Genomic DNA, 57671 nt, shown 5'->3' on the forward strand with positions numbered 1-57671 from the left:
ACTTGTGGTAATACTTCCTTCTCTTGTAACTCCGCTTGTTTCGCTTTTCTTTCTTTTTCTTCTTTCTTAGTATTATAAAAGTTAACTCCTGCCCAAATTAGTGCCCCAGCTAGTATAATAGCAATTAGTTTCTTCACTTTTCTTCCTCCTCATTTCTAAAATCCCGTAAATCCGCCGAATAGACGAATAAAGAACGCTGTAATTTTCGTCATTTGATTTGTATATAATAAAACCCCTGTTAAAATCATCATTCCACCGCCGATTTTCATCATGACATTGGCATAAGTAACAATCCATTTTACCTTTCCAATAAAAAATGCCATCACGAAAAACGGAACTGCAAAGCCAAGAGTATATGCCGTAATATAAAGAAGCGCACTTTCAGGATTGGTCGCCCCGAGCATAAGCACTGCAGAAAATATCGGACCAACACACGGTGTCCATCCTGCTGCATATGTCATGCCGACCAAAACTGAGCGAATATATCCTGTCGATTTACTTCTATACTGCACTTTTTTCTTTGCCATAAGCCACTTAGGCTGAAACAATCCAGTCATAAATAACCCCATCAAAACAATAAAAATCCCACCAATTTGCTGAATCAATCTTTGATTGGATGAAAAAGTAATCCCAATCCAACTCACCGATAAACCTAACGCATAAAATATAACCGAGAAACCGATCATAAAAAATACTGTATGTATAATCGCTGACTTTTGCATAATCCCACGATTTTCTTTTAAATCTTGAATAGACACACCTGTAATATACGATAAATAAGATGGATATAGCGGTAAAGAACATGGTGATATAAATGAAAGTATCCCAGCCCCTACTACTAGCCAAATTGTTAAATCCGCCGCATTCATTTTATTCCTCCTAAACACACTACGATGCGTAGTGTTAATTATTAAAAAAAGAGGCTATATGCACTCTCCGACAATAAGTACAATCGACATACAAAATAGCCCTAAAGTTACATATACTGAATTTGTATGTAATGGTATATTCAGCTTAACAACTTTCTCATTCAACACTTGCTCAATTCGTAAATTAATTGCGGTTTTCGCAAACGACGCTGTAATACATTGATTTTCCATCGTCTTTATTTTAATTAACTTTAATAATGCACTACCTAGCTCAAATGAAGACTTCATTTTTTGCATCGCATATTTATCTGCTGATAGCTCTTGATATACATGATAACGCTGCAACATCCCTTTTAATATAGGAATATACATCATTCCCTCAGCTAACAATGTAAAGAAAAATAACTTTAATGGATCTCGATTTTTTTGATGATATTCCTCATGTAATACAATCGCATCAATTTCTTCCTCAGAAAATGCCTGAAACATTCCTTCTGAAATGACAATTTTCGGTCGAAATAATCCAATTGTAAATGCCGTAATCTGTAACGTTGATAATACGTACACTTGCTTTCCTTTTCTAGTAATAGACACGAGATTTCTTTTCAATCTTTTACTATAAAAAAACTGCTTCCAAATTCTTTTACTCATAATGATTACAGTAAATAACAGTAATCCGGCTATCATTATACGAAGTATTGATAGTTCCCTCATATGTTTTTGTAATTCAAATAAACAAAATTGCGAAAGGAAAAATGCTTTATTTTGAAAAAGAAATGGGTATGTAACGTAGTATACTAACATGCTTAAAAAAAGCACACTAATAGTCACTGCTAACAAAACGATTTTACGCATTTGCCACTTCATTTTATCGGTCCTCTTTTTTTAGCTGACTTAATTTCTCTTCTAATTTTTTTATTAAAGATGGATCAGCTTGTTCTAACTCATCTATCATATGGTTCACAACAAGATCTCCAAATTCACCCATTAATTCCTGTGTCATTTTCTTCGTTTGATTAGATAAAAATTCTTCCTTCGTTTGTGTAGTACGATACATACCACTTCTTTTCACAATATGCTTTTCTAAATGTGCTTTCTCTACTAATCTGTTCATAACTGTCATTACAGTATTAAAATTCACCGGGGATTCTTCACTTAATCTCTGTTGCACATCTTTAATGGTAATACCCTCAGTAGCCCAAACAATTTCCATTATTTTCGCTTCAAGCGGTCCGAAAAAGTGATTTAACCCTTGCTCATTTAACTTGTAGTTTTGAGTAAACATCGTATGGCCCCTTTCACACTACAGATTGTAGTATAAAATATATAGAAGGTCAAACATAAATGATATTAACTGATACTTAAATGAATCCTAATCTCCACTAATTAGTTATCTGTACCACGTTCGATTCATTGTAAACCTAACTTCTCTCCAAATGTATCATAGAGATAATATTCTAATATTTGCACACTAAATTTCTCATTACGCCCAAGTGCAAATAATTCCCGATCTTTAGCTACGATAGTATCTAATGGAATCACCACATTATCCACTATTTTTGTAATTTCAATTATATTACTTTCTACGTTTACTTCTGTTTTAAATTCAATATTTTCTAATACTATATGTGAACGTCTTCCTGATGCAAAAAAAGTAAAGTTAGGGTTTTTAAAAATTCCAATTTCACTCTCTAACGGATATAAATATTTATAAATTATATCTCTGTGTCCATCTTTTATTATTTTTTCATCTTTTTCATCATCTAAATATTCTTTCACCTTCGCTGCGAACTCAAATCGAAAATCCACTCTTTCACGCTCCCTCTCTTTAGTCTACGCTAATAAATATATTAATATAATTTAACTATATTATAAAATAAGTTCCTATAAAAAGTAAAAAACACTTTTGTAAAACTTTTGGTATTCCCTGTACTTTTTAAATATAAATACTCTTTCAACATTCATTAGTACGTCGTTATATTCATTTAAACATATTGTTCCCATATTTTGAAACAATATTTTCCAGTATTATATATCAATAAAGTGAAACTTTAATCAATGGGGGTTTTGTTCATCCCCACTGATTATTAGCCCACACCAATCGGGCGTTTACGGGCAGTTGATCTCCCACCTAACTTCTTTGCTCCAATCGAATTTTGAGGCGGGAGTTTACTGCCCGCAAATAGCGGGATAAACTGCTTCTAATTCCTTTCTATCCACAGCTATCGACTCCTTATGCTATTTCAATATATTGTTCACTTTATTTCCCCTTATTCATTAAATCACAGAAGGAATGTAACTCCCCACTATCGAATTTTTACATAACAAATATTATTAGGTGGTGCTTTACTATGAAATTAGCTGTCATTGGTGGCGGTGATTTACAAGATCCAAATCACTTGCATATTAATGAACGACTTATAGAATTAACGAATAAACAATACCCAAAAGTATTATTCATTCCTACAGCTAGTCGTGATGATGAAGGATATATAAAGTTATTTTTAGCAACATTTGAAAAGCAATTACATTGTGAGGTTCAAATTTTACGCATTTCAACCGAAACACCTACTAAATATGAAATAGATGAGATGATTCATTCTGCCGATTTAATTTACCTTGGCGGTGGAAATTACGTTCACATGCTTGAACAATGGAAAGAACATAAACTAGATGAAAAGTTACTATTTGCTTTAAAACGTGGAACACTTATTGCAGGATATAGTGCCGGTGCTATGTGCTGGTTCACATCTAGCATTCGTTCAGATTATGAAGGTTCCGGTTATATAGAAAGTAGTGGCTGGGGTATTGTTAACAAAAGATTTTGTCCCCATTACAATCAATTAAATAGAATGAATGCCTTCCATACGTTTTTACAAACTCACCAAGGTAATATAGAAGGTATTGCATTAGAAGATAATTGCGCTTTATATATTACAGAAGGTTCATTTGAAATTATCGGTGAGCCAGATACAGCTTGGGAGTTTTATATGAATAATGGAGAACTCATTAGACAACATTTTGACATAACTTTAAAAAGTTATTTATAAGCATTCATAAAAAAATGTCCCTAAGTATAATGACTTAGGGACATTTTCATCTTTTAACTCACTAATCGTGTAATTCGTTTCTTCTGCCATGAAAGCTTATAATATGCATACTGTAATATTAAGCTGACGATGAATGCAGCTGGATACCCAATCCATATCCCTTCTATTCCAAGGCTCGTATGGTAAGAAAGATAATACGCCACAGGTACTTCAACAAGCCAAATTGATACAACACTGATTACAGTTGGCCATAGTACAGTACCACTTGCTCGCATTGTCGCACTAATAATTTGTGCATGACCGAAAATTAAGTAGCTCCATAATGTAATCATGATTAGACTATGAGCAATGTCAATTGTATTTTGACTTGTTAAAAATAGTGCTAAAATATCTCTTGAGAACAAGTAAATAAGAGATATTAATACACCACCAATGATATAATTCATAATAATTCCGGCCTTAACAACTTTCTGTAATCGATCAAATTGGTTCGCACCAATTGATTGCGCTGCAAAAATTGATACGGTAATGCCGAGGCTAACCGCTGGCATTTGTACATAACTTGCAACTTGGTTCACAACACCATACGCCGCTGTTGCATCTGAACCGTACCGATTTACAAATGCGATTACCGCGATCTCTGATAATGAAACTAATATCATATTAATACTCGCTGGAATACCGAGGCGTAACAATAATTTTAATAACTCCCAGTCCATACGAAGATATTTTCTTACTGTCCCGTCTAATTGTAGTGGATGATTTTTCTTCTTTAAATACACTAGCATGACAATAAACGTAATAACTGTAGATATAACTGAAGCATAGGCTGCTCCATAAACATCTAATTTCGGAGCTCCTAACCAGCCAAAAATAAGAATTGGTAATAAAATCATATTTAGCGCTGTACTTACGATTAAAAAGTAAAATGGCGTTTTTGAATCTCCTGTACCTCTCATAAATGTTGTATATGCAAAATATAAGAATAATACTGGCATAGATATAAATAAAATTCTTGCGTAATGCACACTTATTTCAATAATATTTTCTGGCGTTCCCATAAGACGCATAATATCCATCGCAAAAATACTACCTATTATCGCCAACACGACTCCGATAATAAAAGTAAACGTAAGCGTCGTACCAACGATAGCTTTTAAGCGCTCCTCATTTTTAGCACCAAATGCCTGACCAATTAAAATTGAACTACCAGAACCAATTCCAATTACAAATGAAACGAGTAGGAAAAATAACGGGAAAAATGCCGATATAGCTGCTAGATCATTTACGCCAAGCCATCTTCCTACTACTACCATTCCAAATAACTGTCCAACTGACTGTAATACATTACTTAAAAGTAACGGCACTAAAAACATGGACATCGATTTCCATATCGGCTTATGTTCCGTTTCTGACTTCTGTGACTCTACACCTTCTTTATTGTTATCTGTAGGTGGTTTCAAATTTCATTTCTCCTTTTATTTAAAATCTGCACGGTTAAATCGGTGCTCAAATAGTTGTAATTACTCCAACCATTTCTATACTGTTTGCTCGTCAAAGTAATTGCTTCTTCCACTCACTATTTTCAAATTCATCATAGAACTTTAACATATTTTTCGTATCTGTAATCCTCTATCTCTTTGTATAGTTGTTTTTATTATGTGCATCTATTCATTTTCTTCTCTTCATTCTTATAACTTCACCCAATATTGGCTTCCATCAGCTGTTCTATCTAAAAAACCATATTCGATTAAATATCTTCTCAAAGTTACAAAATCCGGATATATATTTTCTAAAACTATATTTACTTCTTTTTCAGTATACTTTTTATTACTATCGAATTTCTTCACTAAATGACGTAATATAATCAATTTACGCTTTTGCTTTTTCGGAAATTTAGAAAGCGGTCCATCCAAACCTTCTGTAAAATGCGCTGTTAAAACTTCAGCATTTTCTTCCTCTGTAATATTGTATCTATCATCCACCATCGTAGCTGTTCTATGAATCGGTACAAATTTAGTTTGAACTTTTGATTTTTCTTCTGACAATTCCATTAACGCTAAAAATACTTTCGCTTGCTTCATTTTCTCGCGCAATGTAAATCGATGATTGCGAATCGTCGATGTGCTCCCGCCATCCATTTCTTTTACAATCTCTTTATCGTTAAGTCCCATATGGAAAAACTGAACCATTTTCTTTTGCAAATCAGTTAAGCCTGTAAACTTTTTATCAAGATTTAATAAATATTCAAACATAGATGTATGCTCATTTTGAATATGCAACTGTACAAACTTCTCTGCTTCATACAAAACTTGATTTTCTTGATAAATAACCCCTTTAATAAACGTTTCTCCACAAGCTAAACAAACATACTCCTCTGCTTCCTCGTCAAATACATACCCTTTCTTCAATTCCTCTATCGACGCATCCCAAAACTTCTCTGAAATATCACTCATACTAAACATTCCTCCAAAAAGTTTATTAAAACCATAAACAAATTACGATACCGTTTATTACCACTCCATCATCTTACCATACCAAAATCAAACAATTCAATGTTTCGTTTACCTATTTTACAAACTTTTATAAAAATATCTATTTATACGTTATAAAAAGGACTTATCCCAACAAACAGCGAATGTGTTTTTAGAAACGACTTATTATTAAGATGTGAAATATGCTGTTCAATATTTAAGTGATACAAACCTAATTCAACATGGAACCGGCATTCACACATTCCAAAACTTCAGCATTCAATTTTAACTACAAAAAAGGTGTTTCCATATACGAAAACACCTTTTACCTTTTATATATTTTATAAACAACCTCTACTAAAACTTTACTTGCTTTTACAAATACATGTTTTCGATTTCCATCCTCAACGAATCTATTTGAACAACCACTAATCATCATACAACTAATTATGACTATTACTTTAATACTTTTTCTGCAAATCATTTTATGCAACTCCACTTTTGAAAACTTCATTCAAATTTACCCTATCAAAAAAAGTTTACACGAATAATGAAACGTAAGAATATGTAATGTTGCATATTTTTACGTTTCATTACAATATTGTGATTTAATTATTTTAATGACTGGTAAACCGAGGTGATTTACTTGAAATTTAAAGCAAAAAAAAATCCATTTCATATCATTTTAATCTCATTGTTTTTAGTTGTTTTTTTCATTTCTCTATTCTTTCAAAATGAGAATTCTATTTTTTTCACTCTCATGATGCTCTTAAATATCGTGAATCTCTCTTCTTTCTATTTTTCTCATTACAAAATAACGGAATCTGCCCTTATTGTTAAACATGGTTTCATACTCCGTACTGAAATTCCATTTGAAGATATACGCCACATTAAATACTCTGGTAAAAAGCTTCGTTCAGAAAATTGGACAAGACAACAAATAGAAATTCATTATAATTTATTCGACTCAGTAACATCTTTCGTACCACAAGAAGAGGAGAAATTCATTTTACTCTTAAAAGAAAACTGGCCAAATGTGAAAATAATCAATAGTACCTCAAATGAATAATTTTGTTTGAGACAGTTCAATGCTATTAGGATAACTATATAAGAATTGAATATCCTCCCCAAGTAAAACCGCCGTTTACATATTTATTCTCCCCTCAGGCTAACTCCCCAATAGTTAGTCTATTTTTTATTACATAAAGATACTACGCCTTCATCACAAACAAACGATACGAACATACCCTATTTCTAGAAAAACAAACTACTACACAAAATGAATGAAAGGTGCTTATTATGTATGAGTTAAGTTATGAAGGATTAACAGGTGAAATTATTACAAGATATGATTGTGAGTACGAAGAAGCTAGACAAGAATGAAATCGGGCTATTCAAAAGTTTCCTTTAGCTATCATTTATTGTTTTACGAAATGGGATGTTAGTAATGCGATTATTTGGGCGAGAAAAAATGAAATTGCTATTCGCATTCGTTCTGGTGGACACCATTACGAAGGATATTCTGTCGGAAACAATGTCCTCGTAATTGATATAAGTAAAATGAACTGTATGCAGCTTAATGAACATAAAAATACATTAGTCATTCAAGGTGGTGCTCAAAATAAACAAATCTATGACTTTATCTCTTCAAAAGGTTATCCATTTCCAGGAGGAACTTGTCCAACTGTTGGAGTAAGTGGATACACTTTAGGTGGCGGTTGGGGCTATTCTAGTAGGTATTTCGGCCTTGGTTGTGACAATTTAATAGAGTTAGAATTAATTGACTATAAAGGTAAAGTAATTACAGCTAATGAAACTTGCCATAAAGACTTATTTTGGGCTTGTCGCGGGGCAGGTGGCGGAAATTTTGGCATCGTTGTTTCGCTAACTTTTAAGCTCCCTCCAATAGTTGATAAAGTTACTTTCGTTGAACTATATTGGCCTAACGCTTCAGTAGACATCCAAAAGGAATTTCTTCACACATGGCAAAGCTGGCTAGTAAATTTAAATAGTAAGATGACAATCGGTGCGAGCATATACAACTCTGCTGTGGAAGGACTTGCAATATATGGACGAGGTTTATATTACGGTACCCCAGAAGATGCAGCGTTCATTCTACAAGATTTACTCAATATAAACGGGGTGAAGATGAATTTACAATATATCAGTTTTCTTGAAGCAATGGCCATTGTAGAATCTTCATATCCCTCGTCTGAACAATTTAAATCTATAGGCCGGTTCGTTCATAAACAATATAACGAGGAAGAAATCGAAAAAATTATTAGTCTTATTGAAGATAGAGCTTCCGGTAGTATTTTTGCAGCTATAAGTCTCTACCCCCTTGGAGGAAAAATTCAAGATGTAGGTAAAGATGCGAGCGCTTTTTATTACCGCGATGCACATTATATTCTAGGAATCCAAACTATATGGGAAGATCCGATTGTTAAAAAGGATAATTCCCAATGGTTAGAAAGCCGATTTGACTATATAGAATCTATAACAGAAGGCTCATTCATCAATTTCCCATACAGCGATTTGAAAGATTATATGAACGCTTATTACGGGACACATGCGAACAAATTAAGAAAAATCAGTAAAAAATATGACCCTTTATGTGTATTTACTTTTCCGCAAGGAATTAAAAATTAATATGCGATAAAGTGAAACTTTAATCAGTGGAGGTTTTGTTCATCCCCCACTGATTATTAGCCTTCACCAATCGGGCGTTTATGGGCAGCAGGGCTCCCACCTAACTTCTTTGCTTCAGCCGAATTTTGAGGTAGGAGTTTTACTGCCCGGCAAATAGCGGGATAAAAAAGCCAAGATTCTAAATTAAGAATCTTGGCCTCTTCTATTATTCTTTCGGAGCAATCATTTTTTTCGGATCTACAATCTCATCAAATTGCTCTTCTGTTAGTAGTCCAGATTGCAATGCTGCTTCTTTTAAAGTTAACCCTTCTTTATGGGCATGCTTTGCAATTTTCGCGGCATTTTCATACCCGATATGTGGGTTTAGCGCTGTTACAAGCATTAATGAACGATTTACATTTTCATTAATTACTTCTTCATCTGCTTCAATACCAACTGCACATTTATCATTAAACGAAACGGTTGCATCAGCTAATAAGTGAGCAGATTGCAGGAAGTTGTAAGCAATAACTGGTTTGAATACGTTTAGCTCAAAATTACCTTGGCTCGCAGCAAATCCGATTGTTGTGTCATTCCCCATAACTTGTGCTACAACCATTGTTAATGCTTCACTTTGCGTTGGATTTACTTTACCTGGCATAATAGAGCTTCCTGGTTCATTTGCAGGGATAATAATTTCCCCAAGACCACTTCGTGGACCACTTGCAAGCCAGCGCACATCGTTAGCTATCTTCATTAAATCAGCAGCTAATGCTTTTAATGCTCCATGTGCAAATACAACTTCATCATGGCTCGTTAACGCATGGAATTTATTTGGTGCAGAAACAAATTGTTTACCTGTAAACAGACTAATTTCTTCTGCTACCATCTCACCAAATTTAGGGTGCGCATTAATTCCAGTTCCAACCGCAGTACCACCAATTGCTAATTCTTTCATATATGTATTGCTATCTGCAATCATACGCTCTGTTTTTTCAAGCATACGGTGCCATCCGCTAATTTCTTGTCCTAACGTTAAAGGTGTTGCATCTTGTAAATGCGTACGACCGATTTTAATAATATGTTCAAATGCAGTTACTTTTTCTGCTAATGTTTCTTTTAATTTCGTAATAGCTGGCAATACATGGTTTTCTACCGCAATTACACACGCTACATGAAGTGCTGTTGGGAACGTATCATTTGAACTTTGAGACATGTTCACGTCATCATTCGGATGAATATGTACGTCAGATCCCTTTTCTTTCAAAATTTGATTACCGCGGTTTGCAATTACTTCATTTACATTCATATTCGATTGTGTACCACTACCCGTTTGCCATACGACAAGTGGAAAATGTTCATTCCATTTTTCTGCGATAACTTCATCAGCAGCTTCCACAATTGCTTGCGTCTTCTCTTCTGATAGCTTTCCTAATTTTTGATTACTAAGCGCTGCACTCTTCTTTAAAATCGCAAATGCTTTTACAATTTCAAGTGGCATATGCTCTGTTCCAATCGGAAAATTTTCCTTACTACGCTGCGTTTGTGCTGCCCATAATTTATCAGCTGGAACTTTCATTTCTCCTAATGTATCTCTTTCAATTCTGTACTCCATTTTTTCATCCCCTTGAAAATAAAATACCTACATCTTTTATTTTAACAGACTTTCTATCAAATGATAAGAATTCTCATTAATACATATAAAAAAAATTACCTTCCGCCACCGCAGAAGGTAATTTTTTTATGATGCTTGCTTTCCTTTATCCGCATCATCTACATACCAAATGAACTTGCCTGTATATCCATAAATAACTGCTAAAATGAGTGATACGAAGCTTAGCCACATAAATGGAACGTATGATAATGTTGATACACCTAAAATACCAGCCATAAAAATACCATTATCAGACCATGGAACCATACCAGAAGTCAAAGTTCCACCTACTTCTGAGTTACGTGCTAATACGCGGCGATCTATTTTTAATTTATCATAGCTATCTTCCATAATTTTTGGTGTTAAAATAAGTGATACGTACATCGCACAACCAAATATGTTAGCTAAAAATGCAACGATTAATGTAGACAATGTTACATTACCTGCAGAATTTAATTTCTTCTCAAATTTCGATACGATTACCTTTAGAACACCTAACTTTTCAAGTAATCCACCAAAACCTAATCCGAAAATAATAACAGCTACTGAACCAAGCATACCATTAATTCCACCACGGTTTAATAACTTATCGACAAACTCGACACCAGATTGAATTGAGAATCCGTTATATGCTGTTCCAATTGCCTCTCCAAAGTTCATTCCTTGGAAAAGTGTTGCCCAAATTGCACCAATTAAAGCTCCCATAGCAATTGTTGGCATAGATGGTTTCTTCATCGCCAATAGCACAATAACAATTACCGCTGGAACAAGCATCCATATTTTAATATCAAAGTGCTTTAATAAAGATTCTTTTAAAAACTCAACTCTATTTAAATCTACATTATCCCCGCCATACATCCATCCAGCAACAGTAAACATAATGCTGGTAATAATATAAGCTGGAACGTCTAATACGAGCATAGCTCGAACGTGAGCAATAACATCTACTTTCGCCATAGAAGCTGCAAGAACTGTGCTATCAGAAAGTGGTGATAATTTGTCTCCGAAATAAGCTCCTGAAAGGACTGCACCCGCAACAAGCGGAAGTGGTAATCCAAGCCCTTCACCTATCGCCATCATAGCAATACCTGCAGTTCCAACTGTTCCCCATGATGTTCCTGTCGCGATAGAAGTGATTGAACAAATAATTAAAGTTGCCAATAAGAATATGCTAGGGTGAATGAATTCTAATCCATAATAAATTAATGTAGGTACAACCCCACCAGCAATCCACGTTCCAATTAAAGCCCCAACTGCAACTAAAATAAGAATTGCTTCTAATCCATTAGAAATCCCTTTCGTAATTGCATCTTGCAATTCTTGATAACGAAATCCTAATCTTAATCCAAGCGCAATAACTAAAAACCATGAAATAAATAGCGCTAATTGAATTGGGAGATCAAAAATCGTTTGGAAGGAAAAGACGACAGCAAGAAATAGGCATAAAAGAATAATAATTTCTAGCATCGATGGTAATCTTACACTTTTCATTTTTTTCTCTCCTTACAAGTCGATAACATGATTTATGTAGTCTTACGTGTATGTAGTATACAATTAGCGAAGACAAAACAAAATTTTCATATTATTTCGATTTATTTTTTCAGTATAATATATTCACAACCCTTTCTATTGTAAAAGTAGATTGCGCTTTTCGCAATGAAAAATATAAAAAATGTTGTATTTTTATTTATTTAGATAAAAACACCTAATGAAATAAAACTTTAATCAATGAGGGTTTTATCCATCCCCACTAATTATTAACCCATAATAACCTTTTTAATATTTGCCTCAACAAAACTTTTTACTACCGCTTTCACCTCATATGTAATAATATATTTCCACATAAAAAAAGAGCATACATCATTTAATCGATGCATGCCCCTCTTTTATTTATACATATTTTGTATCTCTTCTTTATTTTTAAGTATTTCCGAAAACTTATCGCTACAACCTTTCGGAAATAAAACTCCGAGTCCATATGAATGCCCAAACTGAAAATGAGGGTATTTCACCTTGACCTCATCCCAAAACTTATACACACCGAAATCACCGTTTTTAACTTCAATATCATGAAATAATACAATACCGTTTTTCGCAACTTTAGGTAACCATGTTTTATAATCATGAGAAACAGCTTCATACGTATGATAGCCATCAATATGCAAAAGATTTATCGTTTCATCTTGAAACTCATCCAGAGCATCATCAAAAGTAGACCGAATTAAATTCCCTATATTCAGGTAGTTATCCCTCACCACTTTTTCTACTATTTGAAAAACCCCTTCTCCATATGGACCTGTATGCCCATCTCCAGCCCAAGTATCTACAGCAAAACATTTTGTGGCTAACCCACCATCTTTTACCCCCTGGCAAAAACTAAAAAATGAAGCACCTAAATGCGTACCTAACTCAACTAAAGTTGCTGGTTCTTCAAATCTTACTAAATCATATGCGAAATCTAAATGCCCACTCCACGCAGATTGTGACCGAATAATAGGACTAAAATTTTCAAATTCAAACGATGGTTTATGAGTAACCCAGTTCATCACGTATCTCCTTATACACATATTTTTAACAAACCAAATTACTCTTATCTTTATTTTTTTGGCGTCGCGATTATGATTATATTTCATAAAAAGATGAAGAATTACCCATTCTTATTGGGGTAAAGCATCATATACATATGGATTTGCTGGCTTCTTAATCTTCTCTACTTTACTTATTTTCACAAGTGGAAATAGCATTCCTTAGAACCAGAAGCATTGAAAAACTTGGATGAACGATATGGAGATTAAATAACTGAACTTGTATTTATCGGCATCGATATGAATCGTTCTATTAACAGAAAAAGAAATGAAACAAGATTGAAATACATTTGTTGATCCTATTCCCGCTTTTACTTTCACTTCATAATAAAAAGGCTTCCGTAGCATGGAGCCTTTTTCACTTTGTAGTACTCTTATTTAACATATTTGCTTTAATAAGAAACACAATTGTACCTAAAACAATTAAGATAGCATATACGATACCAACTACATCACCTATTTTTTCTAAGCCAAACGGTAATAGTATAGTAGCAACTCCGACTATATAGGAAAACACACCTGAAAGCTTCGCTAATTTATTTTTATCTCCAACAAACGTTTCTTCCTGATAGCCTGCCAACAAAAACAATCTCTTTTTCACATGTATTTGATAGCCTAAAAAAATGATAAGTAATCCAACAAATAAACAAACCAAAAATCCTGCTAGCATATAACTCTCCCCTACGATATTTTACTATACACAAAAAAGATGATCGTTCTTACTAAACAATTTTATTTTTAATTAGAAATTTCAGTTTATTAATACTCCATTTCGTGATATATTGCATATTGTATCTAATATATATTTTTTTGAAAGGAGGACTATATATTTTATGGATCCAAATCGATTAAAAGGAATTATAATGGTCATAATCGGTGCTTGTTTATGGGGCTTATCCGGAACAGCTGCGCAACAACTTTTTCAATTCGAAAACGTTTCCACTGAATGGTTAGTTACAATCCGTTTGCTTATATCCGGTGCTATTTTGCTCATTATGTCATCATTCGGAGCGAACAAAAAAGAAATATTTGGAATTTGGAAACAAAAGTCTGATGCAAATAAGATAATTTTGTTCGGTCTTTTAGGCATGCTTGCTGTACAGTACACGTACTTCGCTTCTATTAAAGAAGGAAACGCTGCTGTTGCAACTTTGTTACAATATTTAGCCCCTATATTTATCACTGTATACTTACTTTTCAAATGGAGCGTTCGTCCATCAAAAATTGATTATATTTCAATTACCCTCTCATTAGTAGGGACTTTTCTCCTATTAACAAACGGTTCTGTTCATAACTTAGCTGTATCTACACCTGCTATCATTTGGGGCGTTTTATCTGGACTATCTCTTGCATTTTATAGTTTGTATTCAAAAGAATTGTTAGAAAAGTGGTCTTCATCCGTTATCGTTGGATGGGGGATGATCATTGGGGGGATTGGCGTAACGATTTTACACTTTATTTCCACAAACGAATTCATTTTATTATCAACTATGAAATATGTAAAACTAAGTACCCTCCCGCTCATTACATTTGTCGTCATTTTCGGGACACTCATCGCATTTTATTTATACTTAGATAGCATAAGATACCTTACGCCTAAAGAAACAACATTATTTGGCTGTACAGAACCACTCGCAGCTATTATTTCTTCTGTGCTTATTTTGCACGTACCGTTTCAATCTTTTCAGTTATTAGGTGCTTTTTGTGTAATTGTAATGGTGCTCATATTAAGCCAAAAACCGGATAAAGGAAAACCAAAATTAAAGCTTGTTAATACGAAAAAGAAACATATACAATGAAAGGATTGAATTCACTATGCCTGTCCCTCAAAATTATAAAAAACCAGGAAGAGTTTCAGCAAAGTCACTCGTTTTAAATCAACTGCAAGATTGGATTATAGAAGGTGTTTTACGACCTGATGAAAAAATAAATGATGGGGAATTGGCAGAAGCACTAGGAGTAAGCAGAACACCTGTTAGAGAAGCTTTACAAATTTTAGAGCTTTCTGGATTAGTTGAAATGGTACCTGGGCAAAAAACGAAAATCGCGCCTATTAAGTTAGACGACGTATCTATCATTTATGAGACGATAGCTGGTCTTCACTCAATTATAGGAAAGCAAGCACTTCAAAAAGTTACAGACGCTGATATTAAACTACTTTCCGAGATAAATGATGCTTTTCAACAATCTATACATGAAAAAGATTCAAAAAAAGCTTTAGAACTAGATATACGATTTCACAATACAATTACTTCTATTGCTAAAAACCGATATATTGAACCTTTTCTAGAAAATATGCAACTTCACATTTTACGCCTTGAATATTTATTTTTCCAAAACTTCGTGCCTGCAAGTCAATCTATTAAAGAACATCACTCTATAATTCAAGCACTACAAAAACAGGATGAAAAACGAATGGAACAAATGATGTCTCAAAACTGGCTCCGTCCAATGAAAGAAATACAAAAAATAATTTCTATGAAATAATAAAGCTGGTTACACAAAAGTGTAACCAGCTCCTTCTTTAATAATCTATATGCTATGCCTGAATATTTGCGTAATCTTCAATATGCTCGTACTCTTTTTCCAATTCCTCTAAAGACAGCTCATATAATTGTCGGTCGCGAATCTTAAACACCCCTGCTCCAATTAACTCATCAATTAAATGTCTCTTACGATTTTCAACAGCAAAACGGAGTTGACTACTCATCTTTTAAAAAACTCCTTTCTGCGATCATTGAAAATGATAATCTTTATCAATTACCACTTTTGATTATAAAAGATGATTCTTAATAAGTAAAGTAATCTTATGAAATATTTACCTTACAAAGTATTTGTGGCCACATTATATATATGTATGCCACGCGAAAAATGTTATGACATTTTTTCATACCCTTTTTCTTTCATACTTTGCAAGTTGTCTCATTATGGTTAAATTCACCTTCTATTTCAACTTGAATGGTGACATGTTCTACATGAAATTTCCCCTTTAATACATCCGTTGCTTCTTTCAATACGCTTTGCGTTTCATTACCTTCGATAATAAGATGGCAAGTTAATACTTGAAAATCTGATGTTACAGACCATATATGTAAATCATGAACTTCTTTTACAATAGTAATATTTAATAATGTATTTTTCACCTCTTCAGCATCTATGTGCTGTGGTGCACCTTCCATTAATATATGAACTGTATCACGTGTTACACGCCATCCACTTATAATGACTAAAATAGATACAAGAATACTAGCAACCGCATCTGCAGCAGTCCATCCCAAAAATTTAATAAGTAACGCAGCAATAATCGCTCCAACTGAACCTAATAAATCGCCTAGTACATGTAAGAACGCACTTCTTAAATTTAAATTACCTTTCACATCTCCGCCTCTCATTAATATCCAAGCTGATACAATATTAATAAGCAGACCAAGCACAGCAATAATGAGCATTCCATTACTAGCGATTTCAACTGGTTCCTTAAAACGACGAATTGCTTCAATAAAAATATATACTGAAATGACAATAAGAACGACACCATTACATAATGCCGCTAACATTTCGACTCGCTTATACCCATATGTTTTCGCAGCCGTTGCCGTTTTTTCCCCAAGTTTGAACGCAAGTAAACTTAAAGCTAAGGATACTGCATCACTTAACATATGCCCTGCGTCAGACAATAGTGCTAAGCTATTTGTTACAAATCCGCCAATAACTTCAGCAATCATAAAGCTTGTTGTTAATAAGAAGGCAATTAATAACGCTTTTTTATTTTTTGAATGACCGTGATCATGTGAGTGTCCCATACAAATGCTCCTTTAAGTGCAATATCTGTATGTTAGTATGAAACAAATCCCCTATCTTTATCCCCCATTAACGCCCGATAGTGAATGCTACTAATCCGTAGAAGATGAACAATATCCCACTGATTAAAGTTTCACTTTATCCCGCTTCCTCTGTATACAAACTTCGCTACTTTTCAAACAAGTCCTTTTTCTCAACTAAAAACAAGACTACTTCTTTTTTATTTTCATATTGTTTACTAATGAAAGAATTTTTAAGGGGGTTACAAAATTGAAACGACTATTTCTCTGCATGGAGCGTGAACTTGTTGTAGTAAAAGAACAATATGGTAACTATGAAACCACATATCATTTACAAAATATGCAACCTACCTGTATTGTGGTTGATCCATTCCAAACAAATCGTGTTTATTGCGGCACATTTGGACGAGGTTTATGGCTAAGTGACGATGGCGGGGATTCGTGGAGACCAATTGGTGATTCATATCGTTACTTTGATTTCCCTAAAGAGGATGGTATTTTACACTCTTCTATTACTTCTATAACGATAAGCTCAAATGAACAAGTTAACGGCTACGGCGTCGTTTATGTCGGCACAGAACCGAGTGCTTTATTCCGTTCAGAAAATGGTGGTGAAACGTGGACTGAACTTAAAAATATGAAATCATTATTATCTTCCTATACGTGGGCTTTTCCGCCTAGACCTTTTACCCATCACGTACGCTGGATTACAGTTGATCCAAACAATCCAAATACACTCCATGTTTCAATCGAAGCTGGTGCTGTTATTCAAAGTAATGATAAAGGGCATACATGGATTGATAAAAAATTCGGTGCTCCTATCGATGCTCATCAATTACTCATGCACCCTGAAGCCCCAAATCGCCTTTATGCATCATGTGGTGACGGATTTATGGGCGGACCTGATCGTGCATATCTTGAAAGTTATAACAGTGGAAACAGCTGGATCTCATGTAGTGACGGACTTGAGCATCATTATTTATACAGCATGGCTATCGATCCGGCTGATTGCGATACAATTCTCGTTTCTGCCGCACCAAGTGCCGACCTTGCTCATCACCGTATTCCTTATGAATCTTATATTTATCGGAAAACGAAAGATACTCCGTTCCAGCAAGTACAGCAAGGTCTACCATCTGCAATTGGTACAGTCATTTCGATGTTTGCTACAAATCCAGCCGAACCACATACGTTTTACACCTTAAATAACAATGGCATCTTTCAATCCACTGATAGCGGCGAAACGTGGGAACAACTAAACATTACATGGAAAGATGAGTATAAAACGCAGCATCCGCATGCGTTACTCGTTACTAATTCTTAACGAAAAAGAGACTGCCTAATGTTTTTAGGCAGTCTCTCTTTTATTTCTTTAAATCAATTACAATATCATCTAGAACAATATCTTTACTCTTCGCTTCTTTTTTCGGCACTTCAATTTCCTTCTCTTTTCCATTCACATATTCCACTCCACCATGATTTTCAGGTGTATGGACTCGCAAGTGTACACGAGGTGTAACGATAAGCTTTGTTGCATTTTCGTTCAACTTTTGGAATGTAGCACTCCAACTACTTTTATGCGGTTCTGCTACTGTACTACTTCCGCCATTTCCTTCACCTGCATATTTATTTCCTAAATCATCTTTTATTTCTAATTCCACATCAGCGCTATCCCATATACTTCGTAATGCCTTAGATTCTTCCTGATTGTAAAAAACGATAAAGGACATCGGAGTTACTTCCATTTTGTCTATATTTACTTTTATTAATTCATTTTCAGAAACCCTATTAACCTTTATTTCCTTACTATCCATTGCCTTTAAACTAAGTGCGAAATTCCAATTCCCCTTAATTGAATTACCTTTATAATCCATCTCAATTTCTTCCATATCCCACCAAACATTTGCAACATCTAACCTTTCACTACCATGATCACTCATCGTAGTCATACCTACATATTTTCCCTCTCCAACTTTTGTAACGTTCGAACTACCTCCTCCGCCATTAAAGCCCATAACTTGTGGCCTTCCAAATGGGAACGGTTTCTCCCCTAAATCTTTATCACTCTCAATAGAATATGTGATTGTAATTGTTCTACCATCGAACACAGCATCATTAATTGTAACCTTAACCCCATTACTCTCTCTCGTCATATTCAATTCAGTCGAAAACTCTTTATAATTTTCATATAGTCCTGTTCTACCATTATCTAAAAATCGGAATATATCACCTACAATTGGCAATCCTCCAGCATATGTAGGAAACCCGATACCAAGCGTTGCAACTGATAACCCTACTAAAATAGATGCAGCAGCGACACCCTTTTTCCAACTTTTCATCTTTTTCTTCATACGTATCGATTGTTTTACATTACGTTTTACTTTTCCTTTTTCAATTTCAGAGGCCTCAATTTCCTCAAGTTCTTTTTCATCTATATCAATGTCATTTAATAGTTCATAAATGTCTTTCATATTGCACTACCTCCAAAACTAATATTCGTAGCATTTTGTTGTAGTTTCTTTTTCCCACGGTACACACGATTATCTATTGCTGCCCGAGTTAATCCTAATTTGTCACCTATTTCCTCTGTCTTCATACCGATAAGATATTTCATAATGAATACTTTTTGATCTAACGGTTCTAATTGATTAATAAGCTTCAATAACTCTTCCCTATCTTCCATAACGATTAATTCATCTTCTGCTGACTTTTCCATACTAATATGAAACTCATCTGAAATAATTTCTACTTTTCTAGTCGCTTTCCGGTAATAATCAATCGCCTTAAATTTTGCAATCGCCGCTATCCATTTTTTAAAGTCACTCGGCTCTCCATGAAATTTATTTGCGTTATTCCAAATGGAAAGAAATATATCGTTTACACATTCCTCTATGAGTCCATCATTTTGAACCGGTAGAAGAACTTTGTGCGTTATCCCCTTTATGAGCGGTAAGTATGTATCGACAACAAATTCTAGCGCATCTTCCTTCTGCCGCTGTAATCTTTTTATAAAATTTTTCTCATTTGATTTCATGTAGCGATTCCCCTTATTTTTTTGTAAAAGCTTTTACACCCTATATAACGTCTAAAAAAATATTTTCTCTCATCTTTCTTATTTTTTGTATGTAATGGAATACTTTTCCTTAGCCATTGTCTCATATAAATATAAGCTTGAAGAAAATTTTCTCAAGTCTGTAATTCAATTAGTGTAGTACACTATTTATGCAGACACTCTTTAACCTGGTGTACATTTCATTTAATTAATCTATTTTTATAATTTTAAATTAGGAGATGAGATTTGTATGTGTGGAATTACAGGTTGGGTAGATTGGAAGAAAGATCTTTCAAATGAACATGTTATTTTAGAAAAGATGGCGAATAGTATTCAACATCGCGGTCCTGATGCTGAAGGATTTTGGTTTTCACCTCATGCGGCTTTTGCACACCGACGTTTAATTGTTATTGACCCAGAAGGCGGGACGCAGCCAAAAACATTCCGTGCCGGTGATTATACGTATGCTCTTACTTATAATGGAGAAATTTATAATTTTCGTGAACTGAGAGAACAGCTTCGAAAATGTGGTCATGCATTTGAAACGCATTCAGATACAGAAGTATTACTACATGCTTATTTAGAATGGAAAGAAGACTGCGTACAACATTTAAACGGAATTTTCGCTTTCGCCTTATGGGATGATCAGAAGCAACAACTGTTTTTAGCACGTGATCATTTAGGCGTAAAGCCACTCTTTTATACAGAAAGAAATGACAGTATTATTTTCGGATCTGAAATAAAAGCATTATTAGCTCATCCATCTGTTCCTGCTGAAATTGATGCGGACGGCATAAATGAAATATTTGGATTAGGATTATTTCGAACTCCAGGATGTGGCGTCTTTAAACATATTCAAGAAGTTCGTGCTGGACATTCTATAACATTCACACGTGATAAAAAAGTAGTTAAGAAGTATTGGAATTTAGAAAGTAAGATCCATACAGACTCTACCCAAGACACATCTTCTCATATTTTATCTATTTTACAAGATACAGTAAAAAGACAATTAATTGCTGATGTTCCCCTCGTTTGTATGTTATCAGGCGGATTAGATTCTAGTGGTATTACTGCACTTGCGGGTAAAGAATTTAGAGAGGAACACAAAACACTTCACACATATTCAATCGATTTTTTAAATAGCGCGAAAGATTTCGAACTGACATTTGCTCGAACTGGTTTAGACGCTCCTTGGGTAAAACGTGTTTCTGAACATGTAGGGACATCGCATCATGACATTATTGTGAATGCTGAAGAGTTAGCAAATCACTTATTCGTTCCCCTTCACGCGAAAGATTTACCCAGTGCTGGCGAAATGGAAACTTCACTTTATTTACTATTTTGCGAAATGAAAAAAGATGCAACCGTAGCTTTATCTGGAGAATCTGCTGATGAAGTATTCGGGGGATATCCTTGGTTTCATCAAGAAGAACTATTATATGTAGATAAGTTTCCGTGGTTAACAAACTGGAAAAACACATCTTCTCTATTATTAAACGACGTAACAACTCAATGTAATCCTGAGCAGTACATTAATAAACGATTCCATGAAGCTGCTCTTGAAGTACCTACTCTTGAAGGTGAAAGTAAAAAAGAAGCGAAACAGCGTCAAATGTTTTATTTATTTTTAACACGATTCCTTCCGTTCTTACTCGACCGTAAAGACCGTATGAGTATGGCTGTAGGATTTGAAGTTCGTGTACCGTTTTGCGATTATAGATTAGTTGAATATTTATGGAACGTTCCTTTCAATATTAAAAGTATTGATAATATCGAAAAGGGAATTTTACGTAGAGCGCTGAAACCAGCTTTACCTGATGATGTGCGAAATAGAAGAAAAAGCGCTTACCCTACTTCACAGGATCCACACTATTTACAAACAATCCGCAATTTAACGCTTGATATGTGCAGTAATAAAAACAATCCTGTTTTCTCACTCATTAACCATTCCATATTACTTGCAATTGCTGATCAAAGTAACAAAGAGATTACCAATTTTGAAGCAAGAAGTGCTATGGAGTATATGCTACAAGTAAATGAATGGTTAAAAACGTATCATATTCATATTGCTTAACAAAAAGGAGTTCAAGGACAAAAACCCTTGAACTCCCTTTCATTTATTAATTGGCACATTGTCTATTTTCAGTATCGATGGACCATCCAATAATAGTGGCACAATCTCTACCTTTCCACTGAAGTACATTTGTTAATACAGGCTCAATCTGTAAACAAGATCCGTCGTGTAATATTTCTACTAAAGATTGATCATCATCAAACTTTAGTTTATCACACTCTAAAATACCATCCGTTGCCATTACAATGTGATTCTGACCTTTTTCTAATCCCCTTACCCCTGATGTAAAACAAGGTGTATTCGCTGCAAAAACATTTTTTCTTCCTATATACTCATAGTTCTTACGCTTATTTAGCCTACCTTTTCCATTTTTCGTTTGCTCTGAATGGAATAAATACGCGAAGCAATCACCAACTGATAGCCAATATAAGAACTCGCCTTTTCGTAAACAAATTAAACATGCAAGTTCCTCATCATCTTGGTCACATTTCTCGATAAATAGCTCATCTGTAAATAACGCTAATAAATACATATGTGTATGATGAAATGCTAAATGGATTGGGTATGAAAATAACTCTTTTAGTTTTTCTTCTCTTTCTGAAATCGCTTCTATTATATAATGTATATTTTTCGTTTTATGATGTGTATCAAAAATCATAACAAATTCAAATTCTAATTTCGGATCCCACCAAGCTAGCACTGCATCTCCTCTTTCATATGCATCACTCTCTTGATTTCCTCCATATACGCCGACTGAAAGAGGACCACATTTTTCAACATGTATTTGATCTACATACATCTTTTCATGACTAATCCATTTAAATGTATTCACAGCTATCATCCTCTCTCTTGCTAAATGTATACCTTTACACATAGATTACCTTATATTTCAATAAAAATAAACTTTTTCAACATTTTTAATGAAAATAAAAGGATTTTACTTCTGAATCAACGAATATATCTTACTATACGATATAAAAATAGGAGGATTTATCATTATGAAAGACATTAATCAACATTGGGAAAGTATTTATTATCACTTACGATATGAATATGAAGACAACCTTTCTCACCAAGCTATTCGTATTTTACAAATCGTTTCTCGTGAGAAAGATATAACAATTGGAAAAGTTGCTACTGAGCTTAGTCTCTCTCATAACACAGCATCTGAACACGTAAAGCGCCTTATTCAAAAAGGATTTATTATAAAAGAAAGAAACAAACACGATGAAAGGGTTGTAAACCTTACTTTAACGAAAGAAGGCATTGAAGTATTAGAAAAGCATACTTTACTAGATAAAGAAAAGATAAAAATATTAGAATCACAGTTATCAAAAGAAGAACAACAATTAATTGAAAAAGCCTTTTCGTTATTAGCGAAGGAGGCAAAATATGCATTTCCTCGTTAAAGTAATCGTTTCGGCACTTATTATCGGCGTTATTACTGAAGTCGCTAAACATTATAGTACGATAGGCGGCTTTATTGCTGCCCTTCCACTCGTTAGTTTACTAAGCCTATTTTGGATTTCTTTCGAAGGTGGAAGTAAACAAGAATTAAGTCAATTCGCTTTAGGCGTATTATATGGATTTCCTGCATCTGCACTACTATTATTTATTGTTTATATCGGTTTAAAAAACTCCTTTTCACTTAGTACATCTATACTCTTCGGCATATGCGCCTGGTGTATCGTCTTTACTTGCCAAAAAGTATTTCAAGCTTAGGGGGAATTACTATTAATAGATCAGTAGAGATATTTGGACAAACTGTAGAAGTATAGATGAGAGGTAGCAGTAAACAAACTGTAGTCATTCAAACAGGAATGGGCTGCTCATTTTACGATTGGCTTCCTATTATAGAAAAGCTTTCACAAAAATTCACAGTCATTTCATATCATCGCCCAGGTTACGGAAAAAGTGAGCTAGGAACTAATCGACGTACAACAATGCAAGTTATAAAAGAACTACATATGTTACTACATGAACTAGATATTTATGAGCCAATCATTTTAATCGGTCATTCCTATGGAGGTTTATGCGCACAACATTTTGCAATGTTACATGAAGATAGGCTGCAAGCACTTCTTTTAGTTGATTCTACTTCCATGAACTTACACCGATTAGATGAACTGCATTTACCGGTTTCTGATCAAACTGATTCTGATGATATGTGGCTACAAAAATATCATACCTACTCCAACATGGATGCAGACGCGCTTTATACTGAACTAAAACCTATGCTCGTCAATACAACAAAACAGCATATCAAATTTTCTACATCTCCTTCCTTATATAAAGCGACAGCTTCTGAACTGTCCGAGTGGAAAAATTGTGCTCGCTCAATAAAAAAACAACATAAAACATTAGAAATACCATTAATCGTTATCGGTAGAGATCCTCAATATTCTATTGCTCAATTGATTGAGGGCGGTATGCCAAAAGAAGAAGCTACACAACTTGAAGATATGTGGCAAGAACTTATTCGTGAACAATTAAATCTCTCAATAAACAGCCAATACATTTTGGCTGAACATGCTAGTCACGGGATAGAAAACGATCGTCCAGATGCTATCATTGAAGCCATTCACTTATTGTAAATAAAAAAAGGAAGCAACTAAAGCTGCTTCCTTACTTATCTATTCATAGTCTTCTTCATCATCGACTTCTTCATAATACGAACTCCCATTGCTTACATATATAGGACCGTTCGCAACATCAATACGTAGTACCCATGCCCACGGCACAGCTAAACGTTTATGTATTGCTCTCCAAAAGTTCATTGATTTTCTTTCGTACTCCTGGAACTCCTGAAGTAACTCTTTATAGGAGGAACCGTCTAACTGAATATTTGCTTCTAATAAACGAGAATGGGCATAGTACTGTAACTCTAGTTCAGCAGCAATCTCCATTTCTTCTTCCGTTGCCATACCTATAATTGCTCCATCTGCTGGTGCGATTTCATATACGTTGTGAACTTCAATAAGCCCTTCTTTCTCTTTCTCAAACATGTAAACAGCCTCCTTTAACAAATATTTTTTATGTTACAAAGTCATACTTCTACAATACTTTCTCTCTTTCCTCTTTTTTTGATAAACTTTTACAAAATGTTTATCCGATGACCTGTTTTCTCTATTCTTTCAGCAGAAATGAAACGATTATTATCAAAAGTTAATTTGTACACATCGGGCATATGAAGTGTTTTCCAAAACTGAAAATCATATTTCGAATCAAAATAATTCATTAGTAATACCATAATATTCCCATGAGTGCCTATTACAATATTCTTCCCTTTATATTTTCCCAATATATTTTGCATACATAATACAGCACGCCTCTGCGCTACATCATTTGATTCTCCGCCTTCGTATGCAAAAGTCCAGTCTTCCCATACCTTCTGAATAGCATCGTTCAAATCTGTTACTGGCTCTTTACTTAATAACCTTTCCCGTAAATCTTCTTCCAGTTGTATTGATAAATTATATGTATTCGCAATTCCTTGCACGGTTTGAATCGCCCTTTTATACGGGCTAGAAATAACAACATCAATTTTTTTATCCTTTAACAAACTTGTTACATTACCTGCATCAATCTCTCCTTCTTCAGATAAGGGACGTTCCCTTTCTTCCTTTGTATATGTAGAGTGAGCGTGGCGAACGAAATATACTGTAGTCATTATTCAACTTCCTTTCTTAGTTTCAATCTATATTCCATGCAGTAAATAGGAAATCCTGTATCATGAATAGAAAAGAGCGCCTTTTAAAAAGCGCTCTTTTGTTTACATAATAAAATTATTCCATTATAACTTTCTTCTGAATTCTTCATCTGTTATAGCATCTTGAATAAAATAATCTATATTATTTCTCAGCTTTTGATATGCAACTTGATCTTCTATATCGTTAAACATAATTACAACTTCTACCTTATTCCCTTTCTTATCTGTAGTATACAAACTTTTTGTCAATACGAATGCGGTAGAACCACCTTTTTGACCAGCATATTCCAACTTACTATTTTCAACTGTTCCTTTAAAAACATTATCAATTTCATCTTGCATTGATTTTGGAAAATAATTTCTACTATTTATCTTTTCCATTAAACTCAAATAATCTTTAGCATTTGCACTCACTAATCGATCTGACCAAATACGCTGGAATTCCATATCTATTTTTAATGGTATATCACGTTTCTTCCATTCACTTTCATCTTTCATCCATTCATGTATTTGTAACACGTGTTTATTATATTCATCATTAGACATGTTACGTATCATTTCTAACGATTGATTTTCTGGCTCATTAAGCTCTTTTTCTACATACCCTCTCATATATAGTGAAGCAGTATACGAAGAGAACTTGTCATGACTAGTAAGTTCTAACTCTTTTAAACTATCATTTACTCTTTCTATTCCAAGCTTATCTAACAAATATGTTGTATTCGCATTAGAACTATAATGAATCATCCCTTTAGCCACTTCTTCTAAAGCAATCTGTCCATTTTGCACTAACTCTCTCACTTTTGAATCTTCTAACCAGTCAGGATGCGCTCCACCATCAGTGTTTTTAACATAATATTTTTCTAAATCCTGCAATGAAATTTGTTCATCTCGACTTATTTTTCCTTCTGACACTTGCTTAGCAAATTCAACTGCTATTACGATTTTTGCCGTACTTGCTAATGGTAATTTTTTATTTTCATTTACAGATGTTACTACTTCACCGTTTTTTCTAATAAGTAATGAACATGTTTCATCACCTTTATGTTCTTTTATGTACTTTAATACGTAATCAGGATCTTCTTTTGACAAATAGTACTTCATAATAACAAAGAAAGCTATAACAGCTACTACAATCACTCCTGCAACAATTCCTATAATCTTTAATATGTTCACAATATGCCCCCTCTATAAATTCCCTTCTATATAATAATTATAACGAATAAAAATACAAAATTATACAAAATAGAGTAACTCTTCCTAAAAAAAGAAAGAGTTACTCTATTTCACATGATGTTATTTGTCCATTTAACGTAACAACTATATTTGAGTCGTCACTTTCTTTAACGCTATTTAGTCGATTTGAGTTAGGAGGACCAATTACAACTGACTCCTTAATTGGCGAAAGGTCCTTTCCTAATTTTTCTGCACTTACACCGTATGCAGCTTGAAATACTTCTGGCGGTGTTAATCTAAGTATGTCTGATCCTTCTGCTGTTTCAAACTGATCGTTATTGAAGAACAAATGTAATTGTACTTCTTCTGTTACCGCTGTAATCCAATGCCACCATCCCATTGGAATAAAGACAGTTTGCCCCGCTTTCACATGATAATTTTGCAATTGATTCGTTTCGGGATTTAAAATGGATGTAACTGCTTCTCCTGATACAACAACATCTAATTCCCACGCATTCGGATGCCAATGTGGTTCCCGCATATGCCCTTTCGTCATAAATAAATCAACAAACGCCCCTCCTATCATCGCAGGTAACTGCGTTGAGGTAACTTCATATGCAACGTTTTTCTCATCTCTTTTAAAAAAGACATTTTTTCTCGAATCAAAGAAAAGGTTTGGAGTTCCTGAGCTTTTCTTTAAATTTTTATTATCTGGAACATAGCCTGAACTACTCATTTTATCCCTCTTTTCCACTCCGAACATTTCTACTTTCACACTGTATCGTATGGAAAAAATGTATGAATGTGCCTATCATTCACATAACAAAAAAACATGCCTTCATGATGAGAGCATGTTTTGTGATTTTTTTCACATTATTTAGTTAAAAAATAAACTTTTTACTTACCATGATGTAACATTAAATCACTAAGTTCTTCTTCAATGTGATTTAATTTCGCAACTCCTTCTTTCCACTTATGAATATAACGCGATACCCCGACAATAAATAAAACGATAATTGTAGAAAGAATAATACCATATACGATTGTTACAGTACTCATAGTTACACTTCCTTATAATTAGTAATGTTGTTATTAGTTATATTTTTATTATAAACCTTTTTCTTTTAAAATACTTCGATTTCAACTTTTTGTAACAAAATTGATTTTTCTAATATTTCGTTCATAAAAATGGAATATTTTTCACAAATTATACAAAACTTCACCATATGTACTATTGCCACATGAGTTATATTGTTAAATAGGATAAAGTGAAATTTTAGTCAGTACGGGGTATCTATCCCACACTGATTATTAGCCCGCACCAACCAGGATTTTACGGACCGTTACTGTGGGATAAAGGGGATGAAATACTATGACGACTTGGTTTATTGTAATGTTAGTTGTATTTGGAGCATTTAAAATTATTGTTTCTAGCCTTCCTAACTCTGCTATTGAATCCATTATTAGCAAGTACGAAACACATCCACAACTTGAAGAAGAGAATGTGACTGTTACAATCAATGGAAATAACTTAGAAGGCGAAAAGAAATCCAAAATTATTCATGATTTTAACGAAGGATTATTTTTAGATCGCTATTATGCACCACCACACAATGAAGGCACTCCTTTAATTATCACTGCAAAACGTGGCAAAAAAGATTTTACATTTTATATTTATAGTCATGAAGAGCATGTTGATGTAGTAAAACAACATAAAAAGAAGGTAGTTGCTTATAGTTTACGCTCTAAAAACCTTCAAAATAATGATATGTTCGTGTCAGCTGATTTAGCTTAATACTCATATATTAGAAGAAGGAATCCATGTGCCATGGATTCCTTCTTTCCTATTTACTGAAAAATAAGCTCTGTCTTCAAACTATCTTTCGGTAACAACCATCCTTTTTTCTCTATACTCGCCATTAATAATTCTCTTTGTTTTGTCGCGATACTTTCCTCAGTTGTTTTAAACGACACTTCTATTACGAAGTCATCTTCTATCTTCCCGGTATTACTTAGTGGCCAAACTTCAATATTCGTTTTAATATTTTCAAATTCAGCTGTATACCTTTTCATTAATACAGGACCATAAATACGAGAATTCTTGAGCATTTCTTCTCCCCAATTCGTATACAACCATTTGTTCATTTTCCCTGGCAACTTTTCTATTAACATGTTTTGAGCGGCTCGTTCGTTTGGTAAATCAAGTACTCCATATCCTTTAGCACTGTAACTTTTCTTATTTGAAATACTTAACGTTTTCTTCTTAAATCCCCAATCTATTTCCGCCTCATAATTATCAGTTTTACTATCAAATCCATCCTTTTTAGCCACTTCTAGTGCTTCTTGAATTACACCATTTTGAATAGGATATCTTTTTTTATATGTTAGCTCAAAATCTTTACTAAATTCTTTCTTTCGAATTCTCGCAAACCAACCTTCATTACTTAAATTTTTATTTGCCGTATCTAAAAATTGCACCTGTATTCTTTCATAATTTGTACCAGCCTGAAAATATTCTAGTACCTCTTGCTTCATCTCTTTGTTATAACCTAATACTTGTTCTGGCTTTAATAATAACTTCACTTCAAAGCTAGGTTTCATTGGACTAGCAGCAAAACCTTCCTTAACGTTATAAAGGAAACAACAAAAGAAAATACTTACGAATACAAATACTTTTTTCATATACCAATCTCCTTTACATTTTATATGACTTCTACACATTCCATTGCAAGTGAATACACATTTTCATATCCTGCTATGCTAAGCTTTTCCTGCAATCGATCCGTATCCTCTTTCAAAGCATGTACTAACACCGTATGTTCTGGTAATAGTGTATTTAACATTTCCTTAACGTCACTTATACTTTGATGAACTTTATATGGAACTCGCTTCACCCTACATTCTTTACCTACACGTTCCTTCAAAACTTTTTCTGCAAAACTTCCTTTAGCAATATGTCCAGTAAAGATAATCGAATTTCGTTCTTCATGCCGAAGTTGTTCATAATACAACTGTGCTCGTTTCGTTTGCATATTCGCATCACTCATTACAACTATTCCGTAACTATTTTGCATACAAATTTCCTTATCCATAACTATTATGTTTCTTTTTAAATCCTCCACAACCCGTTCAAGTTTTTCATTATTTTTTAACCAATCTTTATATATGAACATCTCTTCAAATCCAGCAAAAATTTCTTTATCTACTATAATTGGAAGTTCTTGATATCGTTCATATAAATACAATACTATATCTTGCGCCCTACCAAGTGAGGGCAGTGGTAGTAATGCCGTTCCTTTATTTTGAGCAACTCGTTCAATTTCTGCACATAATTCGTCTACTCGTTCCTTTTGTGAAACATCATCAGTGTGATAAGCGGCATCTACAATTGCAATTTTTATATCGCTTCGCAAATCTTCAGGTAAATTAGCTCGTAGTATATTAGATTCTGCTGAATAATCACCAGAATAAAATACGTATGTATTACACATATCCACTAAAAACCAAACAGCTCCTAATACATGCCCACTATACCCCCATTGAAACCTCAACGTTGGTGTAATCTGTATCCATTCATTTGGATTACTAATCTCATCAATACATACATAATTTAAATCTTTAATATTTTGATCGTTATAAGGTAAATTCCACCCTTTTGAAAGATTGTAGTTTCCCCATTTTTCAAAATAAGCTGGAAGTTGCTCCTTCGTATAACGAGTCGTCCAAATTTTTTTCTTATATCCATACTTCGTCAATAAAGGTAAACCCATCGTATGGTCTTCATGAATATGTGATAAAAATACTGCATCCAAAAATGGAACAACTTCTCTTTCTATTTTAGGATAACTATCCTCATATGATCGATTAATACCACAATCAAATACTATTTTTGTCTCTTTATTTTTTACAAAATAGCAGGAACGACCGTATTCTCCCGCTCCTCCCCATACTTCCATCCTCATCATGCTACCCCTTTTCGTTTTTGCTCCATATGTTGCAGAAGTAATAAGCACATTGTTGTAAGCCCAACAGAAACAACAGCCATTGCCATTCCTATAGATACTTCTCCTTGTTCAAATTGAGCAAAAATAAACGTTGCTGACGTTTCTACTGATGGAGGTAGTACGAGAAGCGAGGCTACTAACTCTCTTATCGAAATCGTAAATGTCATCGCCCATCCAGCAAGAATTCCTGGAATAATAAGCGGCAATATTATTTTTCTAAAAATATAAATATAATTCCCGGAAAAAATACTTCCTGCCTGTACAAGAGAATCATCAATTTGTCCGAGCGATGCTTTTACATACTGCACCGTATAAGGTAAAAAGAGAACAACATACGTTACGATAACCATGACTGGTGTATTGTAAATTGACATAGGCATATAGGGTGAATTCCAAAATAAAATAAGCCCTACAACCATCACTATTCCTGGTACCATATTCGGTAACATGCCGCACATATCAAGCCATTTTTCAGAGGACTTTTTCCCCTTTCGAATCATAAGCGCCAAAAATACGCCAATAATTACAGCAACAATCGCCGTTACGAGTGAAAAAAGAAAACTGTTCCATAAAGCTTCTAATCCTGGAGAACCAATTGTAAATAATGCTTCATAATGGCTTGTTGTAAAGTTATTAAAATGTAAGCCACCGCCTCTTAACTTCGACAAAGAAGCAATAAGTATAGAAAAGTATGGGATTCCAATTGCTACTATTAGTAAGCCAATTACATAAACCCATGCTATAACGCGCGCAAATATAGACAAAGTATACCTTTTAGATTTCACACCTTTTCCACTAACCATTGCATATGTATACTTTCGATTCAATACATTTTGCATATACCAAATGAGCATACACGCACTAAGTAATAAAGAAGATAATGCTGTGGCACTGCCAAAATCAATCGGCCAACTAGAGATAAATTTATGAATCTCAGATGTTAACACATGGAATCCTATTCTACGTCCGAATGTAGCTGGTGTTCCAAATTCAGCAATCGTCTTTACGAAAATGAGTAAAGCACCCATTACATAACTTGATAACAATAACGGTAGTATTATCTTTCTTAAGCGATAGAAAAAACTTCCACCATGAACTGCTGCAGCTTCTTCTTTACTACTCCCAATCTGAAGTAACGTGTTTTTCAACATGAAGTAAAGGAATGGGAATAAATGCAGACTCATAATTAAAACCATACCGCCTAAACTAAAAAACGATGATGAAATCGGCTTTAAAGCCGGAAAAAATCGTTCAAAATAACCGTTAGGTTGCATGAACAAAATCCAGCCCATCGATCCGATATAGGGCGGGGTCATAAATGGGATCATAAAAACAATATCTAACTTACTATACTTTCCTACATCTGTTTTGCTCATAATGAACGCCAATGGAAACGCAAATATTGTAGCTCCTATTACAACGAGTACACCTAGAAGCATCGAATTTAGAAAAATACCAGCTAATCCACCACTCTGCATGACTTCAAAAGGCTTTAAAAAATTCCAACTGCTATTTTCATATACACTAGAAAATAAAATGAGAAAAAGCGGAATGACGATTAACATCGCCACAAGTAACAACGCTACTGTCATTCCAACTTGTCTTACTGATACGAATCGATTTACCATGTAATCACCATCTTATTGAAATACTTTCTTAAATTGTTTTGCTATTTCATCTTGTTCTTTCTCAACTGTTTTCCAATCAATATTTAATACTGGAATCTCTTCTACATTCGGTCTATTTTCAGCTTTTATATCTTTTCTACCTGGCAACAAATACGCTTTAGAAACTTGTTTTTGCACATCATCTGATAATAAATAATCAATAAACTCTTTTGCACCTTCTACATTTTTACTATCCTTCATAATGCCTGCTGCACGTGGACTAATGACTGTTCCGCTTTTTGGATATACGATATCAACCGGTTCACCCTTTGCTTTTGCACTGTACGTCATATAGTCAACACCCGCGATTACCATATCTTTCGCTCCTGTTACAACTGGGTCTAACGCTTCTTGGTTTGCCCCAGCTACTGTAACTTCATTTTTCTTAAGCTGTTCAAATAAATTCCATCCATCTTGTCCATTCTTTTTCACATATCCTGTTACAAAGTCTAAAGCTGAACCTGAAAGTGCTGGATCTGGAAGATTCACTTTCCCTTTCCATTCTCCTTTCGTTATATCGCTCCAATCTTCAGGTGCTGTCTTCACATTTTTTGTGTTATACACAATTCCTAATGCTGAAGCACTATATCCAAAATAATGTCCTTTATCATCCGACCATTCAGAACGAAGCTTATCAGCTTGTTTTGCTTCTTTATAAGCTAACGTTTGCCCATCTTTTTTTAATCCTTCCATCGCTGGTAAAGAAGCAAGTACGACAACGTCAACGACTGGATTTTTCTTTTCAGCCTCCATTCTTGCTAAAATCTTACCTGTTGTTCCTTGAAACATTTCTACTTTTATCCCTGTTTTCTTTTCAAAGTCCTTTTGGATTTTTTCTGCTAATCCTTTTGGTCCTGCACTATATACAACAATTTTCTTTTCATTATCATTTTTATTTTTTGCATCTACACTGCCTGTCTTTGAGCTACAACCTGTTACTACAGCAGAAAATAGTAAAGTACATACAAATAAAGACTTAAGCGAACTGAATTTCTTCATACGATTCTCCCCCTATATGATGAATACATTTTTTTGGTACATATAACGATACCGGTTTACCAACGCTTAGCTTACTATTGTGATAAGCTGTCCATACACCGAGTGTCCCCATGTTTACTTTCACTTCATAACGTTCTCCTACATATGTAACGTGCTGAACTTCACCTGTATACATTTCGCACAAGTCATTTTTTGTCCAGCTCACATGCTCTGGACGAATCATTTTTTTCCCCTCTACAAGCCAATTTGCCTTACCAATAAATTTTGCAACAAATTCATGAGACGGTTTCACATAAATGTCTTCTGGTGTTCCTTTTTGTAATACTTCACCCTGCTTCATGACAATAATTTGGTCTGACATTGACATAGCTTCTGTTTGATCATGTGTTACATACAATGCCGTTAAACCAATTGAATGAACGATGTCCATAAGTTCTAATCGCATTTCTTCTCGCAAAATTGCATCGAGTGCACTTAACGGTTCATCGAACAAAATAAAATGAGGTTTCGTTACAATTGCTCTAGCAAATGCGACACGTTGCTGCTGTCCACCTGAGAGTTCATGCGGATATCTTTTCTCCATACCTTGCAAACGAACTCGCTTTATCGCATCTTCTACCTTTTCTCTTAAGTGATTCGTTTGCTTTGTAGCCCTTAAACCAAATGCAACATTTTCAAATACAGTCATATGCGGCCATAAAGCAAAATCTTGAAATACCATGCCGATATTCCGCTCATGAGGAGATGTTTTTATCTTTTTAGCAGAAGAATACATGCACTTATCTCCAAAATACATTTCACCTTTATCCGGTTCCTCAAGCCCTGCAATCATTCTAAGTAAAGTCGTTTTCCCGCATCCTGAAGGTCCTAAAAGTGTGGTGAATTCCCCTTTTTTCATTACAATCTGTAACGGCTTTAACGCCTGTGTTTTCCCAAATGCCTTTTCTAATCCATGAATTTTAATATCCATCGTTTCACCTCTCTCCCCTCATTCTTAACCTGCTTTCATTCTATCTGGAAGTTTTATACTGAATGTTAATGTACTGTAAAGATTAAATTAAAAAATCTCTAATAAACTATTTATTTCTATAGATTTTTTCTATAGTTAGAAGAAAAAGGGGCCAACTTATCATGAATCTCTTAAAATTAGAAATTGTAGTGCTTATTAAGAAATACAAAAAGCTTACTATTGTTGCAGAAAAACTTGGCGTTAAACAACCTACTATTACGTTTCATATAAAAAGCTTAGAAGAGGAACTTGGTGTGCCTTTATTTGAATTACGTTCCGGAAGGTATTTCTTAACAGAAGCTGGTGAAGCGTTGCATCATTATGCTTGTAAAATAGATGCACTTATGAAAGAAGCTAGGCGGGTCACACAAGAGTTTAAAGATTTTAATAAAGGCGCTATAACAATTGGTGCTAGTTATGTACCCGCGACTTATCTTTTACCAGAAGTTGTTCACCAATTTCAATGCGAATTTCCAAATATAAAAATAACACTCATAGTAAAAACAGCTCCTGAAATTCGAACGATGCTACAAAATCATGAAATTGATCTCGGGGTAATTTCTGCGGCACCGTTTGACGAACCACTTCTAAAACAAATGAATGTAATGCCTGATACACTTGTTCTTGCCTTTTCCAAAGAACATCATCTTTCTAAAAGAACAAATGTATCATTACAAGATATCGAAAAAGAACGTATATTATTGCATCGTAACCCATCTACAACGAGAGATTTACTTACACAATGGACGTTAGCACATAACATTACATTCCAATCAGAAATTGAACTAGATTCATTAGAAACGATGAAACAAATTTTAAAATATGGTAATGGGGTTGCCTTTATTTCAAAACTTGCTATTGAGCAAGAAGTACAACGAAATGAGCTATGCTATATACCGATCCCTGATTTTGAATTTCAGCGTAATATTTATACCATTCATCATGAGGACAGATGGAATTCTAAAATAATTTCTTTTTTACTACATAGCATTACTTCTTTTGCAGAAAAAAATTAAAAGGCTGTCGTTATACACGACAGCCTTTTAAACTATAACTCTATTTGTTTTTCTTATCCTCAATTTTTGCTTGTGCCTCTTCAGCCTTATCTAATGCTTCTGAAACTTTTTTCTCTTTTTCTTTTACATCATCTATACTATCAACAGCTTTAATTAATTTATCGATTCCTTCTTCATTTACCTTTTTTCGTTTCGCTACTCTTTCATTTACTTTCTCTTCCACATCTTTTGCTTTTTGAAGCATATTCTCTGCATTTGATGTCACAGCTTTTTCAAGTGCATCATCTTTTTTCTTTTGTAACACTTCATTTGCAATATCTTTCGTTTCTAAATACTTACCGTCTTTTAATGCTGTCGCACCGCGATCTAGTAACTGAGCGACTTCTTTATATGCCTTCGCTTCATTTCCTGATTTCTCTTTTTCCGCTTTTTCAAACCACATAATCGCATCACTATATTTTTCATTTTTCAATGATTGCATACCTGTTTCAATATACGTGTCATAATTACTACATCCAGTCATTACGACTAACAGAAAAAGCATTACAAAACTTAATTTTCTCATGATGTTTTCTCCTTTTCTTTGCCTGCTCACTATACTGTAACATACATGAAAAAGAGTTTCAAAAACTAAAATACTAATTTGGTCATTTTTATTATTTCCAGTCAATTTTTTATTACTTTCTTATTTTTAGGCCGACACATCCACTTGCTTTTTCGCCACTTGCTTTCTTACTCCAACTAATACAACTAATAATAACCCTCCACCTAATGTCATCATAACAATGCTAGTCGGTAACATATCTAATAATAATCCATATACAATCATACCAAGCGGTGCGATTGCGGTAGAAATTGTTTCAAGTAAACCGAAAACGCGTCCTAAATAGCTTGGGTCTGTCGTCTTTTGAATATGTACTTGCATAGGTATATTTACAACCATCATTGATATACCAGTTAAAATCATAAAAGCGATATAGTAAATAAAACTTACTACTTTCGGAATGGTAACTAACAATGGAAAGACTGTACATAAACTCAAGCCCGCAAATAAAAACAGCCCAATATAAACAGAGCGAAACGGATTATTCACTTCTTTACGTACTGATAAAACAATTGCACCAATTAGCATCCCGACTGCTAACATTCCCTCTACAACACCGAGTTGCTTCGAGGATAAATGCAAATTTTGAACAATAATATACGGAAGTGAAACGAACAGTGCACTCGCAAAAAAGTTTACCCCTACTGCAATTTTCATTAAACCATATATTTCATGCTGTCGTTTTACATATGAAAAACCTTCTTTTATACTCGTCAAGAAATGCTCTTTACTTTCGGCCAATTCTTTTTTATATAAATCAAATACGATGAATAATTGTACAATAACTGCTAAAAAGAATGTAATACTATTTAACAGGAAAAATGTTTTGATTGAAAAGAAACCAAATACAACTCCTCCAATAATCGGTGCTAAAATATTCGATAAAGATGCTGCCGTCTGGTTCAAAGCACTCGCTTTTTGAATACGCTCCTCGTCTACTAAATTAGGAATAGACGAAGTTAATGCTACAGAATAAAAGCTTGCACAAATTGATAATAATGCTGCTGAAACATAAATAAAAAGAAGTGATGGCCCAAACATAGTAGCAAGAATAAACATAATAAGCATTGTTAAGCTACTTAATAAATCAGTACCAATGACAAGCCATCTTCGGTTCACACGGTCAGCTACAGCACCTGCAATTGGTCCACAGATCATTCTTGGTATTGATCCGCAAATGAGCGTAGTTGCAAACCCCATACCTGAACCAGTTGTCTTTAATACGTATAACCCCATTGCAAACGTATAAATACCCGCCCCTAACAAGGACGTCATTTTTCCAATCATCATTAAAATAATATTTCTCGTTGCAATCTTCATTTTCCAATCATTTTGACCTATACTTACATCCCCCATTATGACACTCTCCCTTTAAAAGTTAAATTGTGTTAAACTTATTATATATAAAACTTTCCAATTTTTACAACGAAAAGTTTAATTATATTTAACTTTTTGATTATAAAGGAGCATATGATGGCTACTCTCGGCGAGAAAATTAAAACGTTACGAAAAGAAAAAAAGCTTACTCAAACTGAATTAGCAGGTTCAGAACTGACAAAAAGTATGTTAAGTCAAATTGAAAATGGAAAAGCTACACCTTCCATGAAAACATTACAATACATCGCTGAAAAACTTGGATGCGAAACGAGTTTTTTACTAGAAGAAGATGATGTAGAAATTGTAGAAATCATTCAACAAATGGAACAACTAATAAAGGCAAATAAATGTGATGAAGTATATGAGACTTTACTACCTATCGTTCAAAAAGAGCTACCTTCTACTTTAAATACCGCTCGTTTATATAAACAATTTGTAACAGCTGCGGCGATTATGAAAGATTACAACATTGAATATTACGTTGAAAAGGCTACTTCTATTTTTGAAAAATATACGTTATACCGGGACAGTACGGAAACAAAATTAAAATTATCCTTTACGATATTCACACGTAAAAAGTATGGTGAATGTTTACAACTTATAGCTAGTATTAGAAATGATTATGAGGAGAAACATTTAGAAATGGATCTCATTATACATATCGAGTTATGTTTATATGAAGCCATCATTTTACTAGCATGCGGCGATTATGAAACATGTGAAAAAACAATATTAGAGGCACTCGAGTTTTCAAAAAAGCATCAAGTATATTTTAAAACAGACGAATTTTATCGGATTTTATCTTACCAAAAAGTCATTACAGCTGATAAAGAACAATATTTATATTACATAAAAAAATCTGAGCAATTTGCCATTTTTACAGAAGATACTCTATCCATTGCGATTATTGATATTTTAAAAGCTTACTACTACAACACGATTACTAATGAATATACAATCGCATTAAAACATCTAGAACAATTTCGAGAGAAACTAAAAGATGAGCCACTTTTTCAAGACGACGGATTGTATTATCTTGAAAAAGGAAAAGCTTTATACGGATTGAAACGTTACGAGGAAGCTTTACAAGCATTGCAACGTGGTATCATGCCGGATTATATGAACCATCCACTTGATCAAGCGTGGCTTACAACAGCAGGTGCATATCGTGCCCTTTGTTATGTAAAACTTAACGATAAAAAAAGGGCTCTGGAGGAAGCTACAGAAGCCGCTCAAAAGATACAATCCTACCCGGATTCCATCTTTTCTTCTTTTATTAAAGAAACATTACAAATAATACAAAAACTTTAAAAATGTCTCGAAATGGTATATTATTCCTCCTTTTTTGCAAAGATAATAATGATGGGAGGAATATAAATGAATATACAACGCGCAAAAGAGCTTTCCGAGTCATCTGAAGAAGCCAATGTCAGTTTTCAAGGCATGCCTGTTATGATTCAACACGTCGATGAAAGCAACGAAACCGCCCGCATATATGAAGTAACAAATCCAAAACGCGAATTAACTGTTCCAGTTAATAGCTTAGAGGAAATATAAAAAATGCCACTTCTTTTTTTTGAAGTGGCATTTTTCTTACTTTAGATTACTTAATATAAATCCCTTCTATCCTCTGTTTTACAACACCTAAAAAAAATAAGAATCTTCTACTTCTTTTTTTAACCTGCTAAAATACAAACTATGAATTAATTATTCGCACTATACATTAAGGGGGAAAATAATGAAATATGATTTAGAAAAAAACAAGCCCTATTATGCAGTTATATTCACTTCTAACCTATCAAATGATACAACAGACTATAGTACCGTTGCTGAAAAAATGGAAGACCTTGCGAAACAGCAACCTGGATTTTTAGGTGTCGAAAGTGCACGTGATAATTCCGGACTCGGAATTACAATTTCTTATTGGGAGTCACTTGAAGCAATTGAAAATTGGAAAAGGAACGCCTTACATAAAGAAGCGAAAAAAAGAGGCCGTGAGCAATGGTATGAAAATTTCCACCTGCGCATCTGCCTTGTTGAGAAAGAATATAAGTTTCAGAGAGAAATCTTGTAAAGGAGTTTCATATGCCACTAACATTACTATTACTCATATTCATAATAATTCCCTTCATTTCAGCATTAGCTCTCATTTTTATGACGGTTAAAAAAGGAACTTTTCTAAACCGACCACACTTACAATCATTCATCGTATGCACTCTATTCTTTGCGAATTGGATATTATATTTAACAAATTTTTATTCATTACTACCTGAGAAAGTTAGTCAATTTATATTCCTACCCATTTGGTTTTTCCTTTGCGTTTTAGGTTTAATCATTTTCACACGCGAATGGAAAAACAATCGTGTTTTTTCCATATCTATCGGTTTTCTTTCTTTTATCCCGCATTAACGGGCAGTAAAACTCCCACCTCAAAATTCGGCTGAAGCAAAGAAGTTAGGTGAGAGATTAACTGCCCGTAAACGCCCGATTGGTTCAACTAATAATCAGTGGGGGATACCCCCCACTGATTAAAGTTTCACTTTATTAGTTTTCTATTTGGGTTATTTTTGTTAGTTCTTTCGGGAATGTGACTGTGAAATGGTAGTAAAAACCTAATCACTTTATTTCATTAACAGCTTTGACCTGAACTTGGTATAATACCAAGTTCGGGTCTATTAATTTCTCCTTAATTTTTATGTAATTATTATATCTCATCTATTTTACACTATCTTCTTGAAATCATTCCACAGTCTTTTAAACTTAGAAATTCATAGTATCAAGGAATTGTTCAGCTGCTTCATTCTCCTCAATATACTTTTGAAGTCGTATATTCATGATCCCCATATAATCATACCAATTTTAATGAATTCATTAATCACTTTTTAACAATTGAACTATCTTATCTTAAACAAATTGAAACTATATGGCATTTTCTTAATGATTGTAAAACCATTGTAAAAATTATAAATCTTTATATCTTATTATTTATATATACAGTTAAATGGATTATTATCTTTATTGAGAAGGCCTCTCAATAATAAAATAACAGGGAGAAAAACATGAAAACAAAAATTTTTTCTATTATTACAGCTTTAACTTTAATGACATGTTTCGCTATACCAACATTAGCAGCATCTAGTAGTTACAGTTTTAAAATGGACTATCGAGTGGTGGATGGTAGTAAAAACAAACAGTTCCACACACTGTCTAAAGGAAGTGTATATATCAATGGGAGCGCATATGTATATTCTACTGATGGAGGAGCGATGGGACCTTACGATGTAAAATATACTCTGTACAGATCTGCATGGGGTTCGGACCCTAGTTATGGAACAGTTAATGGTGGCATAAATAAATCTTTCTCTGGTGCATACAATGTTGATACAAATTCAAATGAATACTACTTATTTATTTGGAAAACAAATGACGATGGACAGAATGTAAAAGGGAACGGAAAAATATCTAATTAAAATATTGCTACTAAACTATGATGTCTAATAATAGACATCATAGTTTAAATATGAAAATATGAGGGATTTTAAACATGCTAATTGACTTTGATGGTTTTATTCTTATTGGAGCATTTATTATATGGTTATTTTTACTCCTCTTTTTTAAGTTACACCTAAAAAAGAGGAACATGTACTTACTATTTTTTTCAATATTTTATTTGTACCTTTGTGTAGTACTTAATTATACCCAATTCCCAATTATTATAGATGAAAATATGAAAAAAGAAATTGGACAAAATGTTTGGAGAGATGCTAATTTTATACCATTCAACACGGAGCATTTCGCTATCACAACATCATTACTTAATATACTACTAACAATTCCTTTTGGCTTTGGTTTTCCTTACATAAAAAAGACGAATTTCAAACAAGTTGTTTTATCAGGAATTGTCTTAGGATTCTTGTTAGAAATTCTACAACTTTTATCAGCACTTTATGCCGGATTCACTTTTCGATATGTCGATATAAACGATGTAATTTTTAATTGTATGGGTGTCATTTTAGGGTATGGTATATCAAAAGGCTTTACCCTTGTGTATAGAACATTTATACACAAACTTGATATTAAATTGAATTCCTTTTTAAGATATATTTATGAAACGAACAATTCCTCAACATGACTTCCCTTTTACATTAGCATGTTCTATAACGTTTTATAGAACATTATAAAGCAAGAAAAATAGAAGAAAGAAAAGCCTTCATTCAACTTTTCTTCCTTCTATTTTTACCTTTAGATTTTATTGTCATAGTTTCACAAGGTGTGTAATAAATTTGAGGTGTCGCCTTATCAACAAACATCATAAACGTAATAAAACCGATAATAAAAAAAATAAACAACGTTAACAATATTGCTCCTATCGTTAAAAGTATCATAACACCACCCCTATATATTTCATGTTATTACACCTTTCGCTATTATATGAGCTGAATCCTTTTTAGAAAAATAAACGTAACAAAATAATTACAATGACTCCTGTTAATACTGTTCCTAATAAACTACGAGTATATATCGCTACGAAAAATGTAGGAATTGCCGCAATGATATAATCCCACTGCACTGTCTCATGCATAAATAATACTTGTGCTAAAAGTGCTGCTAATATCGCAATTGGTATGTAATTTAACCATTTTAAACCCCAGTCTGGAATTTGTAGTTTACTAAATACGAGAAGAGGTAAAATACGTGGTACGAGTGTGACAACTCCGGCTGCTAGTAAAAAGAATAATACGTCCAATCTTACTTCCATTTTTCAATCACCACCCCGATTGTCGCAGCTAAAAGTGTTGCGATAATAACTGCTATACTATCTGGCATAAATAAGTGTGAAACGTATGCGATAATAATCGCTACAATTGCAACACTTAGATGAATGGCTAGTTTCGGTTTACTACTTATTAGCTGAAGTACAAATAATCCGATAAACATCGCTGGTAACGCATAATCCATTCCGTACGTATGAGGATCTGGTATCCACTCTCCAAAAAGCCCTCCGAGAACTGTAGCTAAAATCCAATTTAAATATGCTGTTACATTAAGTCCCATCATCCATTTCTCGCCTAAATGGCCTTTTTGTGCTGCTTGTTGCACTGCAACGCCGAAAGTTTCATCTGTAATTTGCGAACCAATTATTAAATTTTTAAAAAGAGGTATCTTAGTGAAGTAAGGTGCGAGTGCAGCACTCATTAATAAGTGACGTAAATTAACAAAGAACACAGTAAAAATAATTGCCGAGGCTGGGGCACCCGCTGCATACATACCCGCTAATATAAACTGAGCAGAACCTGCGTAAATTAATGTGGACATAAAAGCAATTTCTATGATCGAGAAACCTGCTGTTTTCGCAATAACACCAGCCGCTATACCGATGCTCAAATATCCAAATACAGTTGGTAAACAATCCTTTACACCTTGCTGAAATGAATCATCGCTCTGCAGTGTCATATGTGCTTGAGCTTTATTCACCATTATCTCCCTCCATTTCTTCCATAGTACGTTTTCCTGTTACGACATGAACTAAATCTATGTTTTCACGCCATAATGTATCTAATTTATCAGCTCCAAACTCCTTCGTAATCTCCTCCACCATAATGTCGTGCCGAACATATTCTGTAGCGACGAGAACTAAAGCTGGATCATACGTTGTAACGGCCCATGAAGTGCTATCATTTGAAAAATTAGCAATTAATACTTCTTCCCCATCACGCGCGATAACAGTTAAATGACCACCCATTCTCTTTTCAACGACGTGAGGTGTCATATAATTATGGTGAAATGTCGCTCCTATTTTTGTTTCTGGAGCACCAAATAAAATTGAAAAAATATGTACGCCTTCCGCTTCCTTTTGATGAATGAACGGCTCAATCTCGTGCACTTGATTTTCCCATACAGAAATCCATAACTCTTCTTTTGCTCTATTAATTATATTGCATATTTCTTTCAAAACACGATCATTTGAGCGAATATGCGAAATTACATCAATTTGTCGCTCTTGTTCTAAACAATTTAATTTTCGGTCTAAAAATTCAAAGGACTTTTCAAAATCTTTTCGCATTCGATCCATTAATTCCGTAGCTGGCACTGGTACATATTTCACTGGTTCAGAAGGAACGATATGCACCGCTCCTTTATCCATCAACTTGCCAAGTACTTCATAAATCATCGAACGCGGTACGCCTGTTTGTTTACTCACTTCATAACCTGTTACTGGATAATGTTTTAATAGTCCAATATACGCTTTACATTCGTACTGGGAAAAACCTAACTTTTGTAACTCCTTTATTATTTCATCCATCGGTAACCCCTCACAATTTATATAGCTCTAATTTCAAAACGACGATTTCACTTTCCATTAGTAGTTATTGCTATACCTACTAATATAAAAAAGAAGCCTCTACAAGTCAACTGACAATTCCGAATTTTTATTCGAAATAAAAAGCCTTCTTTTGAAGGCTTTTTGTGCATAATGAATTATTTCAACTGTAGAGCATTTGATATATTACCCTCCAAATGCTCACGTAAGGTTGAACCTGTATACTCTTCTCTAAATACACCTGCTCTCACGAATAAAGGAATGACCTCACTAAAGAATAAATCCAATGATTTTGGAGGTCCCCCTGGAATTACAATAAATCCATCTAGTGCTCCTGCTTCAAACCTTTCCATAATTTGTTTGAAAACGTCTTGTGGTGTACCAATTGCAACCCAATGAGCAGAACCAACAACTTCTGGTCGTTCTAGTATTTGCTCAACAGTTGGTTCATGTTTTATGATGAAATTCCGTAATAATTCGGCATGTGTTTTACTACGTACAGCTTGATTTCTACTTGGTAGCATATGTTCAGTAACCTTACTTTCTAATGGCATCCCTCTAACATCTAATCCGAGAACCATTTCGAGTAAAGCGTACCTCTTCTCTTTTGTAAGGTGTTGATGAGCTTGCCTGTGCATTTCTAGCGCTTCTTCATATGAATCGCCAATAAAGAAATATAAACCAGGCAATACACGTATATCATCTTGCTTTCGGCCATGCTTTTCTGCTCTTCTTCTTAAATCTTGACGAAGTTCGATTCCTGATTCTACATCTGGCATTGCGGCAAAAATCGCATCCGCAACAGAAGCAGCGAAATTCCGGCCAGACTCTGAAGCACCCGCTTGAAATAAAGGCATTTCCCCAGAAATATGTTGCGGGATATTAAGTGGACCTTTCACCTCAAAATGCTCACCACGATGCTCAATTGGCTGTACCATCTCTCTAATTACATCTGCGTTGTCTTCTTTCAAAACTTCATAAGGGTGGCTCCTCCAAAGTTTTCTTACTAACTCTGTACATTCTGCCGCTTTCGCGTATCGTTCCTCAGATGGTGGCATCCCTGCCTCACCAAAGTTTTCAGCACCATCAATTGATGTGACAATGTTCCATCCTACTCGGCCGTTACTAATCCAATTTAAAGATTGTAGTTGCCTCGCTAGTATATATGGTGGATAAAATGATGTTGAAGCGGTCGTAACGACTCCAATTTTTTCTGTTGCATAAGCAATAGCAGTAAACAATAGTGTTGGATCTAAAATTACATTCCCCTTATTACGTGCAATTAAATCTGGATGTGCCACTAAATAATCCGCTTTAAAAACAAAATCTAACTTGGCCTTTTCTGCCTGTAGTGCCAACTCTACTTGTTCATCTATCCCTGAATTAAACATACTCTCTTGTTCTTTCTTTCTAGAAATCAAACATAGTCCAATGCAAAGCTGTTTTTTTGTAGACATATGTACACACCTTCCCCTTATTTTTAATTTACCTAGTTAAACAAATGATACGACCCTAACAGCTTCTATTCTTATTAAAGATAAAATGATATTGATAATCATTATCATTTTATGGTGTAACTATAATAAAAGCAACAATAAAGTGAAACTTTAATCAGAGGAGGAGCTCCCATCCTCTGATTATTAGCCTTCACCAATCGGGCTTTTGCGGGATAAAAAAAAGACCACCACTAATTGGAAGTCCTTTATCTCAATATTTCATTCGCTTCTTTTTCATAAATTTTATCAAACGAAGTCATGATGCGCTGCGATGCTTGAATCATTTTTTGATTCGTCATAAGGTCAGCCATTTCGTTCGTCATATCCACATTTGAATTTTCTAGCATATGATTACGTACTGCCCCTGTTCCATTCGGTAAATCAGCAACGTTTCCTTCTGCTAGTGTAAAACTTTTATTTTCACGTTGTACGAGGCGAGCGTTCGTTTCTACGTCTACTGTTTTCGTTTGCAGACGGGCAATATTATTTTGTGTTGCTTCATCGTATAATGTACCGTCTGCTTGTACAGCTACCTTTGCTCCTTCTGGAATACGAATACGTTCATTATTCTCACCCATTACGAAAGCACCAGATGCTGTTTGTAAATAACGATCACTATTTAATGTAAAGCTACCATCTCTCGTTAAAAATGTTTCATCATTTTTAGATGTAACGAAAAATGATGATGTGCCAGCCGCACCGTCGTCTAAAAAGAAATCTGTAGCACTATTTGTCATTTGTACATTTCCTTGTACTAAGTTCACATGCGTCGCAGCTGGTACGACAGCGTAATCGACCGAGCCGATATTTGTCGCCGATCCGTCTCCGCGGCGATATGTGTCTTGCACATCAAATACTTTAGACGTCATGTTTTCTGCTTTAAATCCTGTCGTTTGGGCATTTGCGACGTTATTCGAATGAACATTAATATGCTGCATGTAATTCATCATACCCATAGAACCTATATAAAGACCGTTCATACTCGTTTGAATAAGGCAAGTGCCTTATTCTTCACCTCTTTTCTTACGATGTTTGTAACATTTGTTTTGCTAAATGTTCAGCTGTAGCGATATGTATATGTTGCTTCACGTCTTGTCCATCTGTCATTAATACAATTGGAGCTGATGATACAGCTGGAATTTTCAACAATTCACCGCTGCTCGCTGTTTCATCAAATTTCGTAAACACGATACCATCTATATGAATATCTTTAAAGTTCGTAATAATTTCAATCATGTCTTTACTTTTCATGGAAGCTGATAACGTTAAACAAATATAGTCTGGCTCTACTTGTCCCATCGTCTCAATCATCTCTTCAACTGTCTCTGACGTACGATAATTTTTACCGGCTGTATCTATTAATATATAATCGACGCGCGCTTCTTCTTTAAAATAACTGAGTGCCCTTGTCATAGCTGCTTCATCTCGCACAGCGATTACTTCTGACCCAATTGTTTTTACGTAATCTTGTAATTGCTGCACTGTTCCAATGCGAGAGTGGTCCGTCGTAATAAAACCAACTGTTTTTCTCTTAGCATGAAACTGCCATGCCATTTTCGCAAGTGTCGTCGTTTTTCCAACACCAGTTGGACCTATTAATGCAATCGTTTGTACTTCTTTTTCAAATACGTTTTCAGTATTGAAATGAGATCTCATATCTTCCAATATGTATCCGATGACTTCCTCTTCTGTAATCATCGTTGCATTCTCAAACTTCACTTTTAATTTTTCAGCATATGCATGAATGAAATATTGTTCCACATCGTTTTGTTCTAACATCCGAATTACTTTTTGAATAATAAATGGCACAGATTCCTGCTTTTCTTTTTTAACAACTACTTCTTCTTTCTTTACAGGAACAGCTTGTTTCACAGCAGGCTGTTTTTTCGTTACTTTCGTCGCCTCCGTATGTTTCACAACGACAATCCCTTTTTCAAACAGTTGTAATAGTTTCTCTTTTTTTCTTGCCCATTCTTCACTATTTCCTGTTTGCATCGCTGCGTACGGCATAGAAGTCGTTACGTTTTCTAAATTGTGCAGTACCGATTGAATTCCATTTGCCTTCACAATTTCTTCTGAAGGTTCATTTACAACATCCATTAATTGTTCATGAAATTGAGTTACGCCTTCGTTACTTTCTTCCTGTTTATCTTCAGGAAAAGCGACTAACATTTCATAATTCTTCTTCCAAAAAAACGGGATGTTTCGTTTTACACTTTCATCGACAACGTAGTAATAATCTGTACCATATTGGTCAAATAACTTTCGATACAATTCATTTTTCGAAGCTGCTTTTATTCGCATTAACGCTTCTTTTTTTTCTGTACTTTCCATTACTTCACCCCCTACTATTCAATATAAGCAATTTGATCTACAACAATTTCTGGTGCTAATTCACTAATACATAATACTTTAGCTTCTATTTGATAACGTTCAAGAAGTCTCACAATCGCAAACCTGAAATCTTTTCTGCGTGTTAATAATACTGGCTCTCTTCCCATTAAACGAGCTTGTTTGAAAACGCGCTGTACTTGCTCTACTACTCGCGTTTCTAAATCTAAATCCCAGTTTAATAAATAACCTTGGTATGAATTATTAACAACATCCGCATCTAACTCGATTGAATCAGCGAAAAGCGCTGCATAAATTTTTCCATCAGGATTTTTCGCACTCTCACAAATAACTTTTGAAATACATTCACGAACAAATGCAGTGACACCATCAACATGGTTTTGATAAATTTCTTTCCCGTCAATAATACCTTCAATAATTGTTGGTAAATCACGAATTGAAATTCCTTCTTTCAGAAGTTGTTTAATAACATTTTGCACGAGTGATAAATCGATTTCTTTCTTCTTAATTTCTTCTAATAAAACGCCATTATCAGTTTCAAGCGAGTTAATCAAGTCTTTCACATGTTGACGCTGAATTAACTCATGAAGATTACGTCTAACGACAACATCTAAATGCGTAATTAATATGCTGAGCGGCTCTAACACCTGATAGCCTTTCATTTGTGCATCTTGTACCATATGCTCCAAAATCCAATATCCATCTTCACCAAAAATTGGATCTTTCGCCGGCTCTGCATCTAAATCAGCCATTACATTCGGTGTTTTCAGTGCTAATAAATAACCTGATTTTAAAACACCTTCAGCCGCCTTCGCACCTTTAATACGAATAATGTAACGTCCGCGTGGTCTAAAGCTCGTATTATCTTTAAAGTTAATTCCCGGAACGTTAATTCCAAGGTCGGTAATAATTGACTTCCTCATAAGAACAACTTTATCACGAGCTGTTTCCCCGTTAATCTTCTGCTTTACAAGTGCCGCTAAATCTAAACCGAGCTCTACGATAATTGGATATTTATCTGTAAAGACGCCGAATGAATCTTCCACTTGTTGCAGTTGCTCTTCATCGCCTTGAATCATTTCTAATTCTTTTTGAAGCTCGTCTTCTTTTTCTTTCTTTATTCGCTTTTTATTACGAACTCCTAAGAAAACAATCGTGCCTCCAACGAGAGCAAAGGGTAGAAATGGTAACGGTGTAAAAACACCCATTGCGATAAATAAACCACCGAGTGCATATACAACAACTTCATGCGCTAATAACTCTTTAAAGATTCCTTCAGTTACTGTATCAGATGAACCGTCAAATACTCGCGTTACGATAATACCTGTTGAAATCGCAAGCATTAACGAACCGATTTGGTTTACAATTCCGTCACCGACAGTTAACTGCGTATAGTGAATAGCCGCATCTGCAAAGCTCATTCCTTGCTGCATCATACCGACAATTAAACCGAAAATAATGTTTACGAATAAAATGACAATCCCGAAAATAACGTCCCCTTTAATGAACTTTCCGGCACCATCCATCGCTCCGTAAAACTCTGTTTCCATATTTAATTTTTTTCGTTTTGCCTGTGCATCTTTTTCTGTAATAAGACGCTGATTCAAGTCAGCATCGATAGACATTTGTTTCCCTGGTAAAGAATCAAGTGTAAAACGAGCTGCTACTTCAGCTGTACGAGACGCACCGTTTGCAACGATAAACTGGAATATGATTAAAACTATAAAAATAACGATACCAATTAATAAGTTCCCGCCAATTACGAACTGACCGAACTCTTCAATAACATGACCCGCATTTCCGTCTGTTAAAATCGCTCGCGTCGTCGAAACGTTAATCGATACGCGGAAAATCCCGATTAATAACAACATCGTCGGAAATGACTTTAATTCATCCCACTCGTTAATACTTGTAGCTCGCATATAAATAAGCACTGACATACTTAGTAGAAAAACGATAACGATATCAAGTATAAATGGTGGAAGTGGAATTAAGAGCGCCACAACGAATGACGCTGCTAAAAAGATAGAAAAATAGGTTCTTGCAGAATCCATCTTAAACAAAGAGATCCCCTCCAAACGCGCTATTATACTTCAAGTTCGTTCGTTTGAATTAAATAGCGCATAACTTCAATTACAGCTACGTATAAATCTTCTGGAATCGTCTCGTCTTCCTCAACTTGATAATATAAAGAACGAGCAAGCGGACGGTTTTCCACCATTGGTATTTCTTGTTCACGGGCAAGCGTTCGTATATATAATGCGAGCTCATCTTCCCCTTTTGCAACGACAATAGGCGCTGCATCAACTTGTTTATTGTAACGAAGCACAACTGAAATGTGCGTCGGGTTGTTCACAATAAACGTTGCACCATCCATCTTCTTCGCAATTGTCCCTTGCAAGATGGCATGCATAAAGTTTTTTCGTTTCCCCTTTACTTGCGGGTCCCCTTCATTATCTTTATGCTCTTGTTTCACTTCTTCTTTTTTCATTTTAATATCTTGTTCGTACTCCCATTTTTGATAAATGAAATCAATAATAGAAAGAACGATTAAAATAATTAAAATGGCTAGAAAGATAAATTTAATTTGGCTAATAATTTCAGTAAGTGACGCTGTCCAGTTAAATCCAATCATACTAACAATCTTCTCTAAATTCTTTTTAAAGAGAACGTACGAAACGTAACCGATTAATCCCATATAAAATAGTGATTTCAAAATATCTACTAAACTTTTACGACTAAACAATCTCGTAAAATAGTTTTTCGGATTAATACGTGATGCTTTCGGCTTAAGTACTTTAGAAGAAAATAAGAAACCGACTTGAATCATATAATTGAACAAATGAAAAGCATATACAAGTATTAATATAGGAGCCGATACTTTCAGAAGTAATATGCCCATTAAATAAAAATACTCGGTCGAATCTGTATTTTTTCCAATTTGATCAAACAGTACCGCTACGGAATGTGCGATCTCATAACCGAGCCAATCTCCGAAAAAGTAAACGACAACTGCTAATACAAGAATGGAAAATAAATTATTTAAATCTTTACTCCGGGCGATATTCCCTTCTTCACGCGATTTTTTACGCTTCTGCGGGGTGGCCTTTTCTGTTTTATTATCCTTTGCCATGCGCGTCCCCCTACTTCGTTAAGAAAAAGTTAAATAGTTTCGTATACTCTTCCAGTAATACGTCTGTCATATTTTTAAACACATAACCGAGCATCGGTACACTCATCGCAATAAACAAAATACCACACGTTATTTTAATTACGTACGCATTCATAAAAACGTTTAATTGCGGTGCGTTTTTTGCGATTAAAATAAGAACGAAGTTAATGATGAATAAGCTCCCCATAAGCGGCAAAGCAATTTCGACCGCTGATGTAATTGCAAATAATAACGTTGCGAGTAAACTATCTAAAAAACTAGTCGTCAACAATTTTGAAATCGCCTCTGTATATTGAAACGACTTTAAAATCGTGGCAACGAAATAGTTAATGCCGCCAAGTGAAATGAAAATAATAAGAAAAAATATATCAAAAATTGTTGATAGTAAAGTAGACTGTGATCCTGCATTTACATCAAATAAACTTGCCTGTGATAAACCGATATCAAAGTCTAAAATATGCCCTGCCATTTTTGGAATGTTCCACAGCATCTCTACAATTTTTGAAAGTGATAACCCAATTACAATTTGCGTTCCTGCATAAGCTGCTACATCCCAAACTGTCTTTATGTGAGAGACATCCACTTGATCTGCCACTGTAATCGAAAGAGCGATTCCAAATGTAACCTTTGCCATCGCCGGAATTGATCGGCCTGAGAAAAACGGTAGAAAATATAAAAATGAAGTAATGCGACAAAACGCAAAAAACGTCGCCGCCCATAATTCCATATTCATTTCAGTTCACCTATCTTAGTACGAACGCAATAGCGATGGGATTTTATCAAATAAATCTAAAATAAGCATCGTTAACTCTTGAAACATCCACGGACCTAAAATGATAATAACGAGCACAATACTCGCCATTTTCGGTAAAAACGTCAGCGTTTGCTCTTGAATTTGCATCATCGCCATAATAACCGCGATAATAATAACGACAATCATACTTACAACGGCAATCGGCATTAAAATCATAACCCCTTTATAAAAAAAGGTTTGGAAAATATCTATAATTGGTGACGTATTCATTTATATGACTCCTATCACATAGCATCAAACGCTTCAGGCGACCGTCTTAAACATAATATCGACGATTTTTGTATATCCACCTAAATATACGAAAACGAGTATTTTAAATGGTAAACTTAAAATCATCGGCGGTACCATCATCATCCCAAGGTACATTAAAAGTGTACTAATAATTAAATCAATAAAGACAAACGCTAAATAAATGAACATCCCTGTAAGTAAACCTTTTTGAATTTGCGTTAACGTAAAGGATGGCACAAGCGTAAACAGTGAAAGATCCTTTAAATCTTTCGGCAACTCTTCTCCGCGCACTTTCAGCATCATTTTCAAATCATGCTTATACGTATGCTTCGACATATAATCTTTCATAATCGGGGCTGTCGTCTCCGCAGCTTGACTTACTGTTATTTTTTCTTTCGTCATCGGGTCCCACACATCACTCTTTAACTGACCAAGTACTGGTTGCATCGTAAATAGTGATAAAAATAATGCAAGTCCAACAAGCACTTGGTTCGGTGGTAAATTCATAACCCCAAGTCCTTGACGAGTAATCCCAAGAACAATCATAAAATACGTAAAGTGCGTAAATAAAAGAACGATAGAAGAAGATAATGATAGAAGGGTAACGAGTGCGAATAGTTGTACACTTGAATTACTCGTAAACTCTTTTCCATTTTCGAAATTAATAAAGCCGTTCGGGGCTGCATACGCTGGATTTACAAAAACAAATGAAAAAATAATAGAAAATACGAAAATAACGGCAAATAACGATAACTGTTTCTTTATTCTCATGATGGATCCTCTACTTTTTTCGTTTCACTCTTCACCGCGTCTTCTAGCGCTTGCTGAAACTGATTTCCTGTTCCTGTTAACTGCACAGATTGTACACCGTTATTACTAATAACAGTGAACACTTGCTTTCCGTCCACTTCAAACAAAAAGGCGCTCGTTTGATGATTTAAATATACGCCGTCTTTCACTTGAATATGGCCGTTTTCACCTTGCTTAAAAAACTGCTGTTTGCGCGTCTTTTTCGTCATATAATATGCACCATAGCCGAGCGCACCAAACAGTAAAACGGCTTGAAATAAGGTCGTCATATACGACATATGACTCCTCCTCTACTCTTTATCCTGCATTTGATTTTGCACCTTCATAAGCGCTGCATGTTTCTTATCAGCTTCAATTTCAGAAATAATAATGCCGAATTTCTCATCCATTACTATCGCTTCACCAATACCGACCTTCATATCACTTAAATATACATCTACTTTATGTCCTAAATTTTTCTCTACTTCAAGAACATCGCCAACTTTTAATTGCTTCACATCACCAAGCTTAATAGATGACTTCCCAAGCTTTACTCCAAGTTCAATCGAAATATCCGAAACGGTATCAATATGTGCCTTCCCCGCTTCATTTCGCTTCCCTGCAAATTCTTCTAATCCCATTAATGACACAGGAGATACTTCATGCTTCATATAGATCCTCCTACTCTATAAAACTTTTAAATAGGAGCGCCTTACGCGTTCCATCTTTCCCGATAAAACAATTAAATTTATGTTTTCCATCTACATAACCACGCAGTTGGTCTGTTACTTTCGTATGAAGCGGAATAATATCGCCTTCTTCAATTTGCTCAATCTCGCCCATTGTCATTTTCTGCTCACCAATCGCAACGTGAACAGGCTTGTACACTTGATTTACTTTCACTTCTACTTCAGACGTATACTTTCTACGCTTATCTGAAGAATGTTCGACAATATTTTCAGACGTTAACTTATCCATAATTTCTTCAACAGATAAGAACGGAATACCGATACGAACTGTCGTATTCCAAAAATCCGTTTTCATATTTACGTTTAATAGTGAAATAATATCGCTCGCTGTCGTAATCTTCAGCGTATTCGGATCTGTCTCCGTCGTTACAAATTTCGGTTCAATCGCAACAACGCTTTCAAATGATTGTTGCAAATTTTTACAAAGAAGAGTAAATATATTATCAAGTGTTAAAAACTCAAACGCCGTTAATGGTCTACGCATTAGAAAGTTACGCTTACTATCTCCGCCAAGCCAGCATTCATGAATATAAATAACGAACGCTAAATCAATTTCAATTACAATTTCTCCAAGCTCTGGAAGACCGAGATCAATAACACAATATAAATAATAATCTTTCGGCATTTTCTCCACATACTCACTCGTAAACGGAACTTGCTCAACGGTCGAAGGCTCTAGTTCAATTGGAATACGCATACGCGCTGACAACGTCTGTGACGTCTGTTTGCCAAAAGTAGACGCAATCGCTTGCAAACTACGTAAATGCTCAACACCGAACTTCTCCGGTCTATTAAAATCATACTCTTGAAATTTATCTTGCTTCCCTGCTTCTTGTGCGAAAGCTGGCATTTCCTCGCCTTCATTTACCGCCTTCAGTAGGGCATCAATTTGCTCTTGACTTAATTTATCGCCACTCATGAAAATCCCCTTCCCTACCTTTTCAATTCAACAATTTCAACGTACATTTTTCCATTCTTCGTCAAAATCTTTCCGGTTCCAATCTCTTCATTCTCAAGCATAATAAGCACCGTATTTTTCGTTGAATTTTCAAGACGATACAATGTACCTTTCGTAATATGAAGCAGATCTTCAATTTTCTTTTTTGTATTTCCGATTTCAAAATAAATTGTTAACGGAATATCATCTTGTAATTTCAAATCTAGCCAACTCCCATATCATGTTAACGAAAATTTCATATTCTCTATTTATCCCGCTATTTGCGGGCAGTAAGACCCCTACCTCAAAATTCAGCGAAAGCAAAGAAGTTAGGCGGAGGGGCAACTGCCCGTAAAAGCCCGATTGGTGAAGGCTAATAATCAGTGGGGGATGAACAAAACCCCCACTGATTAAAGTTTCACTTTATATATAAATGAAATTTCTTATTTCGAAACGTCTATATTCAATATTTTCTTTATATATCCTTGCGTTTCTTTAAATGGCGGTACGCCTCCGTACTTTCTCACATTACCAGGACCAGCATTATAAGAAGCAAGCGCTAGTACGAGATCACCGTTATGTTTCTTTAAATAACCGCTTAACTCTTTCACACCGCCTTCAATACTTTCAGCTGGTGAAAATGGATTTTTTATACCCATCTCTTTCACATTTGCTGGCATAAGCTGCATAAGCCCCATCGCTCCTGCATGTGACACCGTTTTCGGATTAAAATTAGACTCGACTTCAATCATTTTTTGAATTAACGTTTTCGGAATTCCATATGTATTACTTACGCGATCAATAATATCCTCATACTTACCTTCATTTTAAGAACGTATTTTCCGAATATTATATTTATTCGTTAATCCCCACGTATCAGCAGGCTCATTTTTCGTTTCTGGGAAACGTCGCTCAAACTCTTTTTGTGCAACTTGCACTTCATCTACTTTCTTCGTTTCAGCTTTCTCCTCAGGCTTACTCGTTTCCTCTACTACTTTATTAATAGGTTCTTCCGGTTTATTAACAACCGTTTCTATTTTCATAGATTGTACCGGCTGACTCATATCCTCTACTTTTGCCGTTTGCGGAGCAACCTTCGTCTCCTTCGCAGGTTCACTTTGCAATTGATCTTGAAAACGACTACTAACGAACGCCTGCGGACTACTTAATTTTTGCTGAAATTGTCCTTTTTTATATGCAAGAACTTCTTTTACTATATTTCCAACTACCATAATATCACCTTTTCGATAAACAAAGATAATCTAATATTAGAGTTTTTTTTTAAAGTTTGCAATAATCCTTTGCAATAAAAAAATGACTATATTGTTAAACTGTTATTTTTTTATATTTATTAATTCGGATTTTTAGTTGGCACCCTTTGTAGCAAGGCTTACAATAAATCTCGAAATCGATTTTTTCGCATATTACCGTTTTTCAATTTGCAGAAAAGTCAATATAAAAAAATGGGGGTTCTTCACATGAGAATCAATACAAACATTAATAGCATGCGTACGCAAGAATACATGCGTCAAAACCAAGACAAAATGAACGTTTCTATGAACCGTTTATCAAGCGGTAAACGTATTAACAGTGCAGCTGACGATGCAGCTGGACTTGCAATCGCTACTCGTATGCGTGCAAAAGAAAACGGATTAGGTGTTGCATCTCGTAATACACAAGATGGTATCTCTATGATTCGTACAGCTGATTCAGCAATGAACTCAGTATCTAACATCTTACTTCGTATGCGTGACCTAGCAGTTCAATCTGCCAACGGTACAAACACAAACGAAAACCGTGGTGCACTAGAAAAAGAATTTTCTGCATTAAGAGATCAAATTGATTACATTTCAACAAACACTCAGTTTAACGGAAAAACATTATTAAATGGTGATAATGGATCTATTAAAATCCATAGTTATGATGATGGACAAGCAACTGCTGCAACAGGATCAGCAGATCCTGGTACTGATCCTGGTACTACAAAACCTGCTATTAACGGCACTATCGATATCAAACTAGCAAATGTTACAAGTGCTAATTTAGAAGGTAATGAAAAGAAACTTAACCAAATTTCTATCTCAGCAACAAACGCAGGCACTGCTGGAACTGAAGATGATACTACTGCTATCAATAATGCTAACGATGCAATTAAAGCTATCGATGGTATGATCGCATCTATCGCAGGTAGCCGTGCTGATTTAGGTGCTACATTAAACCGTCTAGACTTCAATGTAGAAAGCTTAAATAACCAAGCTTCTAACATGGCATCTTCTGCTTCTCAAATCGAAGACGCTGACATGGCGAAAGAAATGTCTGAAATGACTAAGTTCAAAATCTTGAACGAAGCTGGTATCAGCATGCTTTCTCAAGCAAACCAAACTCCACAAATGGTTTCTAAATTATTACAATAAGCCATTTGAGTTAGTTTCATGAACAAACCTCTCTGCTTGCGAAGAGGTTTGTTTTTTCTATATAAATAGATTAATAGATTTCTTTTCAGCCTGGAGAGAAGCTCCAGCCATATTTAGAAGCGATCAGGGCTTATTTTATCCTCGTCCTGTGTATGAAAACCAAAAGATAAAGTGAGCATAAGCCCTTTTTTCTCTTCATAGCCGTTTATTAGCGTTAGAATACTGACCATATATCAATCTATAAGGAGTGTCCAATATGCGTATTAGTACAAACGTTTTAAGTATGAACGCTAAGTTAGCTTTATATAAGAATGAGCAGAGTATAAATGTTGGGATGGAGCGTTTAGCGACTGGTAAGAAGTTAAATGCTGCTTCTGATAATCCTGCGAATGTGACAATTGTGACTCGTATGCGTGATTTAGCTGTTCGATTTGCAATTAGTGCAAATTCTTTCGAATAATGTGCTAAAAGGACAAAGCATATAATGCTCTGACCTTTTTTAGTAATGATTCTACTCCAATCGTTCTCTTTAATGTAAAAAAAGAAACTATATATTGAATAAAAATTAGTATAGTTTCACTCCGTATTCCTTAAATTAGAAAAGAACAAATGTTTAAAACGCTAAAT

63 protein-coding genes and 5 pseudogenes (1 of these 68 only partly in view) are annotated in these 57671 nt (G+C 34.7%); 20 read left to right on the forward strand and 48 right to left on the reverse strand.

Annotation, left to right across the window (positions count from 1 at the left end; genetic code table 11):
* The 5 genes from CQ058_RS05020 to CQ058_RS05040 form a co-directional block, all read right to left on the reverse strand.
* Positions 1-137 carry the 5' end (the start) of a TlpA family protein disulfide reductase gene (locus CQ058_RS05020; RefSeq protein WP_002031090.1) on the reverse strand. 418 nt of this gene lie to the left of the window's left edge, so the window shows 137 of its 555 coding nt (coding positions 1-137); its start codon is at positions 135-137; the stop codon falls past the left edge of the window.
* An 18-nt stretch (positions 138-155) separates the two neighbouring features.
* Positions 156-869, reverse strand: a complete 714-nt coding sequence (gene ccdA / locus CQ058_RS05025; RefSeq protein WP_105589508.1) for a cytochrome c-type biogenesis protein CcdA — start codon at positions 867-869, stop codon at positions 156-158.
* A gap of 54 nt (positions 870-923) precedes the next feature.
* Positions 924-1736, reverse strand: coding sequence for a M56 family metallopeptidase (locus tag CQ058_RS05030; protein ID WP_002126694.1), 813 nt, complete (start codon positions 1734-1736; stop codon positions 924-926).
* Position 1737: 1 nt separating this feature from the next.
* Positions 1738-2154 carry a BlaI/MecI/CopY family transcriptional regulator gene (locus tag CQ058_RS05035; RefSeq protein ID WP_002189120.1) on the reverse strand — a complete coding sequence of 139 codons (417 nt, stop codon included), beginning with the start codon at positions 2152-2154 and terminating at the stop codon, positions 1738-1740.
* A 125-nt stretch (positions 2155-2279) separates the two neighbouring features.
* Positions 2280-2678, reverse strand: a complete 399-nt coding sequence (locus CQ058_RS05040; RefSeq protein ID WP_002031084.1) for a DUF3942 family protein — start codon at positions 2676-2678, stop codon at positions 2280-2282.
* A gap of 542 nt (positions 2679-3220) precedes the next feature.
* Here CQ058_RS05040 and CQ058_RS05045 point away from each other — a divergent pair.
* A complete protein-coding gene (locus CQ058_RS05045) occupies positions 3221-3919 on the forward strand; it encodes a peptidase E (RefSeq protein WP_002031081.1) in 699 nt (232 codons plus the stop codon).
* 53 nt (positions 3920-3972) lie between these two features.
* Here CQ058_RS05045 and CQ058_RS05055 read toward each other — a convergent pair whose 3' ends face one another.
* From CQ058_RS05055 to CQ058_RS31715, 3 genes are all read right to left on the reverse strand, one after another.
* On the reverse strand, positions 3973-5382 hold the full coding sequence (locus tag CQ058_RS05055) for an MATE family efflux transporter (RefSeq protein WP_002086395.1): 1410 nt from the start codon (positions 5380-5382) through the stop codon (positions 3973-3975).
* Between the two features lie 228 nt (positions 5383-5610).
* Positions 5611-6375 carry a DUF2087 domain-containing protein gene (locus tag CQ058_RS05060; RefSeq protein ID WP_002189118.1) on the reverse strand — a complete coding sequence of 255 codons (765 nt, stop codon included), beginning with the start codon at positions 6373-6375 and terminating at the stop codon, positions 5611-5613.
* Positions 6376-6718: 343 nt separating this feature from the next.
* Positions 6719-6877 carry a hypothetical protein gene (locus CQ058_RS31715; protein WP_002086397.1) on the reverse strand — a complete coding sequence of 53 codons (159 nt, stop codon included), beginning with the start codon at positions 6875-6877 and terminating at the stop codon, positions 6719-6721.
* Positions 6878-7039: 162 nt separating this feature from the next.
* Here CQ058_RS31715 and CQ058_RS05070 point away from each other — a divergent pair, with 162 nt between their 5' ends.
* Positions 7040-7462 carry a PH domain-containing protein gene (locus CQ058_RS05070; RefSeq protein WP_002189116.1) on the forward strand — a complete coding sequence of 141 codons (423 nt, stop codon included), beginning with the start codon at positions 7040-7042 and terminating at the stop codon, positions 7460-7462.
* Positions 7463-7692: 230 nt separating this feature from the next.
* Positions 7693-9042, forward strand: a pseudogene (locus CQ058_RS05075) (FAD-binding oxidoreductase).
* Between the two features lie 205 nt (positions 9043-9247).
* On the opposite strand, the gene fumC reads toward CQ058_RS05075, so the two are convergent.
* The 5 genes and pseudogenes from fumC to CQ058_RS05100 all read right to left on the reverse strand — a co-directional run bounded on the left by fumC (position 9248) and on the right by CQ058_RS05100 (position 13930).
* On the reverse strand, positions 9248-10636 hold the full coding sequence (gene fumC, locus CQ058_RS05080; RefSeq protein ID WP_002035171.1) for a class II fumarate hydratase: 1389 nt from the start codon (positions 10634-10636) through the stop codon (positions 9248-9250).
* 126 nt (positions 10637-10762) lie between these two features.
* Positions 10763-12166 (reverse strand): Na+/H+ antiporter NhaC, encoded by a 1404-nt coding sequence (nhaC, locus tag CQ058_RS05085; RefSeq protein WP_002126686.1) that lies wholly within the window; start codon positions 12164-12166, stop codon positions 10763-10765.
* Positions 12167-12561: 395 nt separating this feature from the next.
* Positions 12562-13221: a class I SAM-dependent methyltransferase gene (locus CQ058_RS05090; RefSeq protein WP_002030981.1), complete on the reverse strand. Its 660-nt coding sequence runs from the start codon at positions 13219-13221 to the stop codon at positions 12562-12564.
* Positions 13222-13332: 111 nt separating this feature from the next.
* A pseudogene (locus CQ058_RS32690) lies at positions 13333-13422 on the reverse strand (TIGR03943 family putative permease subunit); the annotation flags it as partial.
* 196 nt (positions 13423-13618) lie between these two features.
* The gene (locus CQ058_RS05100) at positions 13619-13930 is read right to left on the reverse strand and encodes a DUF3784 domain-containing protein (protein ID WP_002064702.1); all 312 of its coding nucleotides are present in this window, start codon (positions 13928-13930) and stop codon (positions 13619-13621) included.
* A 163-nt stretch (positions 13931-14093) separates the two neighbouring features.
* Between CQ058_RS05100 and CQ058_RS05105 the strand changes: the two genes are divergently transcribed.
* Both CQ058_RS05105 and CQ058_RS05110 read left to right on the forward strand, forming a co-directional pair.
* Positions 14094-15059, forward strand: coding sequence for a DMT family transporter (locus tag CQ058_RS05105; protein ID WP_002193113.1), 966 nt, complete (start codon positions 14094-14096; stop codon positions 15057-15059).
* A 16-nt stretch (positions 15060-15075) separates the two neighbouring features.
* A complete protein-coding gene (locus CQ058_RS05110) occupies positions 15076-15747 on the forward strand; it encodes a GntR family transcriptional regulator (protein WP_002030983.1) in 672 nt (223 codons plus the stop codon).
* Between the two features lie 52 nt (positions 15748-15799).
* On the opposite strand, the gene fbpA is transcribed toward CQ058_RS05110, so the two are convergent.
* Both fbpA and CQ058_RS05120 read right to left on the reverse strand, forming a co-directional pair.
* Positions 15800-15970 (reverse strand): Fur-regulated basic protein FbpA, encoded by a 171-nt coding sequence (gene fbpA / locus CQ058_RS05115; protein ID WP_002012091.1) that lies wholly within the window; start codon positions 15968-15970, stop codon positions 15800-15802.
* Between the two features lie 193 nt (positions 15971-16163).
* The gene (locus tag CQ058_RS05120) at positions 16164-17063 is read right to left on the reverse strand and encodes a cation diffusion facilitator family transporter (protein WP_002193114.1); all 900 of its coding nucleotides are present in this window, start codon (positions 17061-17063) and stop codon (positions 16164-16166) included.
* Positions 17064-17331: 268 nt separating this feature from the next.
* On the opposite strand from CQ058_RS05120, the gene CQ058_RS05125 reads away from it, so the two are divergent.
* Complete coding sequence (locus CQ058_RS05125; RefSeq protein ID WP_002193115.1) at positions 17332-18405, forward strand: beta propeller repeat protein; 1074 nt, start codon at positions 17332-17334, stop codon at positions 18403-18405.
* A gap of 40 nt (positions 18406-18445) precedes the next feature.
* Here the strand turns inward: CQ058_RS05125 and CQ058_RS05130 are convergent, their stop codons facing one another.
* Positions 18446-19552, reverse strand: coding sequence for a DUF4179 domain-containing protein (locus CQ058_RS05130; protein ID WP_002193116.1), 1107 nt, complete (start codon positions 19550-19552; stop codon positions 18446-18448).
* Positions 19549-20115 carry a sigma-70 family RNA polymerase sigma factor gene (locus CQ058_RS05135; RefSeq protein WP_002193117.1) on the reverse strand — a complete coding sequence of 189 codons (567 nt, stop codon included), beginning with the start codon at positions 20113-20115 and terminating at the stop codon, positions 19549-19551. Before CQ058_RS05135 ends, CQ058_RS05130 begins: the two co-directional genes overlap by 4 nt.
* 268 nt (positions 20116-20383) lie before the next feature.
* Between CQ058_RS05135 and asnB the strand changes: the two genes are divergently transcribed.
* Positions 20384-22207 (forward strand): asparagine synthase (glutamine-hydrolyzing), encoded by a 1824-nt coding sequence (gene asnB, locus CQ058_RS05140; RefSeq protein ID WP_002193118.1) that lies wholly within the window; start codon positions 20384-20386, stop codon positions 22205-22207.
* A 46-nt stretch (positions 22208-22253) separates the two neighbouring features.
* On the opposite strand, the gene CQ058_RS05145 is transcribed toward asnB, so the two are convergent.
* Complete coding sequence (locus CQ058_RS05145; protein WP_002012083.1) at positions 22254-23081, reverse strand: PP2C family serine/threonine-protein phosphatase; 828 nt, start codon at positions 23079-23081, stop codon at positions 22254-22256.
* A gap of 124 nt (positions 23082-23205) precedes the next feature.
* Between CQ058_RS05145 and CQ058_RS05150 the strand changes: the two genes are divergently transcribed.
* From CQ058_RS05150 to CQ058_RS05160, 3 genes and pseudogenes are all read left to right on the forward strand, one after another.
* Positions 23206-23616 (forward strand): MarR family winged helix-turn-helix transcriptional regulator, encoded by a 411-nt coding sequence (locus CQ058_RS05150; protein ID WP_002030991.1) that lies wholly within the window; start codon positions 23206-23208, stop codon positions 23614-23616.
* Entirely contained in the window at positions 23600-23929 is a 330-nt protein-coding gene (locus CQ058_RS05155; RefSeq protein WP_002086410.1) for a DUF3147 family protein, read from the forward strand. Before CQ058_RS05150 ends, CQ058_RS05155 begins: the two co-directional genes overlap by 17 nt.
* Positions 23881-24801 (forward strand): annotated as a pseudogene (locus tag CQ058_RS05160) (alpha/beta fold hydrolase). The gene CQ058_RS05155 and the pseudogene CQ058_RS05160 overlap by 49 nt, the downstream one beginning before the upstream one ends.
* Before the next feature lie 39 nt (positions 24802-24840).
* Here CQ058_RS05160 and CQ058_RS05165 read toward each other — a convergent pair.
* From CQ058_RS05165 to CQ058_RS05190, 6 genes are all read right to left on the reverse strand, one after another.
* Positions 24841-25212, reverse strand: a complete 372-nt coding sequence (locus CQ058_RS05165) for a hypothetical protein (protein ID WP_000461762.1) — start codon at positions 25210-25212, stop codon at positions 24841-24843.
* A gap of 89 nt (positions 25213-25301) precedes the next feature.
* The gene (locus CQ058_RS05170; protein ID WP_105589509.1) at positions 25302-25877 is read right to left on the reverse strand and encodes a histidine phosphatase family protein; all 576 of its coding nucleotides are present in this window, start codon (positions 25875-25877) and stop codon (positions 25302-25304) included.
* Between the two features lie 123 nt (positions 25878-26000).
* Entirely contained in the window at positions 26001-27092 is a 1092-nt protein-coding gene (locus tag CQ058_RS05175; protein ID WP_002193121.1) for a serine hydrolase, read from the reverse strand.
* Positions 27093-27192: 100 nt separating this feature from the next.
* The gene (locus tag CQ058_RS05180) at positions 27193-27828 is read right to left on the reverse strand and encodes a cupin domain-containing protein (protein WP_002193122.1); all 636 of its coding nucleotides are present in this window, start codon (positions 27826-27828) and stop codon (positions 27193-27195) included.
* Positions 27829-27989: 161 nt separating this feature from the next.
* Positions 27990-28151, reverse strand: a complete 162-nt coding sequence (locus tag CQ058_RS05185; protein ID WP_000109008.1) for a hypothetical protein — start codon at positions 28149-28151, stop codon at positions 27990-27992.
* A 65-nt stretch (positions 28152-28216) separates the two neighbouring features.
* Positions 28217-28333 (reverse strand): hypothetical protein, encoded by a 117-nt coding sequence (locus CQ058_RS05190; RefSeq protein WP_002031004.1) that lies wholly within the window; start codon positions 28331-28333, stop codon positions 28217-28219.
* 131 nt (positions 28334-28464) lie between these two features.
* Here CQ058_RS05190 and CQ058_RS05195 point away from each other — a divergent pair, with 131 nt between their 5' ends.
* Entirely contained in the window at positions 28465-28887 is a 423-nt protein-coding gene (locus CQ058_RS05195; protein WP_002168706.1) for a YfmQ family protein, read from the forward strand.
* 53 nt (positions 28888-28940) lie between these two features.
* Here CQ058_RS05195 and CQ058_RS05200 read toward each other — a convergent pair whose 3' ends face one another.
* Genes CQ058_RS05200 through CQ058_RS05220 form a run of 5 tightly spaced genes read right to left on the reverse strand, consistent with a single transcriptional unit; the run spans position 28941 to position 34732 of the window.
* Complete coding sequence (locus CQ058_RS05200; protein ID WP_002193123.1) at positions 28941-29774, reverse strand: hypothetical protein; 834 nt, start codon at positions 29772-29774, stop codon at positions 28941-28943.
* A 20-nt stretch (positions 29775-29794) separates the two neighbouring features.
* Positions 29795-31057, reverse strand: a complete 1263-nt coding sequence (locus CQ058_RS05205; protein WP_002193124.1) for an MBL fold metallo-hydrolase — start codon at positions 31055-31057, stop codon at positions 29795-29797.
* On the reverse strand, positions 31054-32724 hold the full coding sequence (locus CQ058_RS05210; RefSeq protein ID WP_105589510.1) for an ABC transporter permease: 1671 nt from the start codon (positions 32722-32724) through the stop codon (positions 31054-31056). The genes CQ058_RS05205 and CQ058_RS05210 overlap by 4 nt, the downstream gene beginning before the upstream one ends.
* A gap of 12 nt (positions 32725-32736) precedes the next feature.
* On the reverse strand, positions 32737-33762 hold the full coding sequence (locus CQ058_RS05215) for an ABC transporter substrate-binding protein (RefSeq protein ID WP_002186207.1): 1026 nt from the start codon (positions 33760-33762) through the stop codon (positions 32737-32739).
* Entirely contained in the window at positions 33740-34732 is a 993-nt protein-coding gene (locus CQ058_RS05220; protein WP_002186208.1) for an ABC transporter ATP-binding protein, read from the reverse strand. Before CQ058_RS05220 ends, CQ058_RS05215 begins: the two co-directional genes overlap by 23 nt.
* A gap of 161 nt (positions 34733-34893) precedes the next feature.
* On the opposite strand from CQ058_RS05220, the gene CQ058_RS05225 reads away from it, so the two are divergent.
* On the forward strand, positions 34894-35787 hold the full coding sequence (locus CQ058_RS05225; RefSeq protein ID WP_002126660.1) for a LysR family transcriptional regulator: 894 nt from the start codon (positions 34894-34896) through the stop codon (positions 35785-35787).
* A gap of 40 nt (positions 35788-35827) precedes the next feature.
* Here the strand turns inward: CQ058_RS05225 and CQ058_RS05230 are convergent, their stop codons facing one another.
* Positions 35828-36352 (reverse strand): outer membrane protein assembly factor BamD, encoded by a 525-nt coding sequence (locus CQ058_RS05230; RefSeq protein WP_002086429.1) that lies wholly within the window; start codon positions 36350-36352, stop codon positions 35828-35830.
* A 126-nt stretch (positions 36353-36478) separates the two neighbouring features.
* A complete protein-coding gene (locus tag CQ058_RS05235) occupies positions 36479-37747 on the reverse strand; it encodes an MFS transporter (RefSeq protein WP_002193126.1) in 1269 nt (422 codons plus the stop codon).
* A 117-nt stretch (positions 37748-37864) separates the two neighbouring features.
* Between CQ058_RS05235 and CQ058_RS05240 the strand changes: the two genes are divergently transcribed.
* From CQ058_RS05240 to CQ058_RS05265, 6 genes are all read left to right on the forward strand, one after another.
* Entirely contained in the window at positions 37865-39079 is a 1215-nt protein-coding gene (locus tag CQ058_RS05240; protein ID WP_002189092.1) for a helix-turn-helix domain-containing protein, read from the forward strand.
* Positions 39080-39145: 66 nt separating this feature from the next.
* Positions 39146-39325, forward strand: a complete 180-nt coding sequence (locus CQ058_RS05245) for an H-type small acid-soluble spore protein (RefSeq protein WP_001025736.1) — start codon at positions 39146-39148, stop codon at positions 39323-39325.
* Positions 39326-39506: 181 nt separating this feature from the next.
* Entirely contained in the window at positions 39507-39842 is a 336-nt protein-coding gene (locus tag CQ058_RS05250; protein ID WP_002141167.1) for an antibiotic biosynthesis monooxygenase family protein, read from the forward strand.
* A gap of 11 nt (positions 39843-39853) precedes the next feature.
* Complete coding sequence (locus CQ058_RS05255) at positions 39854-40177, forward strand: hypothetical protein (protein WP_002189090.1); 324 nt, start codon at positions 39854-39856, stop codon at positions 40175-40177.
* 650 nt (positions 40178-40827) lie between these two features.
* Positions 40828-41238 (forward strand): hypothetical protein, encoded by a 411-nt coding sequence (locus CQ058_RS05260; protein ID WP_002011979.1) that lies wholly within the window; start codon positions 40828-40830, stop codon positions 41236-41238.
* Positions 41239-41312: 74 nt separating this feature from the next.
* Positions 41313-41900: a VanZ family protein gene (locus CQ058_RS05265; RefSeq protein ID WP_002189089.1), complete on the forward strand. Its 588-nt coding sequence runs from the start codon at positions 41313-41315 to the stop codon at positions 41898-41900.
* An 82-nt stretch (positions 41901-41982) separates the two neighbouring features.
* On the opposite strand, the gene CQ058_RS05270 is transcribed toward CQ058_RS05265, so the two are convergent.
* The 17 genes and pseudogenes from CQ058_RS05270 to CQ058_RS05350 all read right to left on the reverse strand — a co-directional run bounded on the left by CQ058_RS05270 (position 41983) and on the right by CQ058_RS05350 (position 55862).
* Positions 41983-42153 (reverse strand): DUF3951 domain-containing protein, encoded by a 171-nt coding sequence (locus CQ058_RS05270; RefSeq protein WP_002011981.1) that lies wholly within the window; start codon positions 42151-42153, stop codon positions 41983-41985.
* Between the two features lie 62 nt (positions 42154-42215).
* Positions 42216-42527: an AzlD domain-containing protein gene (locus tag CQ058_RS05275; RefSeq protein ID WP_105589511.1), complete on the reverse strand. Its 312-nt coding sequence runs from the start codon at positions 42525-42527 to the stop codon at positions 42216-42218.
* Complete coding sequence (locus CQ058_RS05280; RefSeq protein ID WP_002126646.1) at positions 42518-43246, reverse strand: AzlC family ABC transporter permease; 729 nt, start codon at positions 43244-43246, stop codon at positions 42518-42520. Before CQ058_RS05280 ends, CQ058_RS05275 begins: the two co-directional genes overlap by 10 nt.
* Complete coding sequence (locus tag CQ058_RS05285) at positions 43236-44072, reverse strand: TrmB family transcriptional regulator (protein WP_002189088.1); 837 nt, start codon at positions 44070-44072, stop codon at positions 43236-43238. Before CQ058_RS05285 ends, CQ058_RS05280 begins: the two co-directional genes overlap by 11 nt.
* Positions 44073-44248: 176 nt before the next feature.
* Positions 44249-45547 carry an NtaA/DmoA family FMN-dependent monooxygenase gene (locus CQ058_RS05290; protein ID WP_002189087.1) on the reverse strand — a complete coding sequence of 433 codons (1299 nt, stop codon included), beginning with the start codon at positions 45545-45547 and terminating at the stop codon, positions 44249-44251.
* Between the two features lie 245 nt (positions 45548-45792).
* Positions 45793-46566: a flagellar basal-body rod protein FlgG gene (locus CQ058_RS05295; protein WP_033733080.1), complete on the reverse strand. Its 774-nt coding sequence runs from the start codon at positions 46564-46566 to the stop codon at positions 45793-45795.
* A gap of 43 nt (positions 46567-46609) precedes the next feature.
* Positions 46610-47920, reverse strand: coding sequence for a flagellar biosynthesis GTPase FlhF (gene flhF / locus CQ058_RS05300; RefSeq protein ID WP_002193128.1), 1311 nt, complete (start codon positions 47918-47920; stop codon positions 46610-46612).
* Between the two features lie 14 nt (positions 47921-47934).
* Positions 47935-50001: a flagellar biosynthesis protein FlhA gene (gene flhA / locus CQ058_RS05305; RefSeq protein WP_002189082.1), complete on the reverse strand. Its 2067-nt coding sequence runs from the start codon at positions 49999-50001 to the stop codon at positions 47935-47937.
* A 23-nt stretch (positions 50002-50024) separates the two neighbouring features.
* On the reverse strand, positions 50025-51071 hold the full coding sequence (flhB, locus tag CQ058_RS05310) for a flagellar type III secretion system protein FlhB (RefSeq protein ID WP_002193129.1): 1047 nt from the start codon (positions 51069-51071) through the stop codon (positions 50025-50027).
* A gap of 10 nt (positions 51072-51081) precedes the next feature.
* Positions 51082-51843, reverse strand: coding sequence for a flagellar biosynthetic protein FliR (locus CQ058_RS05315; protein ID WP_002189079.1), 762 nt, complete (start codon positions 51841-51843; stop codon positions 51082-51084).
* 15 nt (positions 51844-51858) lie between these two features.
* Positions 51859-52134 (reverse strand): flagellar biosynthetic protein FliQ, encoded by a 276-nt coding sequence (locus tag CQ058_RS05320; RefSeq protein ID WP_002011993.1) that lies wholly within the window; start codon positions 52132-52134, stop codon positions 51859-51861.
* Between the two features lie 33 nt (positions 52135-52167).
* Positions 52168-52926, reverse strand: coding sequence for a flagellar type III secretion system pore protein FliP (locus CQ058_RS05325; RefSeq protein ID WP_002118006.1), 759 nt, complete (start codon positions 52924-52926; stop codon positions 52168-52170).
* Complete coding sequence (locus tag CQ058_RS05330) at positions 52923-53243, reverse strand: hypothetical protein (protein WP_002193130.1); 321 nt, start codon at positions 53241-53243, stop codon at positions 52923-52925. Before CQ058_RS05330 ends, CQ058_RS05325 begins: the two co-directional genes overlap by 4 nt.
* A 12-nt stretch (positions 53244-53255) precedes the next feature.
* Positions 53256-53615 (reverse strand): flagellar motor switch protein FliN, encoded by a 360-nt coding sequence (gene fliN / locus CQ058_RS05335; protein ID WP_002193131.1) that lies wholly within the window; start codon positions 53613-53615, stop codon positions 53256-53258.
* Positions 53616-53625: 10 nt separating this feature from the next.
* Positions 53626-54612: a flagellar motor switch protein FliM gene (gene fliM, locus CQ058_RS05340; protein WP_002189076.1), complete on the reverse strand. Its 987-nt coding sequence runs from the start codon at positions 54610-54612 to the stop codon at positions 53626-53628.
* Positions 54613-54626: 14 nt separating this feature from the next.
* On the reverse strand, positions 54627-54851 hold the full coding sequence (locus CQ058_RS05345) for a flagellar motor switch protein FliN (protein WP_002189074.1): 225 nt from the start codon (positions 54849-54851) through the stop codon (positions 54627-54629).
* A 222-nt stretch (positions 54852-55073) separates the two neighbouring features.
* Positions 55074-55862: pseudogene (locus CQ058_RS05350) on the reverse strand (transglycosylase SLT domain-containing protein).
* Positions 55863-56108: 246 nt separating this feature from the next.
* Between CQ058_RS05350 and CQ058_RS05355 the strand changes: the two are divergent.
* Positions 56109-57044 (forward strand): flagellin N-terminal helical domain-containing protein, encoded by a 936-nt coding sequence (locus CQ058_RS05355; protein WP_002193132.1) that lies wholly within the window; start codon positions 56109-56111, stop codon positions 57042-57044.
* A gap of 256 nt (positions 57045-57300) precedes the next feature.
* Positions 57301-57492: pseudogene (locus CQ058_RS05360) on the forward strand (flagellin); the annotation flags it as partial.
* Positions 57493-57671 lie beyond the last annotated feature (179 nt).

The organism is Bacillus sp. MYb56, from assembly GCF_002976445.1.
Lineage (GTDB): Bacteria > Bacillota > Bacilli > Bacillales > Bacillaceae_G > Bacillus_A > Bacillus_A mycoides.

Bases quoted from the DNA above. Each gene is read 5' to 3' on its own strand.
- CQ058_RS05185 (WP_000109008.1), bottom strand. From the start codon at position 28,151: ATGAGTACTGTAACAATCGTATATGGTATTATTCTTTCTACAATTATC.
- CQ058_RS05110 (WP_002030983.1), top strand. From the start codon at position 15,076: ATGCCTGTCCCTCAAAATTATAAAAAACCAGGAAGAGTTTCAGCAAAG.
- fliN (WP_002193131.1), bottom strand. From the start codon at position 53,615: ATGAAGCATGAAGTATCTCCTGTGTCATTAATGGGATTAGAAGAATTT.
- CQ058_RS05330 (WP_002193130.1), bottom strand. From the start codon at position 53,243: ATGTCGTATATGACGACCTTATTTCAAGCCGTTTTACTGTTTGGTGCG.
- CQ058_RS05250 (WP_002141167.1), top strand. From the start codon at position 39,507: ATGAAATATGATTTAGAAAAAAACAAGCCCTATTATGCAGTTATATTC.
- CQ058_RS05220 (WP_002186208.1), bottom strand. From the start codon at position 34,732: ATGGATATTAAAATTCATGGATTAGAAAAGGCATTTGGGAAAACACAG.
- CQ058_RS05325 (WP_002118006.1), bottom strand. From the start codon at position 52,926: ATGAGAATAAAGAAACAGTTATCGTTATTTGCCGTTATTTTCGTATTT.
- CQ058_RS05060 (WP_002189118.1), bottom strand. From the start codon at position 6,375: ATGAGTGATATTTCAGAGAAGTTTTGGGATGCGTCGATAGAGGAATTG.
- fumC (WP_002035171.1), bottom strand. From the start codon at position 10,636: ATGGAGTACAGAATTGAAAGAGATACATTAGGAGAAATGAAAGTTCCA.
- CQ058_RS05285 (WP_002189088.1), bottom strand. From the start codon at position 44,072: ATGGATGAAATAATAAAGGAGTTACAAAAGTTAGGTTTTTCCCAGTAC.
- CQ058_RS05245 (WP_001025736.1), top strand. From the start codon at position 39,146: ATGAATATACAACGCGCAAAAGAGCTTTCCGAGTCATCTGAAGAAGCC.
- CQ058_RS05030 (WP_002126694.1), bottom strand. From the start codon at position 1,736: ATGAAGTGGCAAATGCGTAAAATCGTTTTGTTAGCAGTGACTATTAGT.
- CQ058_RS05315 (WP_002189079.1), bottom strand. From the start codon at position 51,843: ATGAATATGGAATTATGGGCGGCGACGTTTTTTGCGTTTTGTCGCATT.
- CQ058_RS05105 (WP_002193113.1), top strand. From the start codon at position 14,094: ATGGATCCAAATCGATTAAAAGGAATTATAATGGTCATAATCGGTGCT.
- CQ058_RS31715 (WP_002086397.1), bottom strand. From the start codon at position 6,877: ATGATTTGCAGAAAAAGTATTAAAGTAATAGTCATAATTAGTTGTATG.
- CQ058_RS05320 (WP_002011993.1), bottom strand. From the start codon at position 52,134: ATGAATACGTCACCAATTATAGATATTTTCCAAACCTTTTTTTATAAA.
- CQ058_RS05155 (WP_002086410.1), top strand. From the start codon at position 23,600: ATGCATTTCCTCGTTAAAGTAATCGTTTCGGCACTTATTATCGGCGTT.
- CQ058_RS05090 (WP_002030981.1), bottom strand. From the start codon at position 13,221: ATGAACTGGGTTACTCATAAACCATCGTTTGAATTTGAAAATTTTAGT.
- CQ058_RS05130 (WP_002193116.1), bottom strand. From the start codon at position 19,552: ATGAAAGACATTTATGAACTATTAAATGACATTGATATAGATGAAAAA.
- CQ058_RS05270 (WP_002011981.1), bottom strand. From the start codon at position 42,153: ATGATACTTTTAACGATAGGAGCAATATTGTTAACGTTGTTTATTTTT.
- ccdA (WP_105589508.1), bottom strand. From the start codon at position 869: ATGAATGCGGCGGATTTAACAATTTGGCTAGTAGTAGGGGCTGGGATA.
- CQ058_RS05205 (WP_002193124.1), bottom strand. From the start codon at position 31,057: ATGATGAGGATGGAAGTATGGGGAGGAGCGGGAGAATACGGTCGTTCC.
- CQ058_RS05120 (WP_002193114.1), bottom strand. From the start codon at position 17,063: ATGGGACACTCACATGATCACGGTCATTCAAAAAATAAAAAAGCGTTA.
- fliM (WP_002189076.1), bottom strand. From the start codon at position 54,612: ATGAGTGGCGATAAATTAAGTCAAGAGCAAATTGATGCCCTACTGAAG.
- CQ058_RS05230 (WP_002086429.1), bottom strand. From the start codon at position 36,352: ATGAGAAAATTAAGTTTTGTAATGCTTTTTCTGTTAGTCGTAATGACT.
- CQ058_RS05260 (WP_002011979.1), top strand. From the start codon at position 40,828: ATGAAAACAAAAATTTTTTCTATTATTACAGCTTTAACTTTAATGACA.
- CQ058_RS05235 (WP_002193126.1), bottom strand. From the start codon at position 37,747: ATGGGGGATGTAAGTATAGGTCAAAATGATTGGAAAATGAAGATTGCA.
- CQ058_RS05295 (WP_033733080.1), bottom strand. From the start codon at position 46,566: ATGAACGGTCTTTATATAGGTTCTATGGGTATGATGAATTACATGCAG.
- CQ058_RS05045 (WP_002031081.1), top strand. From the start codon at position 3,221: ATGAAATTAGCTGTCATTGGTGGCGGTGATTTACAAGATCCAAATCAC.
- CQ058_RS05100 (WP_002064702.1), bottom strand. From the start codon at position 13,930: ATGCTAGCAGGATTTTTGGTTTGTTTATTTGTTGGATTACTTATCATT.
- CQ058_RS05215 (WP_002186207.1), bottom strand. From the start codon at position 33,762: ATGAAGAAATTCAGTTCGCTTAAGTCTTTATTTGTATGTACTTTACTA.
- CQ058_RS05135 (WP_002193117.1), bottom strand. From the start codon at position 20,115: ATGAAATCAAATGAGAAAAATTTTATAAAAAGATTACAGCGGCAGAAG.
- CQ058_RS05180 (WP_002193122.1), bottom strand. From the start codon at position 27,828: ATGAGTAGTTCAGGCTATGTTCCAGATAATAAAAATTTAAAGAAAAGC.
- CQ058_RS05225 (WP_002126660.1), top strand. From the start codon at position 34,894: ATGAATCTCTTAAAATTAGAAATTGTAGTGCTTATTAAGAAATACAAA.
- CQ058_RS05290 (WP_002189087.1), bottom strand. From the start codon at position 45,547: ATGTCTACAAAAAAACAGCTTTGCATTGGACTATGTTTGATTTCTAGA.
- nhaC (WP_002126686.1), bottom strand. From the start codon at position 12,166: ATGAAAAGTGTAAGATTACCATCGATGCTAGAAATTATTATTCTTTTA.
- CQ058_RS05145 (WP_002012083.1), bottom strand. From the start codon at position 23,081: ATGTGTAAAGGTATACATTTAGCAAGAGAGAGGATGATAGCTGTGAAT.
- flhB (WP_002193129.1), bottom strand. From the start codon at position 51,071: ATGGCAAAGGATAATAAAACAGAAAAGGCCACCCCGCAGAAGCGTAAA.
- flhF (WP_002193128.1), bottom strand. From the start codon at position 47,920: ATGGAAAGTACAGAAAAAAAAGAAGCGTTAATGCGAATAAAAGCAGCT.
- CQ058_RS05170 (WP_105589509.1), bottom strand. From the start codon at position 25,877: ATGACTACAGTATATTTCGTTCGCCACGCTCACTCTACATATACAAAG.
- CQ058_RS05035 (WP_002189120.1), bottom strand. From the start codon at position 2,154: ATGTTTACTCAAAACTACAAGTTAAATGAGCAAGGGTTAAATCACTTT.
- CQ058_RS05265 (WP_002189089.1), top strand. From the start codon at position 41,313: ATGCTAATTGACTTTGATGGTTTTATTCTTATTGGAGCATTTATTATA.
- fbpA (WP_002012091.1), bottom strand. From the start codon at position 15,970: ATGAGTAGTCAACTCCGTTTTGCTGTTGAAAATCGTAAGAGACATTTA.
- CQ058_RS05195 (WP_002168706.1), top strand. From the start codon at position 28,465: ATGACGACTTGGTTTATTGTAATGTTAGTTGTATTTGGAGCATTTAAA.
- CQ058_RS05275 (WP_105589511.1), bottom strand. From the start codon at position 42,527: ATGGAAGTAAGATTGGACGTATTATTCTTTTTACTAGCAGCCGGAGTT.
- asnB (WP_002193118.1), top strand. From the start codon at position 20,384: ATGTGTGGAATTACAGGTTGGGTAGATTGGAAGAAAGATCTTTCAAAT.
- CQ058_RS05200 (WP_002193123.1), bottom strand. From the start codon at position 29,774: ATGAAAAAAGTATTTGTATTCGTAAGTATTTTCTTTTGTTGTTTCCTT.
- CQ058_RS05165 (WP_000461762.1), bottom strand. From the start codon at position 25,212: ATGTTTGAGAAAGAGAAAGAAGGGCTTATTGAAGTTCACAACGTATAT.
- CQ058_RS05150 (WP_002030991.1), top strand. From the start codon at position 23,206: ATGAAAGACATTAATCAACATTGGGAAAGTATTTATTATCACTTACGA.
- CQ058_RS05355 (WP_002193132.1), top strand. From the start codon at position 56,109: ATGAGAATCAATACAAACATTAATAGCATGCGTACGCAAGAATACATG.
- CQ058_RS05280 (WP_002126646.1), bottom strand. From the start codon at position 43,246: ATGGTGAATAAAGCTCAAGCACATATGACACTGCAGAGCGATGATTCA.
- CQ058_RS05210 (WP_105589510.1), bottom strand. From the start codon at position 32,724: ATGGTAAATCGATTCGTATCAGTAAGACAAGTTGGAATGACAGTAGCG.
- CQ058_RS05240 (WP_002189092.1), top strand. From the start codon at position 37,865: ATGGCTACTCTCGGCGAGAAAATTAAAACGTTACGAAAAGAAAAAAAG.
- CQ058_RS05255 (WP_002189090.1), top strand. From the start codon at position 39,854: ATGCCACTAACATTACTATTACTCATATTCATAATAATTCCCTTCATT.